Origin of the sequence: Aromatoleum sp. (genome assembly GCF_035254505.1) — a bacterium.
Taxonomy (GTDB): domain Bacteria; phylum Pseudomonadota; class Gammaproteobacteria; order Burkholderiales; family Rhodocyclaceae; genus Aromatoleum.
On the sequence record NZ_DATFAO010000084.1, the window covers coordinates 55386 to 106530 of the forward strand.

General features: G+C 65.6%; 50 protein-coding genes (1 of these 50 running past the window's edge). 26 read left to right on the plus strand and 24 right to left on the minus strand.

Going from position 1 to position 51145, the window contains the following annotated elements; translation table 11 throughout:
- The 4 genes in view from kamD to VJ673_RS16810 are tightly spaced (at most 9 nt apart) and all read right to left on the minus strand, a layout consistent with a single transcriptional unit that may run on beyond the window.
- Nucleotides 1-1482 carry the 5' portion of a lysine 5,6-aminomutase subunit alpha gene (kamD, locus tag VJ673_RS16795; protein ID WP_324127298.1) on the minus strand. It extends 66 nt beyond the left edge of the window, so 1482 of the gene's 1548 nt are visible here — the first part of the coding sequence; its start codon is at nucleotides 1480-1482; its stop codon lies beyond the left edge, outside the window.
- Nucleotides 1479-2552 carry a lysine 5,6-aminomutase reactivase subunit KamB gene (kamB, locus tag VJ673_RS16800; protein WP_324127299.1) on the minus strand — a complete coding sequence of 358 codons (1074 nt, stop codon included), beginning with the start codon at nucleotides 2550-2552 and terminating at the stop codon, nucleotides 1479-1481. The genes kamD and kamB overlap by 4 nt, the downstream gene beginning before the upstream one ends.
- The gene (kdd, locus tag VJ673_RS16805) at nucleotides 2545-3582 is read right to left on the minus strand and encodes an L-erythro-3,5-diaminohexanoate dehydrogenase (RefSeq protein WP_324127300.1); all 1038 of its coding nucleotides are present in this window, start codon (nucleotides 3580-3582) and stop codon (nucleotides 2545-2547) included. Before kdd ends, kamB begins: the two co-directional genes overlap by 8 nt.
- 9 nt (nucleotides 3583-3591) lie before the next feature.
- Nucleotides 3592-4773, minus strand: a complete 1182-nt coding sequence (locus VJ673_RS16810; RefSeq protein ID WP_324127301.1) for a KamA family radical SAM protein — start codon at nucleotides 4771-4773, stop codon at nucleotides 3592-3594.
- A gap of 167 nt (nucleotides 4774-4940) precedes the next feature.
- Between VJ673_RS16810 and VJ673_RS16815 the strand changes: the two genes are divergently transcribed.
- Entirely contained in the window at nucleotides 4941-5372 is a 432-nt protein-coding gene (locus VJ673_RS16815; protein ID WP_324127302.1) for an Lrp/AsnC family transcriptional regulator, read from the plus strand.
- 5 nt (nucleotides 5373-5377) lie between these two features.
- Here VJ673_RS16815 and VJ673_RS16820 read toward each other — a convergent pair whose 3' ends face one another.
- The 9 genes from VJ673_RS16820 to VJ673_RS16860 all read right to left on the minus strand — a co-directional run bounded on the left by VJ673_RS16820 (nucleotide 5378) and on the right by VJ673_RS16860 (nucleotide 12545).
- Nucleotides 5378-5764 (minus strand): type II toxin-antitoxin system death-on-curing family toxin, encoded by a 387-nt coding sequence (locus VJ673_RS16820; RefSeq protein ID WP_324127303.1) that lies wholly within the window; start codon nucleotides 5762-5764, stop codon nucleotides 5378-5380.
- 13 nt (nucleotides 5765-5777) lie between these two features.
- Nucleotides 5778-6002 (minus strand): AbrB/MazE/SpoVT family DNA-binding domain-containing protein, encoded by a 225-nt coding sequence (locus tag VJ673_RS16825; RefSeq protein WP_324127304.1) that lies wholly within the window; start codon nucleotides 6000-6002, stop codon nucleotides 5778-5780.
- 133 nt (nucleotides 6003-6135) lie between these two features.
- A complete protein-coding gene (locus VJ673_RS16830; RefSeq protein WP_324127305.1) occupies nucleotides 6136-7170 on the minus strand; it encodes an arginine N-succinyltransferase in 1035 nt (344 codons plus the stop codon).
- A gap of 16 nt (nucleotides 7171-7186) precedes the next feature.
- Complete coding sequence (locus VJ673_RS16835) at nucleotides 7187-8200, minus strand: arginine N-succinyltransferase (RefSeq protein WP_324127306.1); 1014 nt, start codon at nucleotides 8198-8200, stop codon at nucleotides 7187-7189.
- Nucleotides 8194-9285 carry a GlxA family transcriptional regulator gene (locus VJ673_RS16840; RefSeq protein WP_324127307.1) on the minus strand — a complete coding sequence of 364 codons (1092 nt, stop codon included), beginning with the start codon at nucleotides 9283-9285 and terminating at the stop codon, nucleotides 8194-8196. Before VJ673_RS16840 ends, VJ673_RS16835 begins: the two co-directional genes overlap by 7 nt.
- A 44-nt stretch (nucleotides 9286-9329) precedes the next feature.
- Nucleotides 9330-10124 carry an ABC transporter ATP-binding protein gene (locus VJ673_RS16845; protein ID WP_324127350.1) on the minus strand — a complete coding sequence of 265 codons (795 nt, stop codon included), beginning with the start codon at nucleotides 10122-10124 and terminating at the stop codon, nucleotides 9330-9332.
- A gap of 77 nt (nucleotides 10125-10201) precedes the next feature.
- On the minus strand, nucleotides 10202-10936 hold the full coding sequence (locus tag VJ673_RS16850) for an ABC transporter permease (RefSeq protein ID WP_324127308.1): 735 nt from the start codon (nucleotides 10934-10936) through the stop codon (nucleotides 10202-10204).
- Between the two features lie 16 nt (nucleotides 10937-10952).
- Entirely contained in the window at nucleotides 10953-11645 is a 693-nt protein-coding gene (locus VJ673_RS16855) for an ABC transporter permease (RefSeq protein ID WP_324127309.1), read from the minus strand.
- A gap of 108 nt (nucleotides 11646-11753) precedes the next feature.
- Nucleotides 11754-12545, minus strand: coding sequence for an ABC transporter substrate-binding protein (locus tag VJ673_RS16860; RefSeq protein WP_324127310.1), 792 nt, complete (start codon nucleotides 12543-12545; stop codon nucleotides 11754-11756).
- Between the two features lie 467 nt (nucleotides 12546-13012).
- Between VJ673_RS16860 and VJ673_RS16865 the strand changes: the two genes are divergently transcribed.
- The 3 genes from VJ673_RS16865 to VJ673_RS16875 all read left to right on the plus strand — a co-directional run bounded on the left by VJ673_RS16865 (nucleotide 13013) and on the right by VJ673_RS16875 (nucleotide 17457).
- Nucleotides 13013-14347: a DcaP family trimeric outer membrane transporter gene (locus VJ673_RS16865; protein WP_324127311.1), complete on the plus strand. Its 1335-nt coding sequence runs from the start codon at nucleotides 13013-13015 to the stop codon at nucleotides 14345-14347.
- Nucleotides 14348-14481: 134 nt separating this feature from the next.
- Nucleotides 14482-17013 carry a sensor domain-containing protein gene (locus VJ673_RS16870; protein WP_324127312.1) on the plus strand — a complete coding sequence of 844 codons (2532 nt, stop codon included), beginning with the start codon at nucleotides 14482-14484 and terminating at the stop codon, nucleotides 17011-17013.
- Nucleotides 17014-17154: 141 nt separating this feature from the next.
- On the plus strand, nucleotides 17155-17457 hold the full coding sequence (locus VJ673_RS16875; protein WP_324127313.1) for a hypothetical protein: 303 nt from the start codon (nucleotides 17155-17157) through the stop codon (nucleotides 17455-17457).
- 80 nt (nucleotides 17458-17537) lie between these two features.
- Here VJ673_RS16875 and VJ673_RS16880 read toward each other — a convergent pair whose 3' ends face one another.
- From VJ673_RS16880 to VJ673_RS16890, 3 genes are all read right to left on the minus strand, one after another.
- Nucleotides 17538-18446: a hypothetical protein gene (locus VJ673_RS16880; protein ID WP_324127315.1), complete on the minus strand. Its 909-nt coding sequence runs from the start codon at nucleotides 18444-18446 to the stop codon at nucleotides 17538-17540.
- Between the two features lie 192 nt (nucleotides 18447-18638).
- Complete coding sequence (locus VJ673_RS16885; protein WP_324127316.1) at nucleotides 18639-19499, minus strand: cache domain-containing protein; 861 nt, start codon at nucleotides 19497-19499, stop codon at nucleotides 18639-18641.
- 128 nt (nucleotides 19500-19627) lie between these two features.
- Nucleotides 19628-21418, minus strand: coding sequence for a methanol/ethanol family PQQ-dependent dehydrogenase (locus tag VJ673_RS16890; protein ID WP_324127317.1), 1791 nt, complete (start codon nucleotides 21416-21418; stop codon nucleotides 19628-19630).
- A 328-nt stretch (nucleotides 21419-21746) separates the two neighbouring features.
- On the opposite strand from VJ673_RS16890, the gene VJ673_RS16895 reads away from it, so the two are divergent.
- From VJ673_RS16895 to VJ673_RS16955, 13 genes are all read left to right on the plus strand, one after another.
- On the plus strand, nucleotides 21747-22565 hold the full coding sequence (locus VJ673_RS16895) for a quinoprotein dehydrogenase-associated SoxYZ-like carrier (RefSeq protein WP_324127318.1): 819 nt from the start codon (nucleotides 21747-21749) through the stop codon (nucleotides 22563-22565).
- Complete coding sequence (locus VJ673_RS16900; protein ID WP_324127320.1) at nucleotides 22565-23563, plus strand: quinoprotein relay system zinc metallohydrolase 1; 999 nt, start codon at nucleotides 22565-22567, stop codon at nucleotides 23561-23563. The genes VJ673_RS16895 and VJ673_RS16900 overlap by 1 nt, the downstream gene beginning before the upstream one ends.
- A gap of 22 nt (nucleotides 23564-23585) precedes the next feature.
- A complete protein-coding gene (locus tag VJ673_RS16905; RefSeq protein ID WP_324127321.1) occupies nucleotides 23586-24971 on the plus strand; it encodes a histidine kinase in 1386 nt (461 codons plus the stop codon).
- Nucleotides 24955-25602: a response regulator transcription factor gene (locus tag VJ673_RS16910; protein ID WP_324127322.1), complete on the plus strand. Its 648-nt coding sequence runs from the start codon at nucleotides 24955-24957 to the stop codon at nucleotides 25600-25602. Before VJ673_RS16905 ends, VJ673_RS16910 begins: the two co-directional genes overlap by 17 nt.
- A gap of 105 nt (nucleotides 25603-25707) precedes the next feature.
- On the plus strand, nucleotides 25708-25971 hold the full coding sequence (locus VJ673_RS16915; RefSeq protein ID WP_324127323.1) for a chaperone NapD: 264 nt from the start codon (nucleotides 25708-25710) through the stop codon (nucleotides 25969-25971).
- On the plus strand, nucleotides 25958-28447 hold the full coding sequence (gene napA / locus VJ673_RS16920) for a periplasmic nitrate reductase subunit alpha (RefSeq protein ID WP_324127324.1): 2490 nt from the start codon (nucleotides 25958-25960) through the stop codon (nucleotides 28445-28447). Before VJ673_RS16915 ends, napA begins: the two co-directional genes overlap by 14 nt.
- A gap of 21 nt (nucleotides 28448-28468) precedes the next feature.
- Nucleotides 28469-29146, plus strand: a complete 678-nt coding sequence (locus VJ673_RS16925) for a nitrate reductase cytochrome c-type subunit (protein WP_324127325.1) — start codon at nucleotides 28469-28471, stop codon at nucleotides 29144-29146.
- Between the two features lie 12 nt (nucleotides 29147-29158).
- Nucleotides 29159-29764, plus strand: coding sequence for a NapC/NirT family cytochrome c (locus VJ673_RS16930; protein ID WP_324127326.1), 606 nt, complete (start codon nucleotides 29159-29161; stop codon nucleotides 29762-29764).
- Nucleotide 29765: 1 nt separating this feature from the next.
- Nucleotides 29766-29915, plus strand: a complete 150-nt coding sequence (gene napE / locus VJ673_RS16935) for a periplasmic nitrate reductase, NapE protein (protein ID WP_324127327.1) — start codon at nucleotides 29766-29768, stop codon at nucleotides 29913-29915.
- Between the two features lie 122 nt (nucleotides 29916-30037).
- On the plus strand, nucleotides 30038-31945 hold the full coding sequence (locus tag VJ673_RS16940) for a diguanylate cyclase (protein WP_324127328.1): 1908 nt from the start codon (nucleotides 30038-30040) through the stop codon (nucleotides 31943-31945).
- 151 nt (nucleotides 31946-32096) lie between these two features.
- Nucleotides 32097-32699, plus strand: coding sequence for an NAD(P)H:quinone oxidoreductase (gene wrbA, locus VJ673_RS16945; RefSeq protein ID WP_324127329.1), 603 nt, complete (start codon nucleotides 32097-32099; stop codon nucleotides 32697-32699).
- Nucleotides 32700-32731: 32 nt separating this feature from the next.
- Nucleotides 32732-33100, plus strand: coding sequence for a YajD family HNH nuclease (locus tag VJ673_RS16950; protein ID WP_324127330.1), 369 nt, complete (start codon nucleotides 32732-32734; stop codon nucleotides 33098-33100).
- A 26-nt stretch (nucleotides 33101-33126) separates the two neighbouring features.
- Complete coding sequence (locus tag VJ673_RS16955; protein WP_324127331.1) at nucleotides 33127-33609, plus strand: glutathione peroxidase; 483 nt, start codon at nucleotides 33127-33129, stop codon at nucleotides 33607-33609.
- Nucleotides 33610-33620: 11 nt separating this feature from the next.
- On the opposite strand, the gene VJ673_RS16960 is transcribed toward VJ673_RS16955, so the two are convergent.
- Nucleotides 33621-34076, minus strand: coding sequence for a MarR family winged helix-turn-helix transcriptional regulator (locus VJ673_RS16960; protein WP_324127332.1), 456 nt, complete (start codon nucleotides 34074-34076; stop codon nucleotides 33621-33623).
- Nucleotides 34077-34146: 70 nt separating this feature from the next.
- On the opposite strand from VJ673_RS16960, the gene VJ673_RS16965 reads away from it, so the two are divergent.
- Nucleotides 34147-35298, plus strand: coding sequence for an aminotransferase-like domain-containing protein (locus VJ673_RS16965; protein WP_324127333.1), 1152 nt, complete (start codon nucleotides 34147-34149; stop codon nucleotides 35296-35298).
- 154 nt (nucleotides 35299-35452) lie between these two features.
- Nucleotides 35453-37078, plus strand: coding sequence for a patatin-like phospholipase family protein (locus VJ673_RS16970; RefSeq protein WP_324127334.1), 1626 nt, complete (start codon nucleotides 35453-35455; stop codon nucleotides 37076-37078).
- A 10-nt stretch (nucleotides 37079-37088) separates the two neighbouring features.
- Here the strand turns inward: VJ673_RS16970 and pqqE are convergent, their stop codons facing one another.
- The 6 genes from pqqE to VJ673_RS16995 form a co-directional block, all read right to left on the minus strand.
- Nucleotides 37089-38249, minus strand: coding sequence for a pyrroloquinoline quinone biosynthesis protein PqqE (gene pqqE, locus VJ673_RS16975; protein WP_324127336.1), 1161 nt, complete (start codon nucleotides 38247-38249; stop codon nucleotides 37089-37091).
- A gap of 14 nt (nucleotides 38250-38263) precedes the next feature.
- Nucleotides 38264-38539, minus strand: coding sequence for a pyrroloquinoline quinone biosynthesis peptide chaperone PqqD (pqqD, locus tag VJ673_RS16980; RefSeq protein ID WP_324127337.1), 276 nt, complete (start codon nucleotides 38537-38539; stop codon nucleotides 38264-38266).
- Nucleotides 38536-39336: a pyrroloquinoline-quinone synthase PqqC gene (gene pqqC, locus VJ673_RS16985; protein WP_414635671.1), complete on the minus strand. Its 801-nt coding sequence runs from the start codon at nucleotides 39334-39336 to the stop codon at nucleotides 38536-38538. Before pqqC ends, pqqD begins: the two co-directional genes overlap by 4 nt.
- Before the next feature lie 5 nt (nucleotides 39337-39341).
- Complete coding sequence (gene pqqB, locus VJ673_RS16990) at nucleotides 39342-40256, minus strand: pyrroloquinoline quinone biosynthesis protein PqqB (RefSeq protein ID WP_324127338.1); 915 nt, start codon at nucleotides 40254-40256, stop codon at nucleotides 39342-39344.
- Nucleotides 40257-40313: 57 nt separating this feature from the next.
- Entirely contained in the window at nucleotides 40314-40388 is a 75-nt protein-coding gene (gene pqqA, locus VJ673_RS24615; RefSeq protein WP_076601006.1) for a pyrroloquinoline quinone precursor peptide PqqA, read from the minus strand.
- 218 nt (nucleotides 40389-40606) lie between these two features.
- Nucleotides 40607-41530, minus strand: a complete 924-nt coding sequence (locus VJ673_RS16995; protein WP_324127339.1) for a DMT family transporter — start codon at nucleotides 41528-41530, stop codon at nucleotides 40607-40609.
- A 97-nt stretch (nucleotides 41531-41627) separates the two neighbouring features.
- Here VJ673_RS16995 and VJ673_RS17000 point away from each other — a divergent pair, with 97 nt between their 5' ends.
- On the plus strand, nucleotides 41628-42416 hold the full coding sequence (locus VJ673_RS17000) for an AraC family transcriptional regulator (RefSeq protein WP_324127340.1): 789 nt from the start codon (nucleotides 41628-41630) through the stop codon (nucleotides 42414-42416).
- 21 nt (nucleotides 42417-42437) lie between these two features.
- Here VJ673_RS17000 and VJ673_RS17005 read toward each other — a convergent pair whose 3' ends face one another.
- Entirely contained in the window at nucleotides 42438-44027 is a 1590-nt protein-coding gene (locus VJ673_RS17005; protein WP_324127341.1) for a glycosyltransferase family 39 protein, read from the minus strand.
- Nucleotides 44028-44472: 445 nt separating this feature from the next.
- Here VJ673_RS17005 and pip point away from each other — a divergent pair, with 445 nt between their 5' ends.
- The 6 genes from pip to VJ673_RS17035 all read left to right on the plus strand — a co-directional run.
- On the plus strand, nucleotides 44473-45465 hold the full coding sequence (gene pip / locus VJ673_RS17010) for a prolyl aminopeptidase (protein ID WP_324127342.1): 993 nt from the start codon (nucleotides 44473-44475) through the stop codon (nucleotides 45463-45465).
- 83 nt (nucleotides 45466-45548) lie between these two features.
- Nucleotides 45549-46031, plus strand: coding sequence for a MarR family winged helix-turn-helix transcriptional regulator (locus tag VJ673_RS17015; protein WP_324127343.1), 483 nt, complete (start codon nucleotides 45549-45551; stop codon nucleotides 46029-46031).
- 85 nt (nucleotides 46032-46116) lie between these two features.
- A complete protein-coding gene (locus VJ673_RS17020; RefSeq protein WP_324127344.1) occupies nucleotides 46117-47592 on the plus strand; it encodes an efflux transporter outer membrane subunit in 1476 nt (491 codons plus the stop codon).
- A gap of 26 nt (nucleotides 47593-47618) precedes the next feature.
- The gene (locus VJ673_RS17025) at nucleotides 47619-48914 is read left to right on the plus strand and encodes an HlyD family secretion protein (protein WP_324127345.1); all 1296 of its coding nucleotides are present in this window, start codon (nucleotides 47619-47621) and stop codon (nucleotides 48912-48914) included.
- A gap of 33 nt (nucleotides 48915-48947) precedes the next feature.
- Complete coding sequence (locus VJ673_RS17030) at nucleotides 48948-50501, plus strand: DHA2 family efflux MFS transporter permease subunit (protein ID WP_324127346.1); 1554 nt, start codon at nucleotides 48948-48950, stop codon at nucleotides 50499-50501.
- Between the two features lie 131 nt (nucleotides 50502-50632).
- Nucleotides 50633-51145: TonB-dependent receptor plug domain-containing protein (locus VJ673_RS17035; protein ID WP_324127348.1), on the plus strand; the 513-nt coding region annotated here is incomplete at its 3' end.

A 51145-nucleotide genomic window follows, 5' to 3' on the forward strand; every position in this document is an offset into this window, starting at 1 on the left:
GCCGTCGAGGCCCTTGCCGCCCTCCATCGTGCGCGAGATGTCGGCGAAGGTGCCGCGGCCGATCGCCGCCGGCAGACCAATCTTCTCGATCTCCGCGAGGATGCCGACGGTCTCGGCGAGCACTTCCTGCGCGCGGCGCTCGATGCGTCCACCGGCCTTGAATTCGACCTCGTCGTGGAGATCGCGCATCGTGCCGAACACGTACTTCGCGTTCTGGATCGCGAGGAAGCGGTCCTGGATGAAGGGCGTGTGGATCGCCTCGGTCATCATCCCGAGGAGGTGGATGTTCTGCCCGGTCAGCGTGCTGACGACGTTGAACAACGCGTCCTGGATGTGGCCGCGGAAGATGTTCCCCGTCATGTGCTTCGTCGGCGGCATGTACTTCAGGCAGGCCTCGGGGAAGACCTGGCGCACGAGCTGGGCGTGGGCGACTTCCCACAGGAAGCCGTTTTCCAGGTCCGGGTTGATCTCGAACGCGTGACCCAGGCCCATCTGGTTCGGCTTCAGGCCCGAAATGTAGGCGAACTGCTCGTTGATGAGCTGGGACGCGAGGACGGTATGCGCGGCGTCGAACGCGTCGGCGGTCGTCAGGTAGTTGTCCTCGCCGGTGTTGATGATGATGCCGGCGTAGGCGTTGACCATGCGCGAGAAGAACTGGTCGATGAAGGTGCGCTTCATGTTGATGTCGCGGAAGATAATTCCGTACATCGAGTCGTTGAGCATCATGTCGAGACGCTCCATCGCCCCCATCGCCGCGATCTCGGGCATGCACAGGCCGGAGCAGTAGTTCGTCAGGCGGATGTAGCGGCCGATCTTCGCGCCGACCTCGTCGAGCGCGGCGCGCATCAGGCGGAAGTTCTCCTGCGTCGCGTAGGTGCCGCCGAAGCCTTCGGTGGTCGCGCCGTAAGGCACGTAGTCGAGCAGGCTCTGGCCGGTCGAGCGGATTACCGCGACGATGTCGGCGCCTTGCTCCGCCGCGGCGCGGGCCTGCACGATGTCTTCAAAGATGTTGCCGGTCGCGACGATCAGGTAGAGCCAGGGCGTGCGTGCTTCGCCGACCTTGTCGATCTGCTGCGCGCGAACGGTGCGCTGAGTGGCGATGTGATCGCACATCTTCGCGGCGATCGCTTCAGCGGATTGGCGCGCGGCCTTGTCGTGTTTCGGGGCGGCGAGCACGAGTTTGCCGGCCGCGACGGCTTCGGCGACCTGCTGCGCGGTGAGCTTGTGCTCGGCCATCGCGCCCGCAATGATCGCGGCGGCGCCATGCTGCAGCAGCCCCTGCTCCTGTAGATGGCTCACGAGGCGGTTCGGCAGCGGAATCTGATTGTCGTCCACGCCATCGACGCCCATCAGGCGCAGCGTTGCGCGCTCGACAGTGGTCGTCGTGTACTGGCTCATCTCGTCGAACACGCGATGCGCGATGCGGCGCGCCGATTCGCGTGCGCGGTCGATCTGGCTCTGGTCGAGATTGAGTCGGGTCATTCAAGAACTCCTTCGGTATGTTCCTCTCGCATCACGTCGGCGACGACGTGATCGGGGAAGGCCCGGCGTGCCGCGTCGAGGAAGTCCCCGGCGTCGAAGCTGCCGCCGAGCGGCGAAAACGGGTTGAGGGTGATGCCGGCGATGCGGATGGCTCGGAAGGCGGCGAGGCGCGCGCCCATTGCGGTAAAGGCCGCGACGTCGTTGGCATCGACGAAAAGCTTGGTGCCATCGGCGACGATGACCGTCAGGCCCGGATGGCGCGCGGCGAGCGTCTTCAGCGCGTGCCAGAGCGCGCGGCCGACGGCGCCGCTGACGGCGATCGTCGCCGGATCATGCAGGCCGAGCAGCGTCGGCGCGGCGTTGAGCGTCGGGATGCGCGCGTCGAACACGGCGTCGCCCGCGCGGTTCCACACGCCGACGCCACCGTGTGCAAAGACGCTCGTGCAACGCGCGGTTAGCACCTCGTCCGCGGGCGGGATGCCGAGAATCACAAGCCGGTCGCGCGTCTTGCGGATCACGTCGGCGATGCCGCCGCCGATCGCCGCCCCCGTCGCAAGCACCACCCCGTCCGCGATCGCGGGCGAGGCGTGATGGCTGCGGCCGAGCGCGCCGTCAAGCAGCACCAGCGCGCAGCCGCAGCCCTTCAGGATCGCGATGACCTTCTGCTGGTCGGAGCTGCGCGATGCGCCGGCGATTTCCATCTCGCCGTGGTCGAGCGCGCGCACGATCAGGATCTCGCCCATCGGGCTGTCGATGCCGGTCGTGCCGATCTGCTTCCAGCGGACCTTCGCGCGCAATAGCGTGTCGCGCGCGGTCGCGACGAGGCTGCCGGGCCACACGAGCACCGGCGGCTTCGGGATCGAAAACACCTGATCGCGGTCCTCGCCGTCGCGTCCGATCGACGTGATGCCGACGCTCACTCCCTGAGCGTGCGCCTGCGCGAGAAGATGATTCAGGCACACCGTCTTGCCGGTGCTCTTCGTCATCCCCATCACCGCCAGCGTCGTCATGCCGGCCGCGCGGATTTCGCGCCACAGCGCGCTCCCGGACATGGCGGCGGCCTCAGACATAGAGCGTCTCGAAGAGATGCCGCAGCGCCGGGCTCTCGCGCAGCAATTCGAGTGCGAACACCGCGTGGTCCTTCGCGTAGCCGTTGCCGACGATCATCTCGACGTCCTTGCCGACGCCTTCGGCGCCGAGCGCGGCGGCGGTGAAGCTCGTCGCCATCGAGAAGAAATAAATCTTCCCGCCCTCGCGCGTCGCGAGGATGCTGCCCATCTCGGTGTTCGGGATGTTCACGCAGTTGATGACGACGTCCGCCATGCGCCCGTCGGTGAGCTCGGAGACGGCCTCCATCATCGCCACCGCGTCCGTCGCATCCGCCCGCAGCGCGTGATCGACCCAGCCGAGCTCGCTCATGCGCCGGCAGTCCTTCTCGAAGGGCGACACCCCGATCACGCGGCCGGTCGGCCCCGCGCGCTTCTTTGCCTCGTACGTGCAGAGCGTGCCGGACTTGCCGCCGCCGCCGACAACCACCACGGTGTCGCCCGGACGCACGAGCCGTGCAGTCTGCGCCGGCGCACCGGCCACATCGAGGATCGCGAGCGCGACCTTCTCCGGGATGTCGTCCGGCAGCTTCGCGTACAAGCCCGTCTCGAACAGGATCGCCTGGCCGTCGATCTCGATCTGGTCCTTGTCGGCGTGGACCGCGCGAACGACGTCGGTGCGCAGCGGCGTCAGCGACAACGACACCAGCGTCGCGATCTTGTCACCGACCTTCAGGTCGATCTTACCGACGAGCTTGGACCCGATCGCCGCGACGCGCCCGATCAACATGCCGCCCGAGCCTGTGACCGGGTTGTGCATCTTGCCGCGCTGACCAACGATGTCGCGCACGATCGCGGAGATGCGGCCGAGGTCGCCTTCGGCCTCGGCCTTGATCTGCGTGAAGCTCGCGGCGTCGATGTTGAGCGCCGCGACATCAATCAGAATCTCGTTGTCGCAAATCTCCATCGTGTTGTCGATCTTCCACGCGCCTTGCGGCAGCACGCCTTGCGGCTCGACGACGCGGTGCGTGCCGTAGGGGGAACCATGCTTCATGGCCCCTCCTTATGCGCGGCTTTGCGACGGGACGCGGAAGTCGAGGCCCAAGCCCGGCATCTCGACGGTGTCGCCCTTGTAGTTGCGGCACTTGATCGTCGTGCCCTGGCCGTCGCGGCGGATTTCCTCGGTCACGTAGGTCGGGATGATCGGCAGCTTGCCGAGGCCACCCAGCCCATCGACGACGAAGGTCGGCACTGCCGGGCCGCTGATCCAGCCGCGGATGCCTTCGTACAGCTCAAGCATCCGGTGATAGGGAACAATGAAATGGTGCCCGCCCTCGACCATGTCGGTCGAGTACACGTAGTACGGCCGTACGCCCATCTCGATCGCCTGCATGAAGAGTTCGCGCAGCACGTCGACGTCGTCGTTGACGCCCTTCAGGCACACCGTCTGCAGGCCCATCATGATGCCGGCCTTCTGGATCAGTTTGACGCGCTCACGCAGCAGCGGCGTGATCTCCTTCGGATGGTTGATGTGGATGTTCACCATCTGCACGCGATGCTTTTCGAGGATCGCGCAGAGCTCCGGCGTCACGCGAGTCGGCAGTTGCACGACCATGCGCGAGCCGATGCGCAGGAAGCGCACGTGGGGCGCACGTTCGCGGATCGCGCCGAGGATGTAGTCGAGGCGCTCGTCGTCGAAGGTCAGTGGATCACCGCCCGAGAGCAGCACGTCGTCGATGTCCTTGTTGCTCGCGATGTAGTCGATCGAGCGCTCGATTTCTTCCTTATGTACCGAGCCGGTCGGCTGCGACACCATGCGTTTGCGGGTGCAGAAGCGGCACAGCGTCGAGCAGGTGTTCGACACCAGGAAGAGCACGCGGCGCGGGTAGCGATGCACGACGCTGGTGCCGGGGATGGTGTCGCCCTCCTCGCCCAGCTCGTCGAGCATCGTCTCAAAGCCGGCCTTCTGCTCCTCATGGCGCGACGGCAGATACTGCAGGCGGATCGGACAGTTCGGATCGTGCGGATCCATCAGCTTCGCCATATAGGGCGTGACCGAGACGGCGAACTTCTCGTAAACGGTCTCGTTCACATCCTCCATGTTGTCGAGGATGTCCTTCAGCTGGGAGTGATGCGAGTAGCGGCGGGCAAACTGCTTCTGCCAGGGTTCGGAAGCCGGGTCGTAGGCTTCGAGTTCGGCACGGCTGAGCAGCTGGCGCGGAGAAATCACGACTTTTTGTAGCATTTTCTTGTCCCTCTTTGTTCGTCGGAATGGCTGGCCCCACGGGCCTTACAAGGGAAATTCTAGGCAGCCGCCGCGCCGGCCTGAACGAGCAAACTGACTTTGAATATGCGGACAAATCAGTCAAAATGACCGACGTTCAAGCAGAATGACTCAAACGAAGAAAACCCATGGACGAACTCGACCACCAGCTGATCGATCTACTCAAAGTGAATGCCCGCCTGCCCGTCGTGAAGCTCGCGCAGGCGCTGGGCTGCGCGCGCAGCACGGTGCAGTTGCGCCTGAAGGCGCTGGAAGACAACGGAACGATCAGCGGCTACACGGTCAGCGTGTCGAAGCCGCAATCCTCGCGCTCGATCTGCGCGATGGTGCTGATCTCGATCGAGTCGAAGAACGAGCCTGAGGTCGTGCGTGCGCTGAAGAAGCGCCACGAGATCCAGAAGCTTTACTCGATCAGCGGCCGCTACGACCTGTGCGGCATGCTGGAGACGGAGACGACGCACGAGCTGGATGCGGTGATCGACCGCATCCGTGCGATCAAGGGGGTGGTGGATACGTTTTCGACGATCCTGCTGTCGACGAAGCTGGATCGGCCGGGCTGAGGCGTTCAGCGGCTGGCAGCGTGGCGCCTCAGCCATTCGGCGAAGGCGGCCTCGTCGATTTCGCCTGCTGCGACCGCGAGCATCGCTGCCGTTGCCTCGGCCTGCGTCGCACGCAAGCAATAGCCGTTCAGATACAGGAACAGACCGACGCAGAGAAAAGCCGCGCGCTTGTTGCCATCGACGAAGGGATGGTTCTTCGCAACGCCGAAGCCATACGCCGCTGCGAGAGTGGCGAAGTCGGCCTCGCCATAGGCGACCAGATTGAGCGGCCGCGCCAAGGCCGAATCGAGCAGTCCCTCGTCACGCATGCCGGACGCGCCCCCATGCTCGGCGAGACTTTCGTCGTGGAGCAGGATGAGCGCGCGCTTGTCGATCCAGCGCCAGCGAGTCATCGCGCGCCCGCGCTCACTTCGCCAGCTCGTGGAAGGTGTCGCGGAACTCACGCATGAACTCGCGGCCTGCGTCGAGTTGCTCGGCGAGCGTGGGATCGTAGGGCGTGATCGTGTAGCCGTCGGGGCTCTCGGTGACGAAAACCGTGTCGCCCTTTTCCAGCTTCAGGCGCGCAAGAATCTCCTTCGGGAGGACGAGCCCTACGGAATTGCCGATCTGCGTGAGTTTGAGCGCATGCATGGCGCGGCCTTCGAACGGTTATAACAACCGTAATAATAGACCCAAACGACCTTCCGGGCGGCTCCTGAGCGCCACAGCTCCTTCCCCTATGAAGAAGATCGCAGCGAAGGACAGCAGGAAGGCCGAGATCATGTCACCCGGCGCACAAGGCGCGCAGCACCGTGCCCCCCGCTGCGCGAACGCGTTGGAGTATCCCGGCCGGCAACAGCAGACGGTGGGCTTCCCGCATCCCGCTGGCGAGCGTCGCGCGGAAGTCGGCGCCCTCGCCCGCGGCGATCCACCACTGCCCCGCCCCCGAGCCCAGTGATGCCTCGGCGGCCGTGAGTCGCAGGCTGTTGGCAACGCCGTTCAGCTTTGTGGTATGCGCCTCCATCACGCGGCCCGCGTCGAAGATGTCGACGTGATTCTCGAAGTGGAAGCCGTCGTTCTCCAGGAGCGCGGCGAGCGCGTGCCCGCTCTCGTGCACGCCGCCCACCACGCACTGGGCCGCTTCGGGCAACAGGCTCAGGTACACCGGGTACTTGGGCATCAGCTCCGCGATGAAGGCCTTGTGGCCCTTGGCGACGAGGCGTTCCGCGCCCCGCTGGTCGACCTTGAAGAAGTGGCGGCCGACCGCCTGCCAGAAGGGTGAAGTGCCCTGCCCGTCCTGCACGCCGCGCAGCTCCCCGATGATGCGCGGGGCGAACTCCGCGGGGCGCGACGCGACGAAGAGCTGCGCCGCACGCACGAGCTGCGCCGCCGCGCCCATGCGCCGTGCATCGCGCCGTACATACAGGCTGTGTATTTCGCTGCAGCCGGTGAGGTCGTTGCACAGGTAGAGCACGTCGAGGCAGCGGTAGGACTTCAGCCGCCGGCTCGAATGGACCATCTTGCCCAGGCGATAGTCGTAGAAGGGCTGGTCGAGGCCGATGTTGCAGGTGAGCGCGATGCAGCCGACGACTTCCCCGCTCGCCACTTCTTCGAGGAGCAGCAGGTAGCTGCGCTCGGCATCGGTCGCTTCGCCCGCGAGGCTGCGCCGCGTCACCGCGATCGTCGCGCGGCTCGCATCGACCGATTCGGGGTGCCGTTCGAGCGTGCCGTTGGCGTCGACCACCAGGGCGGTGAAAGCCTCGGCGTCGTCCATCGTCGCGAGGCGGACCACGAACTCTTTGTCAGCTTTGTCGCGCACGGGCAACCGCGGAGAATCAGGCAAGGACACAGCGCACCTCGTCATCGTCGTTCAGTTCGAGCCGGCCCGCGACCTCCGGGGTCGTCGCGACGATGCCGTCGACGCGCCGGACCGACGCCAGCACGGCACGGAAGCGGCTCGTCTCGCCGTTCGCGAGCAGAGCGGCGGCTTCGCTGCGTCCCGGCACGGCGTCGGTGACGAGCCGCAGCAGCTGGCTGTCGCGCACCGAACGCGCGAGGTCGCGCTTGACGCAAAAGGTCGGCCCCCCGTCGAAGACGTCGACGTAGCGTTCGGCCTCGAAGCCCTCGTCGACCAGCAAAGCGTAGGTCGACATGAGATCGTCGCGCGTCTGGCCGAGCGCGTTCTGCGCGACTTCCGGCAGCAGCGGCACGTAAATCGGGTGATGCGGCATCAGCTCCGCCATGAAGCTGCGATCCTTGCCCAGCGCGTGGCGTTCCGCTTCCCGGTAGGACACGCCGAAGAACTTGCTGCCGACCGCGGTCCAGAACGGCGACTCGCCCTGCTCATCGACAATGCCCGGCAGTGGCGCGATCACGTCCTCGGCAAAGCGCGCCGGGTTCTCCGCGATGAAGCACAAGGCCGCCTGCAGCAGCGTGCGCTCGACGAGGCTGCGTTGCGCGCCGGGCAACACGAGCGGCGGGCGCAGCAGCGTGAAGCCCGAGAGGTCATGGCTCAGCGTCAGCGCGTAGATGCGGTGATTGACGCCCAGCTCGGGCGAGGCGTGGATGATCGTCTCGTTGCGGAAGGAGTAGTCCGCGCCGGGGTGACCTGCGGCGGCGACGATCCGCATCGCCCCGATGGGCGCGCCACCGGCATCGCAGGCGACCAGCAGGTACTGCTCCTCGCCGGGGAATTCGACCTCGGCGGCGAAGGCGTCCTCGCTGCGCTCGACGAGCTTTTCGAGCTCGCGGCTGTCGTTCGGCAGCGCCACGTCGAGCGGCGGCACACGCGCGGCAATGCCGGCGAGCGCTTCGAGGTCCGAATACTGAGCGGGTCGAATCGTCAGCATGAGGGCTCCGTGGGGGGGATGGGCGGCACGACTGTCGCGCCGTGTCCGGAAATGTTGTTGGAGAGCGTTGCTCGCGCGCGGTCTTCGCGCGGCGTGACGCCGAAGTGCGCGCGGTAGGCGGTCGCGAAGTGCGAGCCCGACGAAAAACCGCAGGACAGCCCGATCTGCACGATCGACTGCTGGGTGCGAACGATCAATTGCCGTGCCCGCTCCAGGCGCAGCACCTGATAGTACTTCGACGGCAGGATGTCGAGGTTCTGCTTGAAGAGCCGTTCGAGCTGCCGTCGCGAAATGCCGACGCAATCGGCGATCTCGTCCGAAGTCAGAGGCTCCTCGAGGTTCGCCTCCATCACGAGCAGCGCCTCGTTCAGTTTCGGCGGATGCTGCGAAATCCGGCTCGTCGCCGGCACCGCCTGCTTCTCGTGGCCGGGCCGGATGCGGTCGAGGCCGAACTGGCGGGCGATGTCGTCGGCGAGGCTCGGCGCGATCTGCTGCGCGACGAGGTACAGGATCATGTCCATCATCGCCTGATTGCTCGACGCGGTCAGGCGCTCGCGGTCGATCTCGTACAGGCTCGCGCAATGCACGAGCGCCGGATGGCGTTCGCGATAGAAGGCCATCTCCTCCCAGTGCACCGCGACGCGCCGGTCCTCCAGCAGGCCCGCCTGCGCGAGCCAGCCGGTGCCGCCGCGATTGCCGCAGAAGGCCGCACCGGAGCGCGCGATGCGCGCGAGCTGCGCGAGGATGCTCTCCTCCTCGGCGCCGGGAACGTGGAAATCGGACGCGACGAAGAGCGCGTGACAATGCAGGACCAGCGGCAAGGCGCCCTCGACGGCGATGCGCCCGCCGCCCGAGAGCGACACGGGTGCGCCGTCGACCGACACCAGCCGCAGGTCATAGAAGCGCCGGCCGCCCAGGCGATTAGCCTCGGCGAAGGGATCGACGATGGTACCCAACGTACTGAGGGACACCGGCGGGACGAGCAGCACGACGACGACCACGGGTCGCCCGCCGTCATCCGGCGAGACGAGACCGCGCGCCGACGGCGCCCGCCAGTCGTGCTCCACAGGTTTCTCCCAGCGCATGGTCTGCCGCCGATCCTATTCCCTCACGCGCTGCCGCGCGAGTCTTACTTCAGGTTGCCGGACAGGAACTGCTGCAGCCGCTCGCTCTGCGGCTTCACCAGCACTTCGCGCGGATTGCCCTGCTCCTCGACACGGCCCTGATGCACGAAGATCACGTGGTTCGACACCTCGCGCGCAAAGCCCATCTCGTGCGTCACGACGAGCATCGTGCGCCCCTCCTCGGCCAGCGAGCGCATCACCTTCAGCACTTCGCCGACGAGCTCCGGGTCGAGCGCCGAGGTCGGCTCGTCGAAGAGCAGCACTCCCGGCTCCATCGCCAGGGCCCGCGCAATCGCGACACGCTGCTGCTGACCGCCGGACATGTGAGCCGGATAGCTGTCGCGGAATTTCCACACGCCGACGCGCTCCAGGTAGCGCTCGGCGCGCTCCAGCGCCTCCGCTTTCGGGATGCCCAGCACATGCGCCGGCGCCTCGATGACGTTCTCCAGCACCGTCATGTGGCTCCACAGGTTGAAGTGCTGGAACACCATCGACAGCCGCGTACGGATCTGTTGCAGCTGCTTCGGGTCGGCGACGACAAGCTCGCCCTTGCGGTTGCGCACGAGCTCGATCTCCTTGCCGCCGACGGTAATACGTCCCGAGGTCGGATTTTCGAGGAAGTTGATGCAGCGCAGCCAGGTGCTCTTGCCCGAGCCCGAGGAGCCGATGATGCTGATCACGTCGCCCGAGTTCGCGGTGAGCGACACGCCCTTCAGGACTTCGTGATCGCCGTAGGATTTGTGCAGGTCCTCGACACGGACCTGTTCGCGGACTTGTCCGGCGATCGCGCTCTGGTTCATGGTGCGTCCTTGCTGGTCGGCGCGCGGTGCTTGCAGGTCGCCGAAACCGACCCGTTGTGTGATGGCGTTCTGGTTCATTATGCCTCCTTGGTCTTGAGAGCCTTGCGCGGGGCGAGGTGGGCGAGCCACCGCCGCTCGGCGAGCTTGAACAGTCCGACCAGCATGAAGGTCAGCACGAGGTAGATCAGACCGACGAAGATGAAGGATTCGAAGGGCGCGAAGTGCCGCGAATAGACGTTGCGCGCGGCGCCGGTGAGGTCGACGAGGGTCACCGCGCTCGCGATCGCCGAGCCCTGCAGCATCAGGATCACCTCGTTGCTGTAGGACGGAATCATCCGCCGCAGCGCCGACGGCAGCACGATGCGCTGCAGCGCCTTGAAGCGGCTCATCCCCATCGCCTTGGCAGCCTCGATCTCGCCGTGCGGCGTGTTGCGCATGCTGCCTGCGACGATCTCCACGGTGTAGGCACATGTGTTGAGCCCGAAGGCGAACAGCGCACAGAAGTACGGCTCGCGGAACAGCAGCCAGAAGGGCTGACCCTCCTCCCACGCCGCGCGCATCCACTCCCATTGCGCCGCTCCGTAGTAGATCAGCAGCAGTTGCACCAGCATCGGCGTGCCGCGGAAGAAGTAGGTGTAGGCCGAAACCGGCAAGCGCACGGCCGGGTTCTTCGAGACGCGCGCGACGGCGAGCGGAATCGCCCCGGCGAAGCCGACCAGCAGCGCGACCGCGGTGAGCTGGAGCGTCATCCACAGCCCGCGCCAGAATTCCGGCAGATTGCCGGTGATGACCGAAGTATCGAATAGGTCCATGTTCGAGGTGCTCCGGTCAGACGTGGGATTCGCGCACGCCGACGTTGTAGCGCGTCGTCAGGCGGCCGAGGAAGTAGCCCGAGATCGCGGTCATCGCCAGATACAGCACGCACACCGCCAGATAGAAGGTGAAGGGCTGGTGCGTCGAGCGCCCGGCCTGGTCGGCGACGCGCGTCATGTCCGAGAGGCCGATCATCGACACGATCGCCGTGCTCTTCAGCAACACCAGCCAGTTATTGCCGATGCCTGGCAGTGCGAAGCGCAGCATCTGCGGGAAGAGGATGCGGCGGAAGACCTGCCAGCCGCTCATGCCGTAGGCCCGCCCCGCTTCGAGCTGGCCCGCGGACACCGAGAGGAAGGCGCCGCGGAAGGTCTCGGTAAAGTAGGCGCCGAACACGAAACCGATCGTCATGACGCCGGCGACGAAGGGGTCGATCTCGATGAAATCCCACTCGAAGTAGTCGAGCACCGCGTTGAGCAACAACTGGCCGCCGTAGAACACCAGCAGCATCATCACAAGGTCGGGCACGCCGCGCACGACCGTCGTGTAGAGCATCGTCCATAGCCGCAGCGGGAGGTAAGGCGACAGCTTGCACGCCGCGCCGAGCAGCCCGGTCGCCACTGCCAGCGCCAACGACAGCAGGGCGACCTGCAGCGTGACGCAGGCACCGGCGAACAGGCTGGGAGAATATTCGATCAAGGCATTCATTGCGCATTGACTCCGGGACGCGGATACGCAGGGGAAAAGCCGGATCCGCTCACGCAGAAAAGGGAAGCGCCGGATGCTTTCGCTATCCGGCGCGACGTATGGCGGGGATCAGTTCCCGTAGATGTCCATCGGGAAGTACTTCTTGCGGACCTCTTCGTACTTGCCGTTGGCGCGGATCGCGACGAGCGCCTTGTTGAGCTTCTCGGTCAGATCCTTGTCCTTCTTGCGCACTGCGATGCCGATGCCCTCGCCGACGACGCCCTTCTCTTCCGCCGTGTTGCCGAACACGCGCTCGCCCGCGACGTCGTAACCGGCGCCCTCAGGTTTCGTGAGGAAACCGCCGTAGGCTTCGAGGAAGTCGGCGAAGGCCGCGTCCATGCGGCCCGAGTTCAGATCAAGGTAGGCCTCGTCCTGCTTCGCGTAGCGGATGATCTCCGGGCCCTTGCCTTCCCAGAACTTCGTCGCGAAGTTGTCGGCGACGGTGCCGCGCTGCACGCCGATCTTCTTGCCCTTGAGCGACGTGAGGTCGGGACGCAGCGGCGAGCCCTTCTTCGCGATCAGCGCGAGCGGCGACGCGTAGTACTTGTTCGTAAAGTCGACCTTCGCCTTGCGCTCGTCGGTGATCGACATCGACGCGATGATCGCGTCGAACTTGCGCGAGACCAGCGCCGGAATCATGCCGTCCCAGTCCTGCTTGACCCAGGAGCACTTGGCCTTCATTTCCTCGCACAGCGCGTTGCCGATGTCGATGTCGAAACCGCGCATGGAGCCGTCGGCGGCGGTGACGTTGAACGGGGGGTAGGCCCCTTCGGAAGCCATACGGATCTCGTCCCAATCCTTGGCGACGGCGCTGCCCGCGGTCAGGGCGACGGCGGCGCACAGCAGTGCGTATTTTTTCATCCAGTACTCCTCACTTTGTTTCGCGGCTTCTTCGCGACGGCTGGGCCGATGGTTTGACGGGCTGCCTGGATACCAAGACAGCGGGAAGCGGGGCGAATGGTGGCAAAAAAGGCAACGCACCTCAATGGTGCGCCGTGCGGTTTGCTGCAATGCACCGCTGCCACAAAAAAATGACGGAAATCCGCCAAGACCCTTTACGCGTGCGGGTCGAATCCTAGTCTCGGAAGCCCTTGGCGGCACGCCTCCGACATGAAGACGGTCGAAACCTGATAGCAAATGTCGCAAAGCTGCAAGAAATCCGGCTCTGCTGCACCGCAACTATCACAAAAGAGGCATCCCCTTTCAGAAAAGCGGCAGTTCGCCTGCCGCCCGCCAACTCCTCGTGCCAAAGCGCTTAGCATCCGCCCCCGCTACCCCATCGGGGAAGCCGCCAAATGCAAAACAAGACCTACGCGAGGAGAAGATCAATGCGAAAAGTGGGAACCCTGTGCGCCGCGCTCATGGCTGCCGGACTGATGTCGAACGCCGCCCACGCGGATGAAGCCGCGCTGCGGGCGCAGATCGCCGAACTGAGGGCGCACCTCGAAGCGCTCGAAGCCCAGATCAAGACCATCGACGCCAACGTCGGCGCGGTGCCCAAGACCTTCAACCTCGTTACGAAAGGCGACGAAGAAGGCACCTTCAAGCTGCCGGGCTCGGAAACCTCGGTCGGCCTCTATGGCTTCATCCACGTCGACGGCTACAAGGACTTCGGCGCCCGCACCGGCGACTGGGCCTTCGAACCGGGGACGATCGCGATCAAGGACGATCCGTCCGGCCTCAACTCCGACACCCGCAAGGGCAAGTTCAACCTCAGCGCCCGCGTCACCCGCTTCGGCGCCAAGACCTCGACGCCGACCGACCTCGGGGCGCTGCGCACCAAGCTCGAATTCGACTTCTACGAATACGGCGACACCACCTACAAGAGCGGCTACACCAACGGCTACAACCCGCGCCTGCGCCATGCCTACGGCGAGCTCGAAGCCGACTGGGGCACGCTGCTCGTCGGCCAGACCTGGTCGACCTTCATGAACCTCGACGCGACGCCCGAGACCGCCGACTTCAACGGCCATGGCAGCGCCCAGCTCGCGCGCCAGCCGATGGTGCGCCTGTCGGAGAATTTCGATGCGCTCGGCACCGTGTCGGTCGCCATCGAAAACGCCGCGACGATGATCAACGGCGAGAAGCCGCTCAACACCCCGAACCTCGACAAGCGGCCGGACCTCGTGGTCGGCTGGAACAAGACCGGCGACTTCGGCAGCGTCGGCGCCAACGCGCTGATGACGCGCTACTCCTACGACGACAACGCCGGTACGACCGACGGCCGCAACGCCTACGGCGTGAGCGTCGGCGGCGCGTTCAAGATCACCGACCAGGATTCGCTGCTCGGCCTCTACACCGCCGGCAACGGCATCGCCCGCTACCTGCCGTCGGCGAACTACAACTGGGAAGTCTTCGACGGCGACAAGATCCGCCTGAGCATGGCCCGCGCCGTCACCGTTGGCTGGGCTCGCGCCTGGACGGAGAAGGTGCGTACGAACCTGTCGTGGGGCCGCACCCATCTCGACGTCGACTCGAAGTACCTCGCCGCCTACGGCCCGTCGGCGAACGAGACGCTCACCCACGCCTTCGCCAACGTCTTCTGGGCCTTCACGCAGAACGCCGAGCTGGGCCTCGAATACGCCTGGGGCGAGCGCGAGCTGAACACCGGCGAGACCGGCACTTTCCGCCGCCTGCAGACCTCGATGCACTACTCTTTCTGAAATTCTTCACGGAAAGTGGCCGGAATGGGGAATTTGCCCCACCCCGGCCGGTGCAACTTTTGCTTAAACTAAAAGGATTACAAATATAACCTTCGTCCGATAGACCCCTCGACCAGGCACCCTGCGCGCAACACATGGCTACATTCCTCGAAGCAAGCGTAGGTGAACTGGTGGACGGCTCGCCCGTCCCGACCTTCGTCATCGACAGCGAACACCGCGTCCGTTACTGGAATCGCGCGTGCGAAGTCGTGCTCGGCTGTTCGGCGGTCCAAATGGTCGGCACCCAGGACCAATGGCGGCCGTTCTACCCCGAGCGCCGCCCCGTGATGGCAGACCTCGTCGCGAGCGGGTCGATCGACGAGCTGATCTCGACCTACTACCCGGCGAAGTTCCGCCCTTCGAAGATCATCCCCGGCAGCTACGAGGCGGAAGACTTCTTCCCCCACCTCGGCGACGGCGGCACCTGGCTGTACTTCACTGCTGCTCCGATTCGCAACGAGCGCGGCGAAATCATCGGCGCAATTGAAACATTGCAGGACATCACCGAGCGCAAGGAAGCCGAACGCCAACTCAAGGATGTGCTCGACGAACATCGCGTCATCTTCGACAACGCGCACGTCGGCATCGCCTACATCCGCGGCCGCCAGATCCTGAAATGCAACCAGCGCATGGCCGAGATCTTCGGCTACGACAGGCCCGAGGAACTTGCTGGCCAGCGCACACTGATGCTCTACCCCTCCGCCGAAATCTGGCGGGACCACGGCGTCCGCCTCTACCACCAGCTCGAAGCACGGGGTTTCAGCGAAGAGGAAGCCGAACTGCGCCGGCGCGACGGCCGGCCGGTGTGGTGCTATCGCGTCGGCCGCCCCATCGACCCCACTGAGCCGCACGGCGGATCGATCTGGGCCTACTCGGACATCTCCGCGCAAAAGCGCCAGCAACGCCAGCTCGAACTCGCAAGCACCGTCTTCGACAACAGCTCCGAAGCGCTGATGATCTGCGACCGGGACAACCGCATCGTCAGCGTCAATCGCGCCTTCACCCGCATCGCCGGCTTCGAGGCAGCCGAAGCGATCGGACAGACACCGTCGATGCTTTGTTCGGGCCGGCACGACCCCGCCTTTTATCACGAGATGTGGGACACGCTGCTGTCGACGGACCACTGGGAAGGCGAGATCTGGGACCGCCGCAAGAACGGCGAGGTCTACCCGAAATGGCTGTCGATCTCGGTGGTGCGCGATGAGTGCGGGCACCTCACCCACTACGTCGCTGCGTTCTCGGACGTGACCTTGCGCAAGCACGCCGAGGAGCGCGCGCAATTCCTCGCCCGCCACGACGTGCTCACCGGCCTGCCGAACCGCATGCTGCTGCGCGAGCGCTTCGAACAGGCCGCCGAACATGCGCACCGCACGCGCCGCAAGCTGGCGCTCCTCTTCCTCGACCTCGACCACTTCAAGCGCGTCAACGACTCCCTCGGCCATCCGGTCGGGGACGCGATGCTGATCGCAGTCGCCGAACGCCTGCGTCTCGCGGTGTACGGCACCGACATGATCGCGCGGCTCGGCGGCGATGAATTCGTGATCCTGCTCGAAAACGTCGAACGCGCCGAAGACATCGCCAAGGTCGCCGGGAAGATCGACCGCTGCATGCAGGCGCCGATCAACCTCGGCGGGCAGCTTCTGAGCACCTCGTTCTCGATCGGGGTGGCCGTGTTCCCCGGCGACGGTCAGGACTTCGACACCCTGCTGCAACGCGCCGACACCGCGATGTACCACGTCAAGGAATCGGGGCGCGGCACCTTCAGCCACTTTGACGAGCAGATGAACGTGCAGGCGTCGGAACGGCTCTCGCTGCACGCCCGGCTGCGCCAAGCGATCGATGGCGACGAGTTCGCACTGGTCTTCCAGCCCCAGGTCAATCTGCGCGACGGACGGGTGTTCGGCGCCGAAGCGCTGCTACGCTGGAACCCGCGCGAAGGGGACGCCGTCGGGCCGGACCGATTCATCCCGGTGGCCGAGGAAAGCGGCCTGATCCTGCCGATCGGCGAATGGGTGATCCAGCAGGCCTTCCGGCAGGCCCGCCGCTGGCTCGACGCGGGGACGCCGATACAGCTGAGCATCAACGTCTCGGGCCTGCAGATCTATCGCAGCGACCTGCTCGCGACGCTGGCTGGCGTGCAGCGCGACACCGGCGTGCCGCCCTCGATGATCGAGATCGAGCTCACCGAATCGACGCTGATGGAAGACGCACATGCCGTCTGCGAAGTCCTCGATGCCCTGAAACGTGCCGGCTATTCGCTTTCCATCGACGACTTCGGGACCGGCTACTCGAGTCTCGCCTACCTGAAGAAATTCGCGATCCACCGCCTGAAGATCGACCGCTCCTTCGTCACCGACCTGTGCACGAACACGGAAGATCAGGCGATCGCGCGTGCCGTGATCCAGATCGGCCACGCACTGAATCTGCGGGTCATCGCCGAGGGGGTCGAGACGGCCGAGCAGATGTCGCTGCTCCGCCAGCATGGCTGTCACGAGGGACAGGGCTATTTCTTCGGTCGTCCCGTGTCGGCCGACCGGCTGACGATCGGCGCGCGAGCCCCGAGGGCAGAAATTCAGCGCGCAGTGGAGGTCGGCGGCCGTCTTTCCGAACTCTTGCGCGTCGGCTAGCCTCCCCGGCCGTCGAGTCGGTCTTGCGCGATCACTGCGGAAAATTCCCCAATCATCACCTATAGTCGAATCACACACCCGCGGCGTAGAACCTTGGGGGGACAAGTCTTTTCAGGGAGCAATGTACGGAAAGTGGGAGGCATGATGGACTTCAGACTCGTTTCCGTGAGCGTTCTCGCGGCGCTCGTCATGGCCCTGCCTTCGACCCTTTCGGCTGCTACGGTCAGCGACGGATCCTTCGACCAGCAGACCAAGGCCATCGACGAGGGCATGAAGGCGAAGGAAGACTCCGGTGTATTCGGCCGTCCCGGCTTTGCGAGCGAGGAAGGCCCGCGCGCCAGCTCTGTCGGCGACCGCGACATGGATCGCTATGTGCAGCACCTGGGGTATGAAATCCGGCTCCGCAACGCCATGCAAGACCGCGACTCGGCCGGTTTCCACTGAAACTCGGACTCGCGCAGCATCGGAAGGGGCTCCATCCCGGATGGAGTCCCTTCTTCGTTGACGACCCGGATTGCGGGGAATCAGAAGGCGGAGGAGGAAGGCACGCGAGCCGCGACGCCGACCCCGGTCTCGGCCGGCACACCGAGCAGCTGCGCGACGCTGTCGATGAAGAGGCGGTGTTCGGCGGGCGCGCTGCGCCGCCACTGTCGGACGTATTCCGCGAGATCCGTGCCGGCGCCGGCAGGCGCCAGGTTCAGGTAGCGCAGTGCGCTCCAGTTGTCGCGCGACTGCTCGAACAAGGGCAGCAGCAGGTTCGCGACCACCTCGTTGTCGTCGCGTAGATAGGGGTTGTGCGACATCACCGGCAGCTGCGTCTGCAGCCAACCCTGCGGCGAGACGCCTGGCGGAAGCTGGCGATGGGGCTCGGACACCAGGCGGTCGGCGTAGCTGCGCAGTCGCGGCGCGTAGGCTTCCCATGAGGGGAACGGCGCCTCAACCTCCCAGCGCTCGGCCATGCTGCGCAGCGCATGCACGCCCGCTGCCTCGCACAGCGCCTCTTCGAACCACTGGTTCTCGCGCCGCGCCGGATCATCCCCGCGCACATCGTAGTTCGACATGATGTGGCAGAACTCGTGGCCGAACTGGTAGGCGTACTGCGCCCAGCCGCGATTGGTGGCCGAGAGCTGCACGCGGTATTCGCCGCTGCCGCCCTTCTTGAACAAGGTCACGGGACTGCCCGACTCGTGCGTGACGACGATCGGACGGTTCAGGCTTGCGGCGGAAGAATTGAGCAACTGCTCCGCCACCGAGTACAGCAGGCCCTCGATCTCCTCGCGGCTGGCCGTGCCCCAGCCATCGCCTTCGACACGGATATCGACGGCAGGCGCTTCGGCGGCCGCAGTGGCGGGCGGAAGTCCGGTCAGGAAGCCTGCAGCAAGGAGCAGTGCGAGGTGGAAAACAGGGCGCATCGATCGGTACAGACTGAACACCTCGCCGGCCTCCCGCGCCACGCACACTTTTCGGAGTCTAGTAAAGGGCGCGGCAAGCGCAAGCCGAATTAACGACTTTTGACATGGTTTGTCGAGCCGAAAAAGCACAGGGGCGCCGGCACCTCGCGGCACCGACGCCCCTGTACGCGTCCAGACGATCACGGCACGTCTCACCACATGCCGCGTGCCCGCTTACTCGACGTAATGCCCCACGCCGACCAGCGAATTGCCGACGCGATGCACGTAGGAGCGCTTCTTCTCGACGCGGTTCGTCACCGGGTTGCGCCAGACGTAATCCACGGTCGCGTCGTCGGCTGTCTTCAGCTTGTCGATCATTTCGGCGACAAGCGCGTGCCCTTCCGCATCATGCAGGCCGCGCGCATCGGTATCGGAAAGGGCCGGGTTCATCCCCATCGCCTCGAACTTGCCGCTGTCCATGTTCACCATGAACACATACAGGTCGTCCTTCACGAAGGGTCCCTGCCGGTTGTTGAAGGCGGTGGCGGCCTTGGCGGGCCCGTCGGCGGTGACGGTATCGACGGCGCGCTTGAGCATGCTGCGGGCGTCGTCAGCCGTCGCGCGCGGAGCGGAGTAGCCGACGCCGAGGATGTAGTCGCCGCTCTTATGCACGTAGGTGACCTTGGGCTCGACCTTGTTGGTCATGCGGTTCAGCCACATGTAGCGCACGGTCGCTTCCGGCGCGCTGCGGGTGCCGTCGATCATCTCGCGGAAGAGCGGATTGCCGGCGGCGTCCGTCGTGTTGAGCACGCTCAGGCCGACCAGCGCTTCGGGCGCCGCGCCGCTCGCGTGATAGACGCCCTTGTCGTCGATCACGAAGACGTACAGGTCCTTGCGCACGAAACGACCCTTGCGGTCGTTGAAGGCCGTGAAGGCCTTCTCGGGCGCGTTCGCGTTCGCGTCCATGTACTTGACCGCCTGGTCGAGCAGCTCGCGCGCTTCGCGCGGCGTGCCGCGATCGGCGGCGAGCGCCGAGTGCGCCGCGACGCCGAGCACCGCGGCGGCAACGATCGGCTTGAGGAGATTCTTTTTCACTTGGCTGATCCTCACAAAAAGGATTCGGGATGGTCGTCTGAAACCGCGGCCAGGCTCGGGCTCAGAAGACCACCCCGGCGAACCGGGGTGGCTTGCAACGGGACGGCTTTCACCGTCCCCTGACGCCATCAGCCCTTGTGCAGCTTGAACACCCACACGGAACCGCCCTGCTCGAGCATGTTCACGCGCTTGGCGACGTCGCCGCCCCACAGCGGCACCGCACCGCCCCAGCCGGACACGACGGCGACATATTGCTCGCCATTGTCTTCCCAGGTGATCGGCGGCGCAATAATGCCGGAGCCGGTCTGGAACTTCCACAGCTCGGCGCCCGTCTTCGAGTTGATCGCCTTCAGGTAGCCTTCCGGCGTACCGTAGAACACGAGGTCGCCGCCCGTGGCCAGCACGCCCCCCCACAGCGGAGCGTTGTTCTTCACTTCCCACACGATCTTGCCGCTGACCGGGTCGACCGCGCGCAGCGCGCCGATGTAGTCGTCGTTCAGAGGCTTGATCGTGAAGCCCGCACCGAGGTAGGCCGCGCCGCGCTTGTACGACACCGGCTCGTTCCAGATGTCCATGCCCCATTCGTTGGCCGGCACATAGAAGAGGCCGGTCTTCGGGCTGTAGGCCATCGGCATCTGGTTCTTGCCGCCGAGGAAGGAAGGCGCAGCAAAGACCGACTCGCCCTTCTTGCCTTCGCCGCCTTCGGTGAAGGGGTTGGGCGGACGCTTGCTGTCGTTATAGACCGGACGGCCCGTCGCGATGTCGATGTGATCGGCCCAGTCGTGACGGTTGACGAACGGGAAGGCGTTGAGCAGCTTGCCGTTGGTCCGGTCGTTCACGAAGAAGAAGCCGTTCCGGTCGGCCTTGCCGCCAGCCTTGACCATCTTGCCGGTCTTCGGATCCTTGTAGTCGAAGGACACGAACTCGTTCACGCCGTCGAAGTCCCAGCCGTCGTGCGGCGTGGTCTGGTAGTGCCACACGATCTTGCCGGTGTCCGGGTCGATCGCGATGGTCGAGGACGAGTACAGGTTGTCACCCGGGCGCAGCCAGCTGTTCCACGGTGCCGGGTTGCCGGTGCCGATGAAGATCAGGTTGACTTCGGGATCGTAGTAGGCAGACAGCCAGGGGGCCGCGCCGCCCGACTTCCACAGGTCGCCCGGCCAGGTGGCATTGGTCGTGCCGGAGACGCCGTTCTCGACCTGGTTGCCGTCCTTGTCGTACTTGTAGCCCATGTTGCCTTCGACGGTCGGACGGCTCCAGACGAGCTTGCCGGTCTTGGCGTCGCGCGCTTCGACCTTGCCGACGATACCGAATTCGCCGCCGGACACGCCGGTGATCACCATGCCCTTGACGATCTGGGGCGCGGCGGTGAAGGAGTAGCCGCCCTTGTAGTCTTCGATCTTCTCCTTCCAGACGACCTTGCCGGTGTCCTTGTCGAGCGCGACGAGTTGCGCATCGAGGGTGCCGAAGATCACGAGGTTGCCGTAGATGGCCGCGCCGCGGTTGATCACGTCACAGCAGGGCATGATGCCTTCAGGCAGGCGGTGCTCGTACTTCCACAGCTTCTCGCCGGTCTTCATGTCGAGCGCGAAGATGCGGCTGTAGGAGGCGGTGACGTACATCTTGCCGTCGAACACGATCGGTTGCGACTGCTGGCCGCGCTGCTTCTCGCCGCCGAACGAGAACGACCACACGGGGACCAGGTTCTTGACGGTGGAGGTATTGACCTTGGCCAAGGGGCTGTAGCGCTGTCCCTTGGTGCCGAGACCGTAGGTGACCACCTGGCTGGTGATGCCGGTGCCGTCCTTCAGAATGTCATTGTCGGTTACTTCGCGAGCCTGCACGGTGCCGACGGTCGCGAGCGCCAGGGCCAGTACGCTCAAAGCGCCTGGCAGGCGGCTCTTGCGGGTCTTCTCCATTTACATCCTCCTTTATTTTCTCGTCACGTTTCTTCCGAATCCGCCGCCCCAATCGGCGAAGGCTTCGGACGACCCGTTCGCAAAGCCCGTGCCACCTCCTCGTGGAGCCTGAACCGCCATTGATTCAGGCTGTAACACGGAACTCAGGTGTCCCGACCAGCGTCCTGCGCAAGGTGTCACTGCTCTGATTGACAGCAGTTGTTCCGTTTTTGAGCAACTGCAGAGCAGATCGCCTGCACAGGCCGCGTGTTACCGAATGGCACACCCTTTGCTGTATGTAGTAACAAACGACGAGGAAGGCAATGACCATCCTTGCGGAGGAGATGAGATGCGCAGTGCAATCCTGATGACAGTGGCCTTGCTGTGCCTCGGCGTCGTGTCGCCGATGCGGGCTGCGTACGCGGCTTCTCCCGCGATTCCGTCCGAAGCTTCCGCGGACGCCACATCTGCCGATCCGCTGAGATCGCCGCGCTGGGGCGACATGCAGAAGCTATTCTTCGCCGGCCAGCCCGTCGTGTTCGATGCCCGCGTGCGCGTGAGCGGCCCCGATATCGCCGAAGACTCCCTGAATGTGCCGATCAGCGTCGATGCGAGCGGCCTCCCCAACGTGCAGGAAGTGCTCGTCTTCGCCGACTTCAATCCCATCCTCGGCGTGCTGCGCTTCTTCCCGACCGCCGCGAAGCCCTCGCTCGGCCTGCGGCTCAAGCTGCAACAGTCTTCCCCGGTGCGCGCCGCGGCACGGACCGCGGACGGCGTGTGGCACGTCGGCGGCCTGTGGGTGACTGCGACCGGCGGCGGCTGCACCGCCCCTTCGACGGGTTCGGGCTCGGCCGAATGGCAGGAGCGCCTGAATGAAGTCAGCGCGCGCATCTTTCCGCGCATCGACGGGGGCTCACGCCTGCGTCTGCGTATCATCCACCCGATGGATACCGGCCTCGCGCCGGGCGTTCCGGTCTTTCACATCGAAGAGCTGCGTCTTGCCGACGAGGCCGGCGCGGAGCTGATGCGCATCCAGCCTTACGAACCAGTCGCCGAGAACCCGCTGTTCACGGTCGACCTGCCCGCCCGCAGCGGCAGCAGCGGGCGCATTCACACGTCCGGCCGCGACAACAACGGCAACCTCATCGACGCGTGGGTGACGCCGTGATGCGCCGCGCCGCCAGCACCACGCTTGCCACACTCCTCGCGTTCGCGTTGTCGCTGAGCGCGCCGACGCCGATCGGCGCCGCCGACCTCGCAGCACCGACCGAAGCTCGCGGCAGCGAGGCAGCGTTCGACTACCACCTCTCGCCGCGCGAGATCGCCCCCGGCGTGTTCGTCTTCATCGGCCGCAACGAGGACTTCACCGTCGAGAACGGCGGCAACATCCTCAACACCGGCTTCATCGTCGGCCCGGAAGGCGTCGTCGTCATCGATACCGGCAGTTCCCGCCGCTACGGCGAACAAATGCTCGCGGCGATCCGTCGTGTCACAACAAAGCCCGTCGTACTTGCCCTCAACACCCATCACCACCCCGACCACTTCCTCGGTAACCAGGCCTTCCCGGCCGAAACCCTCGCCGCGCTGCCGCAAACGCGCCAGGGCATCGAGACCGACGGCGAGGCATTCAACGAGAACCTGTACCGGATGGCCGGCGACTGGATGCAGGGCACTGAACGGGTGGTGCCGACGCGGAAGCTCGAACCCGGTCGCCGCCTCGTCGCCGGCCGCGACCTCGAATTCCTCGCGCTCGCCGGCCACACCGCCGGCGACCTCGTCGTGATCGATCACGCGACCGGCACGATCTTCGCAGGCGACCTACTCTTCAACGGCCGCACCCCGACCACGCCACACGCCGACATCCCGACGTGGCTCGCGGCGCTCGACCGCCTGGAGACCCTGCCCGCGCAGCGCTGGGTACCTGGCCATGGCGCGATCGCCAGCGACACGAGCGCGATCCGTCAGACCCGCGCGTGGCTCCAGTGGCTGGCCCGCACGATGCGCGACGGCGCCGAGGCCGGGCTGGACATGACCGAGATGCTCGCGCAGCCGATCGCACCTGAATTCCGCACGCTCGCGCTGGTGCAGACCGAATACCGCCGCAGCGTGATCCATCTGTTCCCGCATGCAGAGCAGGCCGCGTTGTCCGCGCCTGGACTACGATGAATCACTCACGGGGAGCCTGACCATGATGACCGTGCTTCGCAATGTCTCGCTCAGCCTGCAGGCCCGCATCAGCCTCGTGCTCACGGGCCTCCTCGCCATCGTGCTGGTCGCGAGCGGCTCGTGGTGGATGCACGAGACGCGGCAGTCCATCCACGAGGAAGTGCTGGCGGCGAGCCACGTCGCCCAACAGTGGATCTCGGTGCTGGTATCGGAAACGCTGCGCGACCCGGCCGAGGGCCCGGCACGCCTGATGACCAACCTACGCGCCGTGGGACGCCTGCGCGCCAACCAGCTCGAAGTCATCGCCGCCGACGGCAAGTCGCTGTATGTATCGCCCGAATCGACCTACAAGGCTGGCCGCTTCGCACCCGACTGGTTCGCCGCCTGGCTGACGCCGCCGCTGCCGGTCGGTCACTTCGACGCCGGCGACCGCCAGATCGTGCTGCGCCCCGACGCGTCGCGCGCGGTGCTCGACGCGTGGGACGATCTAGCCGCGGGGATCGGCTCGGCGCTCGCCCTGATCCTGATCGTCGGGATCGCCGTCCGCCACGCATTGCAGCGTGCGCTCTCCCCGCTCGCACAGATCGACGCGGCCCTGGCGCGCGGTGCCGATGGCCGCTTCGACACCCGTCTGCCCAGCTACCGCGTCGCCGAACTCGACTGCCTCGCGACCACCTACAACCGGCTCGCCGACACCCTCGACGACACGCGTGCGCACAACCTGCGCCTCGAGGAAGACCAGGCTTTCGGGCGGGCGGTGCAGGCCCGTCTCGAAGAGGAACGCCGCGTGATCGCCCGCGAACTGCACGACGAGCTCGGCCAGGCGATCACCGCGGTGCGCGCGATCTCCGGCGCGATCCTGCAACGCTGCGACGACCAGCCGCAGATCCATGGCAGCGCTCAGGCCATCCTCGCGATGACCGGCCAGATGCAGGACGGCGTCCGTACGATCCTCCAGCGGCTGCGCCCGCCCGCAGGCATCAGCTCGCAGCTCGACCAGGCAGTGGCCGAGTATTGCCGCCTGTGGTCCGGCCACCACCCGCAGATTGCCCTCAACTGCCGCACGACGCCGACCGCCACCGCAACCGGCGAAGGCCTTGGCATCACGGTGTTGCGCCTGCTGCAGGAAAGCCTCACCAACGTCGCCCGCCACTCCGGCGCCTCGCACGTCGATGTGCGGCTCGACGTTACAGGCGACACGATCGCGCTCGAAATCTGCGACAACGGCTGCGGCCTCGCCGCCGACACCCGCCCCGCCCGTTACGGGCTGATCGGCATGCGCGAACGCGTGGCCGAACTGCACGGCGAGCTTCATCTCGACACCCCTGCCGGCGGCGGACTGCGCGTGAGCGCCCGCCTGCCCATCCCCCCGTCACACGAGGAAAGCAACCATGGCCTCCACGCTTGAAAACATCCGTCTTGTCCTCGCCGACGATCATGCGGTCGTACGCATGGGCTTTCGCATGTTGCTGGAAGGGGCCGGCGCGACCGTCGTCGCCGAGGCCGACTGCGGCGAGGCGGCGCTCACCGCATTCGCCGAACATCGCCCGGACGCGCTCGTGATGGACGTGACGATGCCCGGCGTCGGCGGCCTGGGCGCACTCGAACGGCTCCTCGCCCACCATCCCGGCGCCCGTGTGCTGATGCTGTCGGCGCACGACGACGCGCAGATCCCGATGCGCGCGCTGAAAGCCGGCGCGACCGGCTATCTCTCCAAGCGGGCGCAGCCGACCGAGCTCGTGCGTGCCGTCGGCCAGGTCGCGCGCGGCCAGCGCTACGTCGACCCTGAGCTCGCTCCCCAGCTCGCGCTCGCGCAGTTCGGCGGCAGCAACGATCCGGTCGATGCGCTGACTGACAAGGAATTCGCCGTCTTCCTGCAACTCGCGAAAGGCCGCTCGGTGAACGAGGTCGCCACGACGCAAAAGCTCAGCCCGAGCACGGTCGGAACGCATCTCTACCACATCAAGCAGAAGCTCAACGCGACGAACGCCGCCGAATTGGCCTTGATCGCCGTTCGTTCGGGGCTGATCGAAGCCTGATCGAAGCAATCAGCCGGACGGGAAATCCGGCCTGAACGCCTCTCGGCTTGAACTTCTGCCGGCGTCCGCGGGTCGACTCCGCCATCAGTCGGGCAGGAGTTCACGGTGGAACTGCACGTCGCCGGTGTACTGGCGCGCGCCCGTCCCCTCGACACCGAGACGGTCGCCGCGCGCATAAGCTCCCTTCCAGGCGCAGAAGTCCACGCTACCAGTGCGGACGGCAAGCTTGTCGTCACGCTCGAGGCGTCCGACGCGCCGATGCTCTCCGAGCGCCTCGCCCGTATCCCGCTCGTCGCGGGAGTCCTTTCCGCCGTGCTCGTCTACCAACACTGCGAAGAAGAGGAGGACATGGGCGATGGATCGACGTGAGTTCATCAAGCTGACGGCCGCTTCCGCGACCGCCTCGATTGGCGGCGTACCGCTGCCGGCCTCCGCGCAGGCCCCGCTCGCCAGCGGGGAGATGACCAAGCTCAACTGGTCCAAGGCCCCCTGTCGCTTCTGCGGCACCGGTTGCGGCGTGGCGGTCGCCGTCAAGGACGGGCGTGTCGTGGCGACCCACGGCGACCCGGAGGCGGAGGTCAACCGCGGCGTCAACTGCGTCAAGGGCTACTTCCTGTCGAAGATCATGTACGGCGAAGACCGGCTCAAGCAGCCGTTGCTGCGCATGAAGGACGGCAAGTACGACAAGAACGGCGAGTTCGCGCCGATCAGTTGGGATCAGGCCTTCGACATCATGGCGCAGAAGTGGAAGGAGGTCCTGAAAGCCAAGGGCCCGACCGCGGTCGGCATGTTCGGCTCGGGCCAATGGACGGTCTGGGAAGGCTACGCGGCCGTGAAGCTGATGAAGGCGGGCTTCCGCTCCAACAACCTCGACCCCAACGCCCGCCACTGCATGGCGAGTGCCGCCGCCGGCTTCATCCGCACGTTCGGCATGGACGAGCCGATGGGCTGCTACGACGACATCGAGAACGCCGACGCGATCGTGCTGTGGGGCTCGAACATGGCCGAGATGCACCCGATCCTGTGGACCCGCATCACCGACCGCCGCCTGTCGAACCCCGAGGTCAAGGTCGCCGTGCTGTCGACCTTCGAGCACCGCTGCTACGACCTCGCCGACATCGCGCTCACCTTCACGCCGCAATCCGACCTCGCGATCCTCAACTACATCGCGAACTACATCATCGCGAACAAGGGCGTGAATACCGACTTCGTCAATCGCCACGTCAATTTCCGCATCGGCAATGCGGACATCGGCTACGGGCTGCGCCCCGACCATCCGCTGCAGCAGAAAGCGAAGAACGCGGCCGATCCGGGCGGCTCGAAGTCCGCGACCTTCGAAGAATTCGCCGCCTTCGTCAAACCCTTCGACCTCGCCTACGCGGCGAAGATGTCGGGGGTCGCGCCCGAGCGCCTCGAAGCCCTCGCGAAGCTCTACGCGGACCCGAAGGTCAAGGTCGTCTCCTTCTTCACGATGGGCTTCAATCAGCACACGCGCGGCGTCTGGTGCAGCCACCTGCTCTACAACCTGCATCTCTTGACCGGCAAGATCTCCCAGCCCGGCAACAGCCCCTTCTCGCTCACCGGACAGCCCTCGGCCTGCGGCACGGCGCGCGAAGTCGGCACCTTCTCGCACCGGCTGCCGGCGGACATGGTCGTCACGAACCCCAAGCACCGGGAACTGGCGGAAAAGATCTGGAAGCTGCCCGCTGGCACGGTTCCCGACAAGCCCGGCTTCCACGCCGTTCTGCAAAACCGCATGCTGCATGACGGCAAGCTCAACGCCTACTGGGTGATGTGCAACAACAACATGCAGGCGGGGGCGAACATCAACGGCGAAGGCTGGCCCGGTTATCGCAATCCGGCGAACTTCATCGTCGTCTCGGACGCCTACCCGACCGTGACGACGATGGCCGCCGACCTCGTGCTGCCGACCGCGATGTGGGTCGAGAAGGAAGGCGCCTACGGCAACGCCGAGCGGCGCACGCAGTTCTGGCACCAGCTCGTACAGGCGCCGGGCGACGCGCGTTCGGACCTGTGGCAGCTGATGGAATTCTCCAAGCGCTTCAAGATGGAGGAAGTCTGGCCGGCCGAGCTGCTCGACAAGATGCCGGCCTATCGCGGCAAGACGCTCTTCGACGTGCTGTACCGCAACGGCCAGGTCGACGCCTTCCCGAACACCCAGCTCGATGCCGCCTACGACAACGTCGAGGCCAAGCATTTCGGCTTCTACGCGCAGAAGGGCCTCTTCGAGGAATACGCCTCCTTCGGCCGCGGCCACGGCCACGATCTCGCGCCCTTCGACACCTACCACCAGGTGCGCGGCCTGCGCTGGCCGGTCGTCGACGGCAAGGAGACGCGCTGGCGCTACCGCGAGGGCATGGACCCCTACGTCAAGCCCGGCAGCGGCTTCCAGTTCTACGGCCAGCCCGATGGCAAGGCGATCGCCTTCGCCTTCCCCTACGAGCCGCCCGCGGAAGGGCCGGACGAGGAATATCCCTTCTGGCTGGTGACCGGGCGCGTGCTCGAACACTGGCATTCCGGCTCGATGACGCGACGTGTGCCCGAGCTCTATCGCGCCTTCCCGAACGCGGTCGTGTTCATGCACCCCGACGACGCGAAGAAGCTCGGCCTGCGCCGTGGCAGCGCCGTGAAGCTGGTGTCGCGCCGCGGCGAGATGATGACCCGCGTCGAGACGCGCGGGCGCGACAAGCCGCCACCCGGGGTCGTGTTCGTGCCGTGGTTCGACGCGAGCCAGCTCATCAACAAGCTCACCCTCGACGCGACCGATCCGATCTCCTTCCAGACCGACTTCAAGAAGTGCGGCTGCAAAGTCGTCAAGGCCTGAAACCCTTCGTGGAGCGAGAACATGGACAGAAGAATCCTCGCGCCCCTGCTGCTCGCGGCGCTGCTGTCGGCGTGCTCGAAGCGCGATGAACCTCCACCGGCGCCTCCGGCCCCTGCCCCGCAGGCCGCGCCCGCACCCGCCCCGAGCGGCCCGGAGGCCACTCCCGGCAACGTGATGCTCAGCGAAGGCAAGGAAAGCGGTGCCTTGGCCGGCGCGGCTGGCACCACCGGCGGCCCCACGAATTTCGGCGACCCGAGCACGGACTCGGAGGCTTTGGCCCTCGCCGACCGCCCCTCCGGTCTCGTCGACGCCCTGCGCGGCACGCCCAGCCTGATGCAGGAGCCGCGCCCACCCGAGCTCGCCAACACCGAGAACAAGGACGTCCGGCGCACGCGCTCCTACGCGATGCAGCCGCCGACGATCCCGCACAAGACCGACAACTACCAGGTCGACAAGTACGCCAACAAGTGCCTCACCTGCCACAGCCGCAGCCGCACCGAGGAAAGCCAGGCGCCACCCGTCTCGATCACCCACTACACCGACCGCAGCGGCAACTTCCTCGCGCAGATCTCGCCGCGACGCTACTTCTGCGAGCAGTGCCACGTCGTGCAGCTCGAAGTCAAACCCCTGGTCGCGAACACCTTCCAGGACGTGGACACGCTGCTCAAGCAGCAGCAGGCGAAGCCTCGCGAACAGTAGCGGCGGTGCCTCATGCATAGCCTGATCGACCTCCTCAAGCGCTACTGGCGCACCATCCGCCGGCCGAGCGCCTACTACAGCCTCGGCTTTCTCACGGTCGGCGGCTTCATCGCCGGCATCATCTTCTGGGGCGGCTTCAACACCATCCTGGAGGCGACGAACACCGAAGTGTTCTGCACCAGTTGCCACGAGATGTACGACAACGTCTACCAGGACCTGCGCCAGACGATCCACTTCAACAACCGCTCCGGCGTGCGCGCAAAGTGCCCGGACTGCCACGTGCCGCATAACTGGACCTTCAAGATCGCGCGCAAGATGCAGGCCTCGAAGGAAGTGTGGGGCAAGATCTTCGGCAGCATCTCGACGCGCGAGAAATTCCTCGCCAAGCGCAAGGAGCTCGCGACGCGCGAACTCGCACGCCTGCGCGCCAACGACTCGCGCGAATGCCGCAACTGCCACGACTTCGGCTACATGGACTTCACGCGCCAGAGCAAGCGCGCGGTCAATGCGCATTCGACCTCGCTCGAACGCGGCGAGAAGACCTGCGTCGACTGCCACATGGGCATCGCGCACCGCTTGCCGGACCTGACGCCGGAAGGACAGCCCGCAGGGGGATGACATGGAAGACGAGCAACGCAAGACCGAGGAGACCCGCAGCTTCCTCTTCCTGACCGTCGTCATGGCGCCCATGCTCGCGGTGCTCTTCGTCGCCGGGTACGGCTTCATCGTCTGGTTCTACCAGCTGCTCGCGGGGCCGCCGACGGGGTAGAAGCGTTAGAAAGCGTGTCGCGCGAGCGAATGGGGGCTCGGGAGGACCTTTATCACTTTTTGGTTAACGCCGTTGCGTTATCCTCCGCCGCGCAAGCAGCGCAACCCTAGTCCGACAGCAACGTGAGCATCGACAGCACGCCCCCGCCCCAGACATCCTTCGAGCCCGTCGGCCTGCCGGCGGTCCTCCGTCTCCTCGCCTCTCTGCTCGTTGCCGCTGCATTGCTGCTGAGTCCGCATGCTCGCGCGAACGTCGCCGCAGCCCCGGTCGCCCTATCGGCCGCCACCTCGATGGTGCCGCTCTCGTCCCACGTGGACTTTCTCGAAGACCGCGGCGGCAGCCTGTCGCTGGATGACGTGCGCGCCGCCGCTGCGGATCGCTTTGCTCCTGTGCCCTCCGGTTCGGAAATCAATTTCGGCTATTCGGCATCCGCCTACTGGCTCCGATTCACGCTGCGCGCCGAGGAGATCGAGGCGCATGACTGGCTGCTCGAAGTCGCGTTTCCGTCGCTGGATCGCGTTGAGTTGTATGCGCCCGAGAACGGGGGATACCGGCAATCGGTCGTCGGCGACCTCCAGCCCTTCTCCGCCCGCCCGATCGCCAACCGCAACTTCGTCTTCCCGCTCCTCCTCGCGGACGGCCAGGCCCGGACCTACTACCTGCGCATCAGCTCCTCCGGCACGCTGACGGTCCCGCTTAGGCTGTGGCAACCGGCCGCGTTTTCGCGCTACAGCGAAGATGCCTATGCCGGCATGTCGGTGTACTACGGCATGCTGCTCGCGCTGATGCTGTACAACCTGCTGCTGTACGTCTCGATCCGCGACCGCATCTACCTCACCTACGTCCTCTTCGTCGCCGGCATGGCCGTCGGCCAGCTGTCGCTCAACGGCCTGGGCAACCAGTACATCTGGACCGCCTGGGTCGCCTGGGGCAATGTCGCCCTGCCGGTCGGCCTCGCCGCCAGCGGTTTCTTCGCCGCGCTCTTCGCCCGGCGCTTTCTCGCCACGCAGCGCACTGCCCCGCGCCTCGACAAGCTGATGGTGGTGCTCGCGAGCGCCTTCGCGATCAGTGCGCTCGCGACCGTCGCCGTCTCCTATCGCAGCGGCGCGATTCTGACCTCGATCACCGGGCTCGCCTTTTCGCTCGCGGCGGTCGGCGCGGCGATCCACTGCCTGCGCCAGGGGCACCGCGAGGCACGCTACTTCCTGCTCGCCTGGACGCTGCTGCTGGCTGGCGTCGCGGTGATGGCGATGCGCAACCTGAGCTGGCTGCCGACCAACGCGCTCACGTCCTATGCGATGCAGGTCGGCTCGGCCTTCGAAATGCTGCTGCTGTCCTTTGCGCTCGCCGACCGCATCAACGTCACGCGCCGCGAGAAGGAACAGGCCCAGGCCGAGGCACTGGCAGCCGAAGAGGCGACCGTGCAGGCACTGCGTGAATCGGAGCGGCAACTCGAAGCCCGCGTCGCCGCGCGGACGCGCGAACTCGAAGACGCCAACGCCCGCCTGCGCGAAAAAGAGGTCCAGCTCAAATCGCTGGCTCACCACGATCCGCTGACCGGGCTCGCCAACCGTCTGCTGCTCGGCGACCGCATCGAGCAGGGGATCGAGCGCGCAGCCCGCAGCAGCCAGCCGATGGCGATCCTGACGCTCGATCTCGACGGCTTCAAGCCCGTCAACGACCAGTTCGGCCATGCGACCGGCGACGAGATCCTGAAAGCCGTGGCGTGCCGCCTGCAAGCCTCGGTACGGGCCACCGACACGGTCGCCCGCATTGGTGGCGACGAGTTCGTCATCGTGCTCGAGAACTTGCAGTCGGCGCATTTCGCCGAGCACATGGCCGACAAACTGGTCACGGCGCTCGGCGCGCCGGTGATCCTGCGCGGACGGCCTTTCCACGTGACGACGAGTGTCGGGATCGCGATCTACCCGAAGGACGGCAAGAACGCAGCGACGCTGCTCGAAAGCGCCGATCGCGCCATGTATTCGGCCAAGCACGCGGGGCGCAACTGCTATGCGTGCAGCAACTAATCGAAACGATTGAGCATGCCGCGCCGACCACTGCGGCATTGATCAAGCAGCACGGGTCGTCTAGGACGATATCAACGGCTGGACGAGCGCAGCGGCATTCCGCAAGACGCTGCGCGATCGTCGGCCGCATTCATCGAGCCAGGAGATCCCCGTGAGCAAGATCCTTGTCCTGTACTACTCGTCCTACGGCCATATCGAAACGATGGCCGATGCAATTGCCGAAGGCGCACGTTCGGTCGACGGCGCAGAGGTGACGATCAAGCGCGTGCCCGAACTGATGCCCGAGGATGTCGCGAAGAAAGCCGGCGTCAAGCTCGACCAGAAGGCGCCCATCGCGACGCCGAACGAGCTCCCCGACTACGACGCCATCATCTTCGGCACGCCCACCCGCTTCGGCAACATGGCGAGCCAGATGCGCAACTTCCTCGACCAGACGGGAGGCCTGTGGACGAAAGGGGCGCTGGTCGGCAAGGTCGGCAGCGTGTTCACGAGCACCGGCACCGGCGGCGGCAACGAAACGACCGTGCAGTCCTTCCATACCACGCTGCTGCATCAGGGCATGGTCATCGTCGGCCTGCCCTACACCTGCCCGGAACTCTCCGACATCTCCGAGCTGAAGGGCGGATCACCGCTCGGCGCCGCAACGATCGCCGCGGCCGACGGCTCGCGCAAGCCCTCCAAGAAGGAACTCGCGATGGCCCGCTTCCAGGGGCGGCACGTCGCGGCGATCACCGGCAAATTGTCCGCCGCTTAGCCCCAATCCGCTGTTAGCGGCGGAAGCGCGCAATGAAAACCATCGACCACGTGAAGCTCGATCGCATCGTCGCCGAAGCCCGGCGCGCTGCCGACGAGCGCAACCAGGGTTACCGCGAGCGGGCGCTGAAGATCTATCCGTGGATCTGCACCCGCTGCGGGCGCGAATTCACGCACGCGAACCTGCGCGAGTTGACCGTCCATCACCGTGACCACAATCACGACAACAACCCGCCCGACGGCAGCAACTGGGAGTTGTTGTGCGTCTATTGCCACGATAATGAGCACCAGCGCGAGCTCGAGGCGCAGGCAGGAGGAAGTGTCGCGGATACCGCCCCGACCGGAGCCACCCACACGCCTTTCGCCAACCTCAAGTCGCTGCTGTCCAACAAGAAGAACTAGCCCATCCCCAATCCGAGAGAAACCCCATGGACACCCCGCTGTACGACTTCGAGGTCGAGCGTCTCACGGGCGGCGCCTTCAAACTCGGCGAATACGCCGGCAAGGTGCTGCTCATCGTCAACACCGCCAGCGAGTGCGGCTTCACGCCGCAGTACGCCGGCCTCGAAAAGCTCTACGAAACCTACCGCGACCGCGGCTTCGTCGTGCTGGGCTTTCCGTGCAACCAGTTCGGCGCTCAGGAGCCGGGCAACGCGGAACAGATCGCCGGCTTCTGCGCGAAGAACTACGAGGTGAGCTTCCCGATGTTCGCCAAGATCGACGTCAATGGCGAGAAGACCCATCCCCTTTACACATGGCTGAAGAAGCACGCGAAAGGCGTGCTGGGCACCGAAGCGATCAAGTGGAATTTCACGAAATTCCTGGTGGACCGCAGCGGCACCCGCGTCGAACGCTTCGCCCCGCGCACGACGCCCGAGTCGATCACCGGGGAGATCGAAGCGCGGCTCTGACGCACACGCCCTCAGCGCTGTCCCGCCAGGCCAGCCATCACGCGATGCCAGCCGGCCTCGGCCTCCGCACCCGCCTGTTCGAACACCGCCTGTAGCTGCTTCATCTGCGTGCCCGTCAACTGCGCCTCCAGCTTGCGGCCCTCCGGGGTCAGCGTCAGTTGCCGCACGCGCCGGTCGTGCTCGGCCGCTTCCATGGCGACGAGCGCCATCTCGACGAGCTGGCGCAACGGGGCGTTGAGCGCTTGCTTGGTGACGTTCAGCATCGCCAGCAGCGCGTTGACCGAGATATGCGGATTGCGGCCGACGAAGTAGAGGATGCGGTGATGCACGCGCCCCAGGCCACGCTGCTCGAGGATGCGATCCGGCGGCGTCGTGAAGGCGCGGTAGCCGAAGTAAAGCTGCTCGATCGCCTCGCGCAGGGCCGCTTCGCGGTGTCGCGAAGCATCGGGATGTTTTTGGTCAACCATATTGACATACTAGGAGGCCGGGCAGTATCTTGTCCATAGGTCAATATTCTTGACGTAAGGTGATCCGCCCATGGCTTCCTCCCCCGCTCCCCGCTTCTCCTCGCGCACCCACGATCTGCACGCCTCGCCGATCCGCGACATCCTGTCCGTGATCGATCGGCCGGGAATGATCTCGTTCGCCGGCGGCCTGCCCGCGCCCGATCGTTTTCCGCAGTTCAGTCTCGCGGAGATGCCGCAGGACGTACTGCAGTACGGCGCAAGCGAAGGCGAAGCGGAACTGCGGCGGCGCATCGCCGAGGAGCTGGGCAAGACGGGACTGCCATGCAAGCCCGAGCAAGTGCTGATCCTCTCCGGTTCACAGCAGGGCATCGACCTCGTCGCGAAGCTCTTCATCGACCCGGGCACCAAGGTCGCGGTCGAATCGCCGACCTATCTCGCGGCGCTGCAGGTCTTTCGCTTCTTCGGCGCGAACTTCCTGCCCTACGACGCGCGCAAGGCCGACGCCCAGGCCTTCCGCGAAGGGAAACCCGCGTTCGCCTACGCGATCCCGACCTTCCAGAACCCGAGCGGTCGCTGCCTCGACGCCCACGAGCGTGCGGCGCTCGCCGAAGCCTGCGACACGACCGGCGTGCCGTTCTTCGAAGACGATCCCTATCGCGACCTCGTCTACGACGACTGCGAACGCACGCCCGTGTGCGCGCAGCTGCGCAAGGCCCCGTGGATCTACCAGGGCTCGTTCTCGAAGAGCCTCGCGCCGGGACTGCGGCTCGGCTATCTCGTCGCGTCGCCCGAACTGCTGCCCTTCCTGACGCGGCTCAAGCAGGCCGCCGACCTACACAGCAACCGGATGAGCCAGTGGCTGGTGCTGCAGCAACTCAACGATCCGCAGCGTCCAGCCACGGTGCAGACCCTCGCTGCAGCCTATCGTGCCCGCCGTGACGCCTTCGAAGCCGCGCTGCGCCGTCACTTCGGCGACATCGCGACCTGGGAGACGCCGCCCGGAGGCCTCTTCTTCTGGCTGACGCTCAATCGCCGCATCGACACGCGCGAGCTGCTGCCGAAGGCGATCGAGGCCAACGTCGCGTTCATGCCGGGCGAGCCCTTCTTCCCGGTGGACGCGGGCGCGAGCGGGCAATTGCGGCTGAACTTCAGCCACGCGACCGAAGCGCAGGCGGAAGAAGGACTGGAGAGGCTCGCGGCGCTGGTGCGCGCCGCCTCTTGAAGCCGATCAACCTTGAATAAGGACATTCGGATTACTACCCTTCATAACCAGTATGGAAATACTGCCGTAGTCAGCGTCGCCAGATAACAAGGGATCGCTTCGATCGCTTCGATCGTGCCTATGGGAGGGCGGCAGCCATTTTGCGGAGGCAAACATGGCAATCCTGCTCAACCGGGTCCTGCTGCTCGTCGCGACACTGGCACTGTCCGCATGCGCCTTGATCTCCGACGGGGCGTATACAAACGAGAAGCTGACGCCGACAGCGCACGACCCACATCCGCCGGCAGCTGCTCCGTCCCAGGCGAGCTTCAGACTCCGATCGGAGCGCCGCGCAAACGGATGCGACACCGTCTCCAAGCCGCCGACCAACCCGAAGCGCCAATCGCAGGTGCTGGTGTTGCTGGCGCTGTCCGGCGGCGGATCGCGCGCCGCGTACTTCTCGGCCTTGACCATGCTCGAAATGGAGCGTCAGAAAGCCGAGGTGAATGGCATCCAGACGGACCTCCTGCACGAGGTGGACGCCATTTCGACAGTATCGGGTGGCGGGCTTGCGGGCGCCTTTTACGCGGTCTCGCACGACCCTGGCGAGGCCTGCGCCGGTCATTCGAAAAAGGTCTGGAACGCCGAGGCCGTCGAGGAATTGATGCCGCGCGATTACCTGCGCCGCTGGATCATGAACTGGTTCAATCCGGTCAATGCCGCTCGATTCTGGTTCACGTATTACGACCGCACCGACATCATGGCGCAGACCTTCGCCAACAATCTCTTCGGCGACGACCTGTCGATCGCCGAACTCAATCCGCTGCGGCCGAACCTGATCCTCAACGCCACCTCGGGAACAGCGCTTGACGACGGACTGATCCGCTTCGGCGAAGCCTTCACCTTCACGGACGAGGACTTCCGCCGCATCTGCTCGGACATCGAAAAGTACTCCGTGGCTCGCGGCGTGATGGCCTCGGCGACTTTCCCTGGCGCCTTCAATTTCATGACCCTGAGGGACTACCACAATACCTGCATGAGCGAAGCTCAGGGCATGGTCGAGCCCCCACCTCGTTACCTGCATGTTTTCGATGGCGGTAATTCGGACAACCTCGGTCTCACGAGCCTGCGCCGTGTGATCTGGGAGGCGCTCGAAGATCGCGACGGGGACCACCCCCACCTGGCTTACCGCCGGGTGATCGTCGTCCTCGTCGACTCCTTCGTCCAGTCGCCCGGGGCGGATCCCACCCAACCCGATCCGCGCTCGTCGACGGATTTCATCGTCGACTCCAATTTCCTCGATGCCACGGATTCGCTCCTCCAGGCCAATCGCGAGCGGCTGCTCGATCAGTTCCGGCGCGGCGATCTGTTTCCCTTCGCTCCCGGCGGCACGAAGAAGATTGCACAGGACTACTGCACCAACTTCTTCCACGATCTCGAAGTGCGCGAATGTGCCACTGATCCGGCTCGTTGGGCGAAGATCAACAAGGACATCTCCGACAAGCTCAAATTCGTGCACGTGCAATTCTCGGCCACGCCCGACGTCGCGGAAGGCTGCGCAAGCCCGAGCTGCCTGCTCAGGCAGCTCAACCGGATAACAACGAGTTTCAAGCTCAGCAACGATGTCGATTCGCGTACCGGGCTGACCGATCGCGAGGCGATCGCCTGCGCCGTACCGGCGATCTTTGGACGTGCCGCGGACACGGATGCACGCAAGGCCTGCGGCAAGCTGCGTCTGGAGACTCGCACGCGACTTCAGGACGACTGGGACGAGGTGCGAAGGATCCTCCGCAACCCATAGAGGCCGGTTTTCAGCGTCGCAGGGCCGTCAGCCGGCGCGATTCCGCCGGATCGCGGAACACGAGCGGCGCGGCTCTGCCCGCCGCGACGTCGTCCCCGGACTCCGCCCGCGCCAGCGCCTCCAGCACGACGCCGTGGTGCGGCGACTTGTCGCACACCGGGTCGGCCGCCGCCGGATCGCCCGCGAGCATGTAGGCCTGGCAGCGGCAGCCGCCGAGGTCCTTTTCCTTTTCCGGGCAGGTGCGGCACGGTTCCTTCATCCAGCTGTCGCCGCGGTAACGGTTGAAGCCTTCCGATTCGTACCAGATCTCGCGCACGCCCATGTCGCGCACGTTCGGGAACGCGAGCCCGGGCAGCATCTTCGCCGTGTGGCAGGGCAGCGCCGTGCCGTCCGGCGTCACCGTCAGGAAGACGTTGCCCCAGCCGTTCATGCACTTCTTCGGCCGCGTCTCATGGTAGTCGGGCACGACGAAGAAGATGCGGATGCGGTCGCCGAGCTTCTCGCGGTATTCGTTGGTGATCCGCTCGGCGCGTTCGAGCTGGGCGCGCGTCGGCAGCAGCTGGTCGCGATTGACCATCGCCCAGGAGTAGTACTGATTGTTCGCAAGTTCGAGGTATTCGGCGCCGAGCTCGACCGCCATCTCGATGATGCGGTCGATGTAGTCGATGTTGAGGCGATGGATCACGCAATTCATCACCATCGGCCAGCCGTTTTCCTTGATCATCGCCGCGACCCGCTGCTTGAGGTCGAAGGTGCGCGTGTGCGACAGGAAGTCGTTCGACTCGCGCGTCGAATCCTGGAAGGAGAGCTGGATGTGGTCGAGGCCCGCGGCCTTCAGCGCCGCTGCGCGCTGGGGCGTGAGGCCGACGCCGGAAGTCAGCAGGTTCGTGTAGAAGCCCAGCCGATGGGCCTCGGCGACGAGGATTTCGAGGTCGTCGCGCATCATCGGCTCACCGCCCGAGAAGCCGCACTGCACGCTGCCTGCGGCACGCGCCTCGCGCAGCACGCGCAGCCAGTCGTCGGTCGACAGCTCCGGCCCGCTCGACGTGAAATCGACCGGGTTGTAGCAGAAGGCGCAATGCAGCGGGCAACGGTAGGTCAGTTCCGCGAGCAGCCACAGCGGCGGGCCCGGTTGGGGGCTGCCTTGCGGCACGACGTTCGGTGCAGACATTTGCAGAGCCTCGGCTAGATCTCGATCCACTGCTGGGTACGCGCCATCGCGAGAAAGTTTGCGACGTCGTCCGCGAGCCCGCTCGCCCCGAATGCCTGCTCCAGGTCGGCGACGATTGTCGACACCATGCGCTCGCCGTCGCAGCGCCGCAGGATCTCGCCCGCGCTTTGATTGAGCTTCACCATCCCCTCCGGGTACAGCAGCACCCAGGCATTCTGCGCCTCTTCCCACTGCAGGCGGAAGCGGCGCGACACCCGCGGGCAGGCGTCGACGGCGACCTGCGCGGTCATGCCTTCGGTCCTTTGATCTCGATCTCGCACTGGCTCAACATGATCGCGTCCGCGAGCGCCCACAGCAGATCGAGCTTGAACTGCAGGATCTCCAGCGCCCGCTCCTGCAGCGCGCGCGTGCGGCTGAAGTAGTCGAGCGTGAAGCGCAGGCCATGGGCGACGTCACGACGCGCCTGCGTGAGGCGGTTGCGGAAATATTGCAGCCCGGCCGAATCGACCCATGGATACTGCTCGGGCCAGGTGTCGATGCGCTGCTGATGGATGTGCGGCGCGAAGAGTTCGGTCAGGCTCGATGCGACCGCCTCCTGCCACGGGCGCTGGCGCGCAAAATTGATGTAGGCATCGACCGCGAAACGCGCCGCCGGCACGACGTAGCGCAAGGACGTGACGTCGTCGCGCGAGAGTCCCACCGCCTCACCGAGACGAATCCACGCCTCGATGCCGCCGGGGTCCCTCATTCCGCCATTCTCGCCGCCGATCTCGTAGCCGTCGTGGTCGAGGATGCGCTGGATCCACTCGCGGCGGATCTCGCGGTCCGGACAGTTCGACATGATCGCGGCGTCCTTCACCGGAATCGCGATCTGGTAGTAGAAGCGGTTCGCGACCCAGCCCTGCAGCTGCGCGCGCGTAAGCTTCCCTTCAGCCATCATCACGTGGAAGGGGTGATGGATGTGATAGCTCGTGCTCTTACCGCGTAGCCGCGCCTCGAACTCCTCGCGGCTCCAAGGCGTGGTGTCAGTGCCCAGCGCCTTTTCGGCGGCGTCGGCGATGGCAACGTCGATGTCCAGATTCATCATGACTCCTAGAGCGACAGCTCCATGCCGTCGTACGCAACCTCGATGCCGTGCGCCGCGAGTTCCGCGCGCTCGGGGCTGTCCTCATCGAGGATCGGGTTGGTGTTGTTGATGTGGATCAGCACCTTGCGGGTGCTGGCGGGCAGCCGATCGAGCCACTCGATCATGCCGCCCGGCCCCGATTGCGGCAGGTGGCCCATCGAGCGCGAGGTCTTCTGCGAAGCGCCGAGGCGGATCATCTCGTCGTCGGTCCACAAGGTGCCGTCGACGAGCACGCAGTCCGCGGCCTGCATCGCGGCCCATACGTGCGGCTCCATCTCGCCGAGGCCCGGCGCGTAAAAGAGGCGCCGGCCGCTTTTCGCATCGACCAGCGTCACGCCGATGTTGTCGCCGGGCCGCGGGCGGTCGCGGTGCGGCGAATACGGCGGCGCGTTGCTCGTGAGCGGCAGCGCCTCGAAGCCGATGCCGGGGACGCCGGGCATCGCAAAGGCGCCGGCGAGCGGCACCTCCTGCCAGTCGATGCCGCAGTAGTGCGACAGCACCTTGAAGAGGGGATTGCCGGCCGACAGGTCCTCGCGGACGGGCGCGGTGCACCACAGCTGATGCGGCGAACGATGCTCACGCAGCATCAGGAGACCGGTCGTGTGGTCGATCTGCGCGTCGATCAGCACGATCGCGCGGATCGCCGTGTCGCGCAGCGCGCGCCCCGGCTGCAGCGCCGGAAAGGCGCGCAGCTGCTGCAGCACGTCGGGCGAGGCGTTGAAGAGCACCCAGTTTTCGTCGTCGCCGCTTGCCGCGATCGACGACTGCGTCCGGGCCGTCGCGCGAATCGTACCGCGCCGCAGGCCATCGCAGTTCGGGCAGTTGCAGTTCCACTGCGGGAATCCGCCCCCCGCCCCCGATCCGAGCACCCTGATCTTCACGCACTCACCTCGTTATTCGAACAGCACGACCTGCCGCAGCAGGCCGTGCAACAACGCTCAGCGCGTCGCGATGTACATCGTGATTTCGAAGCCGAAGCGGAAGTCGCAAGCCGAAGGGGTTTCCCATTTCATGGTGTGTCTCCTGTCTCTGTCGAGGTTCGTGGAAGCCGCAGCAGCCAATTGCCGGGCTGGAGAACAGGATGCTCGCCCCCACCCCGGCCACGCATCACAAAAGCCGGGAATGGGATCTCATGATTTTCATGAAACGCACGCTCCTGGCGGCTCACAGGCGACCACCGGGGAATATGGCCCAGCCAAACCCCCCCTCTCGGAAAGGCGTCGACAGCATCTCACGAGCGGAATCCGACGGCCATCGTCCTCAGCCACGCATGTCCGCTGACGACCAGGATCCCGCCCAGCACCAGTAGCGTGCCCGCGATGAAACGCGCGGCGAGCGGCTCGTCGAGCACCACGGCGCCGAGCACGATGCCGAACACGGGCGTCAGGAAGGAGAACACGCCCAGCCGCGAGGCGAGGTAGTTGCGCAGCAGCCAGAACCACGCGAGAAAGCTCGCGAAGGACACGACCAGCGTCTGGAACAGCAGGCCTGTCCAGGCTCTCGGCGTCGGGTTGAAGCCGCTCTGCCCGAGCGCGACGGCTGCCACGAGCAGCAGGACGAAGGCGCCGACGAGCTGGTACAGCAGCGTCTGCGCGGGCGGCGTCTGCGAGAGGCTCGAAGTCCGGATCACGACCGTGGTCGCTCCCCAGCTGACGCCGCCGAGCAGCGCGAGGAGATCGCCCCACAGCATGTCGGCGGACGAGGCGGCAGGGATCTGCGCATCGCGTCCGAGGAAAGCTGTCGCGACGCCGGCGAAAGCCAAGGCGATGCCTGCCCACTGGAGCCATCCCAGGCGTTCGGCCGGCACCTTCCAGTGCAGGCCGAGCGCGGCGAAAATCGGCGCGGTGTACAGGAAGACGACCGTGCGCGACGCGCTCGTGTGCCGGAGCGCCTCGCCGACCATCAGATATTCGACGGCGAAGAGCAGCCCGACGACGACGCCCGGCCGCCAGGCCTTCAACGACATCGCCTCTCCGCGCCAAAGCATCAGCACGCCGACCAGCAGTGCGGCGACGCCGGAGCGCAGTGCGACCTGCAGCATCGGCGCGATGTCGGCCGCGACCGCCTTGAGTGCGACCTGCTGCATGCCCCAGATCAGGCACAGCACGACCATCAAGCCCGTGGCCTGGCCGTCCAGCGATTTGCGGTTGTCCATGGATTCTCCCGTCCGACTCGATCACTGAACGGGATTGTCGCCCTGGCGTTTTTTATTGATATAGTGAAAAACTGACAATACCTAGAGCCGGATTGCCATGAAAGCCACCGCGAATCCGACGCGCCTCGCGCCACAGGGCGAACAACTGCCTGCGCCCATCCACTTCCGCGTCGCCCAGTCTCCGGCCAACGCCATCTATCCGACGCATAAACATGCAGGCGGGGAGTTCGTGTACGCCTTTCGGGGCGTGATGGAAGTGAAGGTGCAGGGGCAGCACCTGCTGGCGCCGCCGCAGTACGGCATCTGGCTGCCACCCGAGGTCGAGCACATCGGCCTCAACCGCAAGGAGGTCGGCCACTGTTCGGTATATATCGCGAAGGCGCTATGCGGACGGTTGCCGCGGGTGCCATGCGCGCTCTCGGTCGATCCCCTGATCGTCGCGATGCTGGAGCGGCTCAGGGAACGGCCGCCGCAATCGCCCGCGACGCCGGAGGACGAGCGCTTCCTGCAAGTCCTCGTCGACCAGTTGGCCTCGGCCCCCTGCGCCGGCAGTTACCTGCCTTCATCAACAGACCCGGCGCTGGCGTCGGTCCTCCAGGCGCTGGAAGCACGCCCCGAGGACAATCGGCCGCTCGCCGAACTCGCCCGCCGCGCGAACACGACCGAACGCACCCTGATCCGCCGCTGCCAGCGCGATCTCGGCATGTCGCTGTCCGAATGGCGCCAGCGCCTGCGCATCCTGCGCGCCATGCCGCTGCTCGAATCCGGCCGCAGCGTGGAATCGGTCGCGCTCGACCTCGGCTATTCGAGCTCGTCCGCGTTCATCACGATGTTCCGCAAGCTGATGCATGCGACGCCGGCGGAATTCGCGAAATCGAAGAGATGAGTGTTACCCGCCCTCCTCGCCCTATCCGGGGAGGACGGCCTCCTTCTTCTGGAACTTGAAAAGCAGGAGACCGTAGCCCACCCATTTCTTGCTCAGCACATATTCATTTCCGGTCAAATGATTCAGCTTCCAGTTGAACGCGAAAACCGCGGCTTCGGTCGGTTCAGCTCCTCTGGTCACGTACCAGGCGGCTTCGGGCGCGCCGGCAATCTTCATTGTGAGAGCGTCACAGGAAAAGGCCAGGCACTTTGACATCCAGCCGGCATTTGCGTCTACCGCGATCATTTCTCCGGCGGAGTTATCGGTAATCAGATAGACATCCGGAGTATTGCCGGGAAGATAGAACATGAACGGCTTGTAAAAAGAAATGCGCTCGATGAATACCGGGGCGCGCTCGTCCTGCGCGAGTGCGATCTGGCTTGCCACTCCCCGCCAGTCTTCTTTCACGAAATCCCTGAAATAGCGCGCGGTCGGAGGAACAAGAACGGCTGAGATCAGCGCCACGGTCAGTCCATACACCCATCTTCTTTCAGGCATGCAGGCCAGCAGGAGCAGTCCGGCCAGGATGGGAACGTGGCTGAGCATCACGATCCTGCCCATATATACGGGCTTGGCATGTCCCAGGATCCAGATCGATATCGGAGGCACGATTGCCAGGATCAGGAAAAAAAGACTTGTCGCGAGATCTTTCCGCAGGCCGTAAATCACCAAGCCCGCAACCGACAGCGCAAAGGTCAAACGGCCCCCTACTGCGTCGCGGAGATAGATCGAAACAGCCTCTGCTGCGCCGGGATTGACGAGCCAATCAAACGAATCCTTTCCTGCGGAGTACTTGAAAGTGACCGCAGCCAGCCACGGAACGAGCGTCGCGAAGCAGACCAGAAAACACAGACCAAGGCGGACGATTATCGCGACCGTAAGTCGTCGGGTGACAAGCAGTACAAAAAAACAGGAGAAAAGCCCCAGAAGGATATAGACGACGGCAATCAGATGAGTGTGAAGCATCACCAGACAGCCGACACTGAATGCGCCCAGCCTGAGCTTCCTTTCGGTTCGATTCCCCGCCGGCCTCGTCGCGAAGAGGTACAAGGCGGAGACAACCAGAATCCAGCCAAGCGCAAGCAGAATATATTGCCGCGCTTCCTGGCTATATCTGACATTGACCATGGATACGGCGAAGAAAAGGCTCAGTGTGACCGCACCTTTCAAACCTGCAATGGCTCTACCCAAATAACCGGAGGCGGCAACCGAAAGAGCCCCGATGACTGCGGCGGGCAACCTGAGGCTGAATTCGTTTTCCCCAGGGCTCCAAAAAATGGATGTAATCAGGTAGTAAAGCGGCGGCTTGTCGGTAAGGGCGGAGAGCCACAGATCCTTGGGCGACAAAGTGCTGTCTATTGCGGTATGTGCCTCGTCAAGCCAGATCGAGAGATGGTCCAGGTGCCACAGCCTGATCCCAAGGGCGATCAACACATTGATCGTGATTGCAGGAGCCAGCTTGTTGTAGCTGGCCAAGTTGCGCGGCGTGTTGGCGTGAGTCTGAGGTGCCGTGTCGATGGACATCTCAGGGGACGGGCTCCCCTTCAATGGCCATGGCAAACGATTGACCATGATCGGTCTCCTTATCAATAAAGCCTGCGTCGCGGTCAGGAGGAGGGAAAAAGACGGAATTCGGCCGTTTTCTTGACCCGACTCCAACACCGGGCAAACCGATCGGCAGGACCGACGGCACGGATTCGAATTGAGGAAGATTGCTACGAGAATATTGCGGTCGTTACAAACCGCATTGCTCAGAGCAAGAACAAGCTCGAATGCATAAGGAGCAATCAACGGTCCCCGAATCGATTTTTCTTTCTTAACAACGACTTGCCAATCGTCTGCGACGGGGGTGTCAAATTCGCCGACAGAATGCCGAAAGATCTACCGGGAATTCATGGGTAATGAGTAAGGCAGCGATAGTATTTCCGGAGGTACGCACGGCAGGCCGCGTCGTAAAAAGTACCTGCTTCGTCTGCACGACAATCACTTCATGCCCGCTTGCGTTAGCATCGGACGCATGCGCTCTATCCCCCATCCTGCAAAACCAAGCCAAAGCGGAACCCTCTTCCCGCCCATCGAGCCCTGGCAATCCGGCCGGCTCGACGTTGGCGACGGGCACGCGATCTATTTCGAGCAATGCGGCAACCCGTCCGGACTACCGGTGGTCGTCCTGCACGGCGGGCCGGCGAGTGGATGTTCGCCGCGGATGCGCCAGCTCTTCGACCCGACGCTGTTCCGCGTCGTACTCTTCGACCAGAGGGGCTGCGGCCGCAGCACGCCGCGCGGCGAATGCGCGCACAACACCACGGCCGATCTCGTCGCCGATATCGAGCGTCTGCGCGAGCACCAGGGCGTCGAGCGCTGGCTTGTCGCAGGTGGATCCTGGGGAGCGGCGCTCGGCATCGCCTACTGCGCCGCGCACCGCGACGCCTGTCTCGGCGCGGTGCTGCGCGGTGTGTTCCTGACCGGCCGGAGCGATCTCGACTGGTTCTTCGGCGGCGCCGGCGCCTTGGTGCCGGACGCGTGGGCACGCCTGCTGACGTTCGTCCCGGCCGCCGCGCACGGACGAGTCGGCAAATGGCTGTTCGACGCCGTCTGCGGAGCGGACCGCGGACGCGCGCTCGAAGCGGTCCGCCACTGGATCGCGTGGGAGCAGGCGCTCGACACCGGCGCAGTGCAGGCGCTGTCCGACCTCGACGACGCGGCAGCGCAGGCCGCAGTCGACAAGTACGGCGTCCAGGCGCACTACCTGCGCCGGGAATGCTTCCTCGGGGAAGATGTCTTGCTCGAACGCGCATCCCGCCTCGCCGGCCTGCCGGTCGCGATCGTGCACGGACGCGAAGACCGCGTATGCCGACCGATCAACGGGCAAATCCTGCACCGGGCGATCGCCGGCAGCCGGCTGGCACTCGTCGACGGTGCCGGCCACAACCCTTTTTCGGCACCAATGGCGGCTGCATTCGTGGCTGCGCTGGCGGATTTCGCGGCCTGCGGCAACTTCCCCGAGTGACCCCGAAAACCAGTCCTTGACAATATCTGCCTAAGCAGCGATATTACTGCTCAGGCAGTTACTGACTGAATCGAGCAGCGAGCATGACCAAGCAAGAAATCCCGAACAGCGCCGAGACCCCGCTCTATACGCCCGAGAACTGGACGATGGACGAAAGCATCGGCTACCTGCTGACCCAAGTGCGCGGCCGCATGGTCGCCGCCATCGACGCCGAACTCGCGCCGCTGGACATCACCTGGGCGCAGTGGGGCATCCTGCTGCAGATCGCCAACGGCAAGGCTGAGACCGCCGCTGAGCTGTGCCGCAACACCGGCTGCGACACCGGCTCGACGACGCGAATGCTCGACCGTCTTGAGCAAAAGGGCCTGATGCGCCGCGAACGCAGCACTGAGGACCGCCGCATCGTGCATCTGCGGCTGACCGAAGCCGGCAAGGAACTCTATCCACAACTCCCCGAGATCGCGCTGAAGGTGCTCAATCGCCACCTGAATGGCTTCACCCGCAGCGAACTCGAGCTGTTCAAGAGCTTCCTGCGTCGCATGATCGCGAACGCGGATTCGGCCTGAGTCGCTGATTTTTTTTGACCTGATTACTGCCTAAGCAGCCACGGCCCAGCCTGTAACATCCTTGGCAGATTTCCTGGAGTCCATCATGAGCTTCCGCCCCCTGCTGCTCGCCACCCTCAGCGCCGCCGTGCTCACGGCTTGCGCCAGCTTCGAGGGATTCGCGCCGCGCGCCGGCCTCGACGATACCAACCGTCTTGCCACCGGCACCACGCTCGCCGGCACTTCGGCGGCGACCGCCGCGTGGCCGGTGACGAACTGGTGGTCGGCCTTCGGCGACGCGCAGCTCGATCGGCTAATGGACGAAGCGCTGGCCGCAAGCCCGAGCCTGCGCATCGCGCGCGCTCGTCTGGATCGCGCGAACGCTGTGGCCGGTCTCGCCGACGCCGCGCGTATGCCGCAAGTCACCGGAAATGCGACGAGCACGAACCAGCGCTTCAGCGAGAACGGCCAGGTGCCGCCGCCGCTCGCCGGCTCGACCAAGACCTCCAACCGGGCCGCGCTCGATTTCAGCTACGAGCTGGACTTCTGGGGCAAGAACGCCGCGGCCTTCGAATCGGCCGTCGGCAATGTCCGCGCGGCCGAGGCCGAGGCGCAACAGGCGCGCCTGCTCCTGTCCTCCGCGCTCGCCCGCAGCTACATCCAGCTGCAGCGCGAGTACGAGCAGCAGGACATCGCCGAGGCACTGCTGCAGCAACGCCGTCAGCTGCAGGACCTGACCGAGCGCCGTGTGCACGCCGGCCTCGACACGGCTGTCGAGCTGCAGCAGGCCTCTGCCGCAATTCCCGTGACCGAAGCCGAACTTGCCGCCATCCACGAACGCCAGGCGCTGATCCGCAACCAGATCGCCGCGCTGCTCGGCGCCGGGCCGGATCGCGGCCTCGCGATCGAGCGCCCGAAGGTCGATGTCACCCAGACGCTCGCGCTGCCCTCGGTGCTGCCCGCCGAACTGATCGGCCGCCGTCCGGACGTCGTCGCGCAACGCTGGCGCGTCGAGGCTGCGGCGAAGGACATCGACGTCGCGAAAGCGCAGTTCTACCCCAACGTGAATCTCGTCGCCTTCGACGGCTTCCAGTCGATCGGCCTCGGCCATTTCCTCGACGCCGGCAGCCGCATCGCCGGAGCGGGGCCGGCGATCAGCCTGCCGATCTTCGAGGGCGGACGCCTCCGCAGCCAGCTCGCGGCACGCGACGCGGATTACGACGCGGCGGCCGAGCAGTACAACGCCACGCTCGTCGAGGCGCTGCGCGACGTTGCCGATCAGGTGGCGTCGTGGCGCGCGATCGACACTCAACTCGAACAGAGCCGTACCGCACTCGGCCGCCTCGACGAAGCCTATCGCCTCGCGACGCTGCGCTACCGCGAAGGCCTGTCGACCTACCTGACCGTGCTCAGCGTCGAGGCGCAGGTGCTCGGCCAGCGCCGCCAGGTCGCCGACCTCGAGGCCCGCAAGCGCGACACCGCGGTCGGCCTTGCGCGCGCGCTCGGTGGCGGCTTCCAGCCCGACACGCTGCCGCCCCCCTCCCAGACCTCCCAGACTACCCGTACCCCCGCAGCCGCTTAAGCCCCCGGCCCAGAAGGAGAACAACGATGACCCCCAACCCCGCCCCAGCCGCCGCCGCGACAGAATCCGCCCCCCGCCGCAAGCGCCTGATGCTCGCTCTGACCGGTCTCTTCGCCGCCGCCGGCATCGCCTACGGCAGCTACTGGGCCCTCTTCGCGCGCCATGTCGAAAAGACCGACGACGCCTACGTCGCCGGCAACGTCGTGCAGATCACCCCGCGCACCGCCGGCACCGTGCTCGCGATCCACGCGGACGACACCGACTTCGTGCGCAGCGGCGAATCGCTGGTCGAGCTCGACCAGGCCGACGCGAAGCTCGCGCTCGAACACGCGCAGGCTCAGCTCGCGCAGACCGTGCGTGAAGTGCGCACGCTGTTCGCGACGAGCAATGCGCTGTCGGCGAATACGAAGCTGCGCGAAGCCGACGTTGCGAAGGCCCGCGACGACCTCGCGCGCCGCCAGGCACTGGCCGGCAGCGGCGCCGTCTCTGCCGAGGAGATCGAACACGCCCGCACCGCGCTCGCCGCCGCCAGCGCCGCGCTCGCCGCGTCGCAGGAACAATTCGCATCGAACCACGCGCTGATCGACAACGCGACCGTCGAGCAGCACCCGCGCGTCCTCGCGGCTGCCGCCCAGGTCCGCGAAGCCTGGCTCGCCTACGAGCGCACCGAGATCCCCGCCCCAGTCTCCGGCTATGTCGCGAAGCGCGCGGTGCAGGTCGGCCAGCGCATCGCCCCGGGAGCCCCGCTGATGGCCGTGATCCCGCTCGACCAGGTGTGGGTCGACGCGAACTTCAAGGAAGGCCAGCTCCAGCGCATGCGCATCGGCCAGCCGGTGACGCTGACTTCCGACGTCTACGGCAGCCATATCGAGTACCACGGCAAGGTCGCCGGCCTCGCGGCCGGCACCGGCTCGGCCTTCGCGCTGCTGCCGGCGCAAAACGCGACCGGCAACTGGATCAAGGTCGTGCAACGCGTGCCGGTGCGCATCGCGCTCGATCCGGCCGAACTCGGCGAGCATCCGCTGCGCGTCGGCCTGTCGATGCAGGTCGATGTCGACGTCCACGACCAGAGCGGCAAACAGCTCGCCGAAGGCGGCACGCGCCACGAGCCGGTCGCGCAGACCGAAGTGTTCTCGCAAGAGAGCGCGGGCGCGGATGCACTGGTCAAGCAGATCATCGCCACCAACCTGCACGGCACGCCCGCGCAGGACATCCCGCCGCTCGCCCGCCGCAGCGACACCACCGCCCCCGCCGCGCAGATGGCCGGCGATGCGCGCAAAAGCCAGCCGCTGATCCGCACGAAGCTGCAGCTCGCGCATTAAGCCTCCCCCTCTGCCGCAACCGGAGCTCCCGTCATGAGCCAAGCCCCCCAACCGCTCCCCCCGCTCTCGGGCGGGGCGCTGGTCCTCGCGACGGTGGCACTGTCGCTCGCGACCTTCATGAACGTGCTGGACACGACGATCGCCAACGTGTCGATCCCGACCATTTCCGGCGACGTCGGCGTCAGCGCGAGCCAGGGCACCTGGGTGATCACGTCCTTCGCCGTCGCCAACGCGATCAGCGTGCCGCTCACCGGCTGGCTCACGCAGCGCATCGGCCAGGTGAAGCTCTTCGTGTCGTCGATCGTGCTCTTCGTCATCGCCTCGTTGCTATGCGGCATGTCGACGAGCCTCGAGATGTTGATCGCCGCGCGCGTGCTGCAGGGCGCGGTCGCCGGGCCGATGATCCCGCTGTCGCAGGCGCTGCTGCTGCAGAGCTACCCGAAGGCGAAATCCGGGATGGCGCTCGCGATGTGGTCGATGACGACGCTGGTCGCCCCGGTGCTCGGCCCCATCCTCGGCGGCTGGATCTCGGACAACTACACCTGGCCGTGGATCTTCTACATCAACATCCCGGTCGGCCTCGGCGCCGCGTGGCTGACGTGGCGGCTGATGCGCACGCGCGAGTCCGCGACAAGGAAGCTCCCGATCGACGGCGTCGGGCTCGCGCTGCTCGTCCTCGGCGTCGGTGCGCTGCAGGTCATGCTGGACAAGGGCAAGGAGCTCGACTGGTTCGCGTCCGGCGAAGTCGTCACGCTCGCCGTCGTCGCCGTCGTCGCGCTGAGTTTCCTCGTCGTGTGGGAGCTCACCGACAAGCATCCGGTCGTCGATCTCACGCTCTTCAAGCGGCGCAACTTCGCCACCGGCGTGGTCTCGGTGTCGCTCGCCTACGGCCTCTTCTTCGGCATGGTCGTGCTGATGCCTCTGTGGCTGCAGCAGTTCATGGGCTACACGGCGACCTGGGCGGGGCTCGTCACGGCACCGATCGGCGTGCTCGCGCTGCTGATGTCGCCGGTCGTCGGCCGCATCATGCCGCACACCGACCCGCGGCTGATCGCGAGCTTCGCCTTCGTCGTCTTCGCGATCACGGCCTTCATGCGCTCGGGCTTCAACACCGACGCCGACATGATGGCGATCGTGATCCCGCAGCTCGTGCAGGGCGCGGCAATGGCGACCTTCTTCATCCCGCTGACCGCGCTGACACTGTCCGGCCTGCCGCCCGAGCGCATTCCCGCCGCCGCCGGCCTGTCGAACTTCTTCCGCATCACCGCGGGCGGCATGGGCGCCTCGATCTCGACGACGATGTGGGACGACCGCGCGGCGATGCACCACGCGCACCTCGTCGAACACATCTCGGTCTTCGACTCGGCCACGTCGCAGACGCTGCAAGGCATGTCCGCGCTCGGCCTCGATCCGGCGCAGGCGATGGGCATGATCGAACGCCAGGTCACGCGGCAGGCCTACATGCTGTCGGCGACGGACCTCTTCTGGGGCGCCGGCATCCTGTTCCTCGCTTTGACCGCGGTGATCTGGTTGAGCCGTCCCGTGACGGGCAAGACGGACGCGAGCAGCGCGGGCGGTGCACACTGACTGTCCGCGCGGCGAATCTCATGATTTTCTGGAGGCGTATTCAGCGCGCGTAGCGAAGTCTGCATAAGGGCTTATGGCTATAGTTCAAGCCATTCTTCGGACAAGCTCACAAATCCTTACAGGACACCGCCATGCGCCGCCACGCCACGCCGCCGACCCGCCTCCGACCCCTGCACCTCGCACTCCTTGCGGGTCTGGGCGCCGTGCCGGCAATGGCAACCATGGCGGCGGAGACGGTGCCGACGCTGAACCCGATCGTCGTAACCGGCAGCCGCGTCGAAACCGAGAGCTTCGACCTGCCCTTCTCGATCGACTCGATCGACGCCCAGGCGGTGCGCGCCGGCAACCTCGGCGTCAATGCATCGGAAACCCTGAACGGCGTCCCCGGGCTGGTCGTGCAGAACCGCCAGAACTACGCGCAGGACCTGCAGATCTCGGTCCGCGGCTTCGGCTCGCGTGCGGCCTTCGGCGTGCGCGGCATCAAGCTGATCACCGACGGTATCCCGGCGAGCACGCCGGACGGCCAGGGTCAGGCCGCGACCTTCAACCTCGACACCGCCGAACGACTCGAAGTGATGCGCGGTCCGTTCTCGTCGATCTACGGCAACGCCTCAGGCGGCGTGATCCAGCTCTTCTCCCGCGAT

Excerpts from the sequence above, each read along its gene's own strand:
- VJ673_RS16835 (WP_324127306.1), bottom strand. The coding sequence starts at position 8,200 with ATGCTGACGATTCGACCCGCTCAGTATTCGGACCTCGAAGCGCTCGCC.
- VJ673_RS16995 (WP_324127339.1), bottom strand. The coding sequence starts at position 41,530 with ATGGACAACCGCAAATCGCTGGACGGCCAGGCCACGGGCTTGATGGTC.
- pqqE (WP_324127336.1), bottom strand. The coding sequence starts at position 38,249 with ATGTCTGCACCGAACGTCGTGCCGCAAGGCAGCCCCCAACCGGGCCCG.
- VJ673_RS17020 (WP_324127344.1), top strand. The coding sequence starts at position 46,117 with ATGAGCTTCCGCCCCCTGCTGCTCGCCACCCTCAGCGCCGCCGTGCTC.
- napE (WP_324127327.1), top strand. The coding sequence starts at position 29,766 with ATGGAAGACGAGCAACGCAAGACCGAGGAGACCCGCAGCTTCCTCTTC.
- VJ673_RS16950 (WP_324127330.1), top strand. The coding sequence starts at position 32,732 with ATGAAAACCATCGACCACGTGAAGCTCGATCGCATCGTCGCCGAAGCC.
- VJ673_RS16810 (WP_324127301.1), bottom strand. The coding sequence starts at position 4,773 with ATGCTACAAAAAGTCGTGATTTCTCCGCGCCAGCTGCTCAGCCGTGCC.
- kdd (WP_324127300.1), bottom strand. The coding sequence starts at position 3,582 with ATGAAGCATGGTTCCCCCTACGGCACGCACCGCGTCGTCGAGCCGCAA.
- VJ673_RS16840 (WP_324127307.1), bottom strand. The coding sequence starts at position 9,285 with ATGCGCTGGGAGAAACCTGTGGAGCACGACTGGCGGGCGCCGTCGGCG.
- VJ673_RS17030 (WP_324127346.1), top strand. The coding sequence starts at position 48,948 with ATGAGCCAAGCCCCCCAACCGCTCCCCCCGCTCTCGGGCGGGGCGCTG.
- VJ673_RS16960 (WP_324127332.1), bottom strand. The coding sequence starts at position 34,076 with ATGGTTGACCAAAAACATCCCGATGCTTCGCGACACCGCGAAGCGGCC.
- VJ673_RS16870 (WP_324127312.1), top strand. The coding sequence starts at position 14,482 with ATGGCTACATTCCTCGAAGCAAGCGTAGGTGAACTGGTGGACGGCTCG.
- VJ673_RS16890 (WP_324127317.1), bottom strand. The coding sequence starts at position 21,418 with ATGGAGAAGACCCGCAAGAGCCGCCTGCCAGGCGCTTTGAGCGTACTG.
- VJ673_RS16855 (WP_324127309.1), bottom strand. The coding sequence starts at position 11,645 with ATGAATGCCTTGATCGAATATTCTCCCAGCCTGTTCGCCGGTGCCTGC.
- VJ673_RS16895 (WP_324127318.1), top strand. The coding sequence starts at position 21,747 with ATGCGCAGTGCAATCCTGATGACAGTGGCCTTGCTGTGCCTCGGCGTC.
- VJ673_RS16970 (WP_324127334.1), top strand. The coding sequence starts at position 35,453 with ATGGCAATCCTGCTCAACCGGGTCCTGCTGCTCGTCGCGACACTGGCA.
- VJ673_RS17015 (WP_324127343.1), top strand. The coding sequence starts at position 45,549 with ATGACCAAGCAAGAAATCCCGAACAGCGCCGAGACCCCGCTCTATACG.
- VJ673_RS17000 (WP_324127340.1), top strand. The coding sequence starts at position 41,628 with ATGAAAGCCACCGCGAATCCGACGCGCCTCGCGCCACAGGGCGAACAA.
- VJ673_RS16820 (WP_324127303.1), bottom strand. The coding sequence starts at position 5,764 with ATGACTCGCTGGCGCTGGATCGACAAGCGCGCGCTCATCCTGCTCCAC.
- VJ673_RS16845 (WP_324127350.1), bottom strand. The coding sequence starts at position 10,124 with ATGAACCAGAGCGCGATCGCCGGACAAGTCCGCGAACAGGTCCGTGTC.
- VJ673_RS16965 (WP_324127333.1), top strand. The coding sequence starts at position 34,147 with ATGGCTTCCTCCCCCGCTCCCCGCTTCTCCTCGCGCACCCACGATCTG.
- VJ673_RS16860 (WP_324127310.1), bottom strand. The coding sequence starts at position 12,545 with ATGAAAAAATACGCACTGCTGTGCGCCGCCGTCGCCCTGACCGCGGGC.
- VJ673_RS16865 (WP_324127311.1), top strand. The coding sequence starts at position 13,013 with ATGCGAAAAGTGGGAACCCTGTGCGCCGCGCTCATGGCTGCCGGACTG.
- VJ673_RS16925 (WP_324127325.1), top strand. The coding sequence starts at position 28,469 with ATGGACAGAAGAATCCTCGCGCCCCTGCTGCTCGCGGCGCTGCTGTCG.
- VJ673_RS16900 (WP_324127320.1), top strand. The coding sequence starts at position 22,565 with ATGCGCCGCGCCGCCAGCACCACGCTTGCCACACTCCTCGCGTTCGCG.
- VJ673_RS16875 (WP_324127313.1), top strand. The coding sequence starts at position 17,155 with ATGATGGACTTCAGACTCGTTTCCGTGAGCGTTCTCGCGGCGCTCGTC.
- VJ673_RS16850 (WP_324127308.1), bottom strand. The coding sequence starts at position 10,936 with ATGGACCTATTCGATACTTCGGTCATCACCGGCAATCTGCCGGAATTC.
- VJ673_RS17005 (WP_324127341.1), bottom strand. The coding sequence starts at position 44,027 with ATGGTCAATCGTTTGCCATGGCCATTGAAGGGGAGCCCGTCCCCTGAG.
- pqqC (WP_414635671.1), bottom strand. The coding sequence starts at position 39,336 with ATGATGAATCTGGACATCGACGTTGCCATCGCCGACGCCGCCGAAAAG.
- VJ673_RS16930 (WP_324127326.1), top strand. The coding sequence starts at position 29,159 with ATGCATAGCCTGATCGACCTCCTCAAGCGCTACTGGCGCACCATCCGC.
- pqqD (WP_324127337.1), bottom strand. The coding sequence starts at position 38,539 with ATGACCGCGCAGGTCGCCGTCGACGCCTGCCCGCGGGTGTCGCGCCGC.
- VJ673_RS16825 (WP_324127304.1), bottom strand. The coding sequence starts at position 6,002 with ATGCATGCGCTCAAACTCACGCAGATCGGCAATTCCGTAGGGCTCGTC.
- VJ673_RS16905 (WP_324127321.1), top strand. The coding sequence starts at position 23,586 with ATGATGACCGTGCTTCGCAATGTCTCGCTCAGCCTGCAGGCCCGCATC.
- VJ673_RS17025 (WP_324127345.1), top strand. The coding sequence starts at position 47,619 with ATGACCCCCAACCCCGCCCCAGCCGCCGCCGCGACAGAATCCGCCCCC.
- kamB (WP_324127299.1), bottom strand. The coding sequence starts at position 2,552 with ATGTCTGAGGCCGCCGCCATGTCCGGGAGCGCGCTGTGGCGCGAAATC.
- VJ673_RS16955 (WP_324127331.1), top strand. The coding sequence starts at position 33,127 with ATGGACACCCCGCTGTACGACTTCGAGGTCGAGCGTCTCACGGGCGGC.
- VJ673_RS16910 (WP_324127322.1), top strand. The coding sequence starts at position 24,955 with ATGGCCTCCACGCTTGAAAACATCCGTCTTGTCCTCGCCGACGATCAT.
- pip (WP_324127342.1), top strand. The coding sequence starts at position 44,473 with ATGCGCTCTATCCCCCATCCTGCAAAACCAAGCCAAAGCGGAACCCTC.
- napA (WP_324127324.1), top strand. The coding sequence starts at position 25,958 with ATGGATCGACGTGAGTTCATCAAGCTGACGGCCGCTTCCGCGACCGCC.
- VJ673_RS16815 (WP_324127302.1), top strand. The coding sequence starts at position 4,941 with ATGGACGAACTCGACCACCAGCTGATCGATCTACTCAAAGTGAATGCC.